Here is a 54433-nt window from a genome sequence, read left to right as displayed (position 1 = left end):
AGCCCGGGCAGCCGCGCCCCTTCCGCGTGCCGCTCTACCCCTGGCTGCCGCTGCTGTTCAGCGCCTGCAGTGCCTGGCTGCTGTGGGCCAGCCTGGCCTATGTGAAGGCCGGCGCGGTCGTGGGTGTCGGCGTGCTGGCGCTGGGTGGCCTTGTGCTGGCGTGGCTGGGCAGAAAACGCTGAGCCGTCGCTATGCTGACCGCATGCGCCCACTGCTGAAGGATTTCTCCCCCTCCACCCTCGTCGCCGGCTTCGTTGCCGTGCTGGTGGGCTACACCAGTTCGGTGGCCATCATCTTCCAGGCGACCGTTGCGCTAGGCGCCACACCGGCGCAGACGGCCTCGTGGCTGTGGGCCCTCGGCATTGGCATGGGCGTCACCAGCCTGGCCTTGAGCCTGTGGACGCGCCAGCCCGTGCTGACGGCCTGGTCCACGCCCGGTGCGGCGCTGCTCGCGTCCAGCTCCGGGCTGGACATGCCCGAGGCCATCGGCGCCTTCATCGTCTGCGGTGCGCTCATCGCCTGGGCCGGCGCCAGCGGCTGGTTCGAGAAGTTGATGGACCGCATCCCCGTGGCCATCGCCTCGGCGCTGCTGGCCGGCGTGCTGGCGCGCTTCGGGCTGGACGCCGTGGCCAGCGTGAAGACGGACCCCGGCCTCGTGCTGGCGATGGCCGTGGCCTACCTGCTCGGCCGGCGCTGGTGGACGCGCTATGCCGTGCCCGGCGTGCTGCTGGTGGGCGTCGCCTACGCGCTAGGCGAGGGTCGGCTGAGCTTTGTCGGCCTGGACACCAGCCAGATCTGGGCGCTGCCGGTCTGGACGACGCCCGTCTTCACCTGGCATGCGGCAATAGGCGTGGCCTTGCCGCTGTTCATCGTCACCATGGCCTCGCAGAACCTGCCCGGCGTGGCCGCCCAGCGCGCCAGCGGCTACCAGACGCCCGTGTCCGCCTCCATCGCCGTGACCGGCGCGGCGACGACGCTGCTGGCGCCCTTCGGCGGCTACGCCTTCAATCTTGCCGCCATCACCGCCGCCATCTGCATGGGCCGCGAGGCGCATGAGGACCCGGCGCGGCGCTACACCGCCGCCATGGCTGCGGGCCTGTTCTATGTACTCATCGGCCTGGCCGGCGGCGCGGTGGCCCTGCTGCTGACGGCCTTCCCGCCAGAGCTCGTCAAGACCATCGCCGGCCTGGCCCTGCTGGGCACCATTGCCGGTGCGCTGGCCACGGCGCTCAAGGACGAAGCCCATCGCGACGCGGCGCTGCTGACCTTCCTCGTCTGCCTGTCGGGCCTGAGCCTGTTCGGCATCGGTGCGGCGTTCTGGGGTGTTGTGGCCGGTGGTGTCGCCACGCTCGTGGCGGGCTGGCGGCGGGCTCGGCCCTAGGTGGGCAGAGCGGGCGGCGCTGTGCAACACTGGCCCGATTCATCTGCAAGACCCGACCATGAAGCTGCTTTTCGTTGCCGACCCGCTCTCCACCTTCAAGACCTACAAGGACTCGACCTTCGCCATGATGCGCGAGGCCGCCAAACGCGGCCACGGCATCCTCGTCTGCGAGCCGCAGCAGCTGGTGTGGCTGCGCGGCGGCCGGGTGACGGCACGCTCGGCGCTGGAGATCACGCTGACCGGTGATGCCGACAACTGGTACACGGTCACCTCCACCGCCGACCTGGCCCTGGCCGACGTCGACGCCGTGCTGATGCGCAAGGACCCGCCATTCGACAGCGAGTTCTTCTACACGACCCACCTGCTCAGCCAGGCCGAGCGCGAAGGCGCCAAGGTCTTCAACCGCGCCAGCGCGCTGCGCGAGCACCCCGAGAAGCTGGCCATCCTCGAGTTCCCCGAGTTCATCTCGCCGACCCTCGTCACGCGCGACCCGGCCGAGATCCGCGCCTTCCACGCGGAGCAGCGCGACATCATCCTGAAGCCGCTGGACGGCATGGGCGGCATGGGCATCTTCCGCGTCAAGGACGACGGCCTGAACCTCGGGTCAATCATCGAGACGCTGAACAAGGACGGCGCGCAGACGGTCATGGTGCAGCGCTTCATCCCGGCCATCGCCGAGGGCGACAAGCGCATCCTCATCATCGGCGGCAAGCCGGTGCCGCTCTGCCTGGCGCGCATTCCGCAGGGCGGCGAAGTGCGCGGCAACCTGGCGGCCGGGGGCAAGGGCGTGGCCCGGCCGCTGACGGCGCGTGACCGCGAGATCGCCGAATACGTCGGCCCCATCCTCGCCGCGCGCGGCCTGCTGCTGGTGGGCCTGGACGTCATCGGCGAGAACGTCACCGAGATCAACGTGACCAGCCCGACCTGCTTCCAGGAGATCACCGACCAGAGCGGCTTCGACGTGGCGAAGATGTTTGTGGATGCGCTGGAGACCGCGCTGACATGAGGCGCCGCGACCTTGCCGTGCTTGGCCTGGCCGGCCTGACGCTGCCCGCCGTTGCCGAAGTCACCGGCTTCGACCGCCAGGCCGAGGCCTTCATCGAGGCGCTGTGGCAGCTGGACCCCGATGCGGCCATCGCGGCCGGGCGATTCGAGTTCGCGCAGCGGCTCACGCTGCCCAGCGTCGAACAACGCGACAAGCGGCGCGCCTTTCTGAAGGCTTGGCAGTCGCGGCTGGCGGCAGTGGCCGACGCCGGCCTGTCGCCCGGCCAGCAGATGGACCGCGCCATGCTGCTCGCCAAGGTCCGCAGCGACCTGTGGCGCCTGGACGTGCTGCGCGAGTGGGCCTGGAACCCCGCCGAGCACAACCCGGCCGGCACCATCGACCTCATCCTGACCACCGACTGGGCGCCCGAGCAGCAGCGCGTGAAGGCCTTGCATGCGCGCATCAAGCGCGTGCCGGCCTACTACGCTGCGGCGCGCGCCAGCCTGACAGGTGTCACGCGCGAGCACACCGAGCTGGCGTTGCAGCAGGCGCCGGGTGTGCTGTCGGTGCTGGACGATGTCGAGTCCCACGCCCAGCAGCTCGGCCTGGGCGCGCTGATGCAGCCCGACCTGCGTGCCGCCCGCCAGGCCGTGGCCGGCTGGCAGGCGCACCTGAAGACGCTGCTGCCGTCGGCCAAGCGGAGCTTCCGCATCGGGGCGGCGCTGTACGAGCCCAAGTTCCAGCACGACATCCAGTCCGCGCGCAGTGCACGCGAGACCTACGAGCTGGCGCTGCAGCGCCGCGAGGAGGTGCTGGCGAGCATGCATGCGCAGGCGCAGGCGCTGTGGCCCACGGTCATCGGCACTGAGGTGGCGCCCGTCGACCGTTTCGCGCTGATCGGCCGCGTCATCGGCGAGCTCAGCAAGAAGCACGTCGCCCGCGAGCGTTTCGTCGACGAGATCCGCGCGCAGATCCCGCAGCTGGAGGACTGGATTCGCCGCCACGACCTGCTGACGCTGGACCCGAGCAAGCCGCTCGTGGTGCGCGAGACGCCGCTCTACCAGCGCGGCGTGGCCGGCGCCGGCATCGACGCGCCCGGCCCCTACCGGCCGCAGGACCGCACCTTCTACAACGTCACGCCGCTGGATGACCTCACGCCCGCCGAGGCCGAGAGCACGCTGCGCGAGTACAACCACTGGATCCTGCAGATCCTCAACATCCACGAGGCCGTGCCCGGCCATTACACCCAGCTCGTGTACGCGAACCAGGCGCCGAGCAAGGTCAAGGCGCTGTTCGGCAACGGCGCCATGATCGAAGGCTGGGCCGTCTACGGCGAGCGCGTGATGATCGAAAGCGGCTACGGCGCCTCGCCGGAGATGACGCTGATGTGGGGCAAGTGGCACCTGCGCTCGGTCACCAACACCATCCTGGACTACAGCGTGCATGTGCTGGGCATGAGCGAGAAGGACGCGCTAGACCTGCTGGTGCGCCAGGCCTTCCAGACCGAGCGTGAGGCCAAGGAGAAGTGGCGCCGCGTGCAGTTGACGTCGGTGCAGTTGACGAGCTATTTCAGCGGGTATAGCGAGATCGTGGCGCTGCGGGAGCAGTTGAAGTCAAAGCCCGGCTTCCAGCTCAAGGAGTTTCACGAGAAGTTCCTCAGCTATGGCAGTGCGCCGGTGAGGTTGATTGGGGCGGAGATACTCAAGGCCTAAAGCGTCGCAATCTCGTCCAGAGCCCGCACGCCTCACGGGTCTCTGGACGTGATGGCGATGATGACGGAGTCAATGACCGGGCCCGTCATCGGCCTTGTCATGCCAAAGACCATTGACACATCCACCTTGTCAGAGCGGTGGTAAATCGAGTCTTCGACGGGGCCATGCTCCGGCAACGCGAGGGTGCCGAGATGCCAATCTGGGAAATAGGCTTTCGTCAAAGCCTCTACAGACCTGGGCTCGGCATTAGAAAGCGTCAGGGCCGCACGCAGCAGCAGCGATCTGTCCATGCCATTCTTGAATTGCCTCTTGTCGATCAACACCTGCCATCTGCGCTTCGGTTCCACGCAGACGAAGTCGTTACCAGCTCGTGCGCTGCTGCATTGATACCGTTTTACTTTCAGCAGCGTCACTGCGGTGCGTGAGCAATTCGATGCGCAGCCGCGGATGCTCGACAGTTCGCGGAGCATCAGAAATGGATCGTCATCAAGCGCGGCGCGCTCGTCGGCGGCAATCGCCGCTGATGCCGAGGCGATGACGAGTGCGACTGCCATGGCAAGTCGCGGCAACGCCGCTGGCTGCATGGCTGAGTGCCTCGGATGCGGTTCAAAGACGGAAGTGGTCATGGATTCGAGGGCTTGTTGCTGAGCTGTCGTCCGCCACCCACACCGGCCCTGCCCCCTCATTGCGCTTCCACCGCCGCGGCACCCGGTCCAGCGCAATGAACCACGCCGTCAGCCCGCCATTCGCATCAATGCGAAAGCGCAAGAACCCCTTGTGGTCTTGCCCGTCCAGCGCCGCATAGCCGTTGTTGGTCAGGTAGCCCAGCCGCGACATCAGCGCCAGGTAGGCGCCGAAGATGAAGGCGCCCACCAGCCCGCCGATGCTGAACACCATCAGCCCCACGAGGCAGGAATGAACGATGAGGCCGGCGGGCTCGGTGCGGTCGGCGATCCAGCTCAGTTCGCCCACCAGTTGGTGGCCCCAGAACTCCAGGCTGTAGACAGCCATCACATGCACCGCAGCATGCAGCGCGCCTATGCCCCAGGTCACGACCCAGCGCCAGACCGGGTTCACGGCGGGTGACAGCTCGTTGACCGACTCCCGCCCCATGACCATGCAGCCAAAGGCCATCAGCAGGTTCATCAAAAAGCCCAGCGGGCTGAACACCATGGCCTTGAGCCAGAGCATGAAGACATGCCAGTAGTCGCCCATGCCAAACCGCCACATCGCCTTGAAGCCGTCGGGCTCGAAGGAGTCGACGAAGGGCATGGAGTTGAGATACGCGTTGAACCAGTACAGCGCGCCCAGCAGCACGGCGAACCAGGCATTGCCGCCGCCGCCGCTCGGGTCGCGTCGGAACAGCGCCCAGAGGTTGTCTTTGCAGCCGGCCTGCGAGGTCTCGATGTCCGGGTAGGCGGTGGCTTCGATGCGGTCGAACTCGCAGCCCGGGTGCTTGGCCTCGGTCAGGCCGATGGCCAGGGCCGGGCGTGACGTGAAGGGCTCGGGCGGGATGCAGTCGCTGGTGTCGAACTCCAGCAGGCGCACCGGCCGCGTCGTCGTCTTGGTGTGCGTCGGGTGGCTGAAGGCGCCGCCCGTGCCGCAGGTGACGATGCGCCCCCACGACACCGAATCCCAGCGCATGTAGTGGTGCAGGTCCCCCGCCAGGCGCAGCTTGACGCGGGCGCGCAGCAGGCCTTCCAGGCGCTGGTAACGCTTGGGGTGGCTGGGGTCGGCGCCGTCGCCGATGGGGCGGGTCCAGTAGGGCTCGGGGTAGATGAGGACGACGCGGTCCGTCGGCGCGATGCGGTGGGTCTGGCCATCGGTGGTCAGGCCCTTGTCGCCCAGCAAAGCCTCAAATTGCTCGTACTGGTCGCGGTCGATGTCGTGGTCCAGCGCGAAGTCCAGCCCCAGCGCCCACCAGCCCTGCGGGAGCTTGATGCAGAAGTAGGTCTGGCGCTGCGGGATGCGGGCGCCCAGCAGCGGCGCCGAGTCCTTGCCGCGCGTGTAGTAGCGGCTGAAGGTGGAGGCCGAGTCCATCCAGTCGTGGTTCTGCGGGATGGCCGCCAGCGTCAGCGGCCGGCCGCGCACGCTGCTGGGTTCGTGGCTGTTGCGCACGGCCTCGAACATCTCGACGAAGCGGTAGCGATAGTCCTCGGTGCTGGCGGCGGGGTAGGCCAGGTCGCCGCCGAAGAGCAGCAGCTCGCCGCGCGGCAGGGTCTGCCCGTCCAGCATCAGCTCGTCGGCCAGCGCCGTCTGCGCCACCGCATAGACGGAATTGCCGCCGTCGCCGGTGTCGGCCACGAAGTCGAACCAGAACTCGCCCTTGAACTCGCCCTCGGTCTCGGGCTGGCTGCGGTCGATGACGACCAGCGGCAGCGGCTGGCTCTCGCGGCCGTCGCGGTTGCGCAGCTGGTCCAGCGACGACAGCACCTGCTGGGCCGCCGTCCACAGCACGTCGGGCTGGTACCAGGCGACGGGGTGGCGGTCGTGGGGCGGGACGGAACGGCCGAGCTTGGGCGGTGACATGGGCCGGGATGATCCTCGGCGTTGCCCCTGCAATCAAGTGGCGCGCGTGCGGTGGCCGGCGGCGGCCTTGTAGCTGTTGATCTCGCGGGCCACCTCGGCCGGGTCTATCACGTCGGCGAGATTGGTGAAGCCCCCCGGCGCCAGCGCCTCCACACGGTCCAGGATGGCGTCCAGCCCTTCCTGGCGGTTCATCGCAACGATGCGGGCGCACAGCGGCCGGCGCTCGTCCTCGTAGGCCGCCAGCGCGGTGTCGAGGTCGTCGTGATTCGACAGCGCATCCGCCAGCGCCTTGGCATCCATGACGGCCTGCGTCGCGCCGTTGGAGCCTATGGGCACCATCGGGTGCGCCGCATCGCCCAGCAGCGTCGTCGGCCCCAGCTGCCAGCGTGGCAGCGGGTCGCGGTCCACCATGGGCCACTCCAGCATCTGCTCGGCGCCGGTGATGAGGCCGGGCACGTCCAGCCAGTCGAAGCGCCAGCTGCCGAAGGTGGGCAGCAGGTCGTCGAGCCGCCCGGCGCGGCTCCAGTCGGCGCGGTCGGGCGCGGTGAGGCCCGGCGTGGGCGGCTGCACGCGGCGGTCGGCAATCCAGTTGATGAGTTGCAGCCCGTCGCTTTCGCGCGGCGCGCCAATCGGGTAGACGACGAACTTGGCCTGGCTGTGGCCGGCCTGCACCATGGTGCGGCCGTCCAGGAAGGGCGGCGCCCAGGACGTGCCGCGCCACATCATCACGCCGCGCCAGCAGGGCGCGCCCTCGTCGGGCGCCAGGCGGCGGCGCAGCGCGGAGTGGATGCCGTCGGCGCCGATGATGAGGTCGGCCACCTGCTCGCGCGGGCCGTCCGGCGTCTCGATCAGGGCGACATTGCCGTCACGCACGCCGACGACGCGCTGGCCGCCAAGCACGGTGAGCTTGGCAGCCGCCTCGTGCCACAACATCATCTGCAGCTCGCCGCGATGGATGCTGAACTGCGGGTGGCTGTAGCCGCCCTCGGTGCCGCGCGGGTCGCGGTAGATGGCCTGGCCGTGCCTGTTGGCGAACACCAGCGCCGAGGTCTCGACGGCCATGCCGCGCAGCGCCGGCAGCAGGCCCAACTCGTCCAGCACGCCCACCGCATGCGGCAGCAGGTTGATGCCCACGCCGAGGGGTTTGGGCTCGCGCACGGCCTCCAGCACGGTCACGCGATGGCCACGCGCCTGCAGCGCCAGCGCCGCCGTCAACCCGCCAATGCCGCCGCCGGCAATCAAGATGTTCTTCATTTCAGGGTAAGCGAGATAGTTGCAGTGAGCAACAAAAACTAATCTGAGACTGTGAGCAAGTCAGATGCGACCCGCCCCAGCCTTCCCGAAGGCCCGATGTTGCCTGTTCCAGGGCTGAACTATGGCCTGCTGGACGGCTTGCTGGGCTACGCGCTGCGCCGCGCGCAGAACGCGCTCTATCTTGACTTCTACCGCGCCACCGCCGCGTGGGACGTCAGCCCGCAGCGTTTCGCCGCGCTGGTGTTGATTGCCCGCAACCCCGGCCTGCGCCAGGGGATGCTGGGCCAGGCCATGGGCCTGCACCGCAGCGGCGCACTGCGCCTGACCGACTGGCTGACGGCCCAGGGCTGGGCCGTGCGCCGCGATGCGCCTGACGACGCCCGCGCCTGGGGCCTGCATCTGACGCCGGCCGGCAAGCGCCTGCTGGCCAAGCTGGAAGCCGCTGTCGCCGAACACGACCGTGCGCTGACCGAATCGCTGGGCGACCAAGGCCCGGCGCTGAAGGCCGGCCTGGAACGCCTGGCCCGCGCCGCCGCCGCTTTGACTGACTGACAACAACAGGAGACAAACTTCATGCAACGACGCCATCTGATGCTTTCCCTCGCGGCCTTGCCCGCAGCGTTGACTTCGGCCGCCCGCGCCCAGGGCCAGCCGCCGCGCATCCTCGTCGGCTTCCCGGCCGGCGGTTCGCTGGACGCGACGGCGCGCCGCTTCGCCGAGTTCGCCCGCGGCAAGCAGGCCGAGACCGTGCTCGTCGAGCAGAAGGTGGGCGCCGGGGGGCGCATCGCCATCGCCGCGCTGAAGGACGCTGCGCCCGACGGCCAGACGATGCTGATCAGCCCGTCGTCCATGTTCACCATCTACCCGCATGCATACCGCAAGCTGGCCTACAACCCGGTGACCGACGTCATTCCCGTCGCGCCGCTGGCCCTGTCCACCTGCGGCTTCGGCGTCGGGCCCATGGTGCCGGCGACCGTCAAGACGCTGGCCCAGCTGGCCGACTGGTTCAAGGCCAACCCCGACAAGGCCGCCTACGGTTCGCCGGCTGCAGGCGCCATGCCGCATTTCCTGGGCAACCAGTTCTCGCACGCAGTCGGGCTCCAGTTGACGCATGCGCCCTACCGCGGCGCGGCGCCCGGCATGCAGGACCTGATGGGCGGCCAGATCGCGGCCGGCTGCTTCTCCATCGGCGACTTCCTGCCCCATCTCGCCTCCGGCCGCGTGCGCCTGCTCGGCGTGACCGACAAGGCCCGCTCACGCTTCGCGCCCGATGTGCCCACCTTCGAGGAGCAGGGCTTCAAGGGCATCGTCGGCGTGGAGAGCTATGGCCTCTTCGTACCGGCCAGGACGCCACAGGCTGTGGTCGACAAGCTCGCCGATCTGGCCCGCGCCGCCGTGCGCGAACCCACTGTCATCGAGGCGCTGGGCAAGCTCGGTTACGAGCCGCTGTCGCTGTCGCCGGCCGACTACGCCAGGCGCCTGGCGGCCGAACGCGACTACTGGGGGCCGGTCGTCAAGGCTTCGGGGTTCTCTTCCGACGATTAGCATGCCGGCTCCACTGACGGAGCTGCCCCAATGCCCTGGCGCCGACTGGCCATTGGCCTCGCTGTTTGCCTGACCCTGAACGCCGCGCAAGCGGCTTCTGACACCGCGCGCCTGCGTACGCTGTTGACCGAGCAGCAATACGCCGCCGCGCGCGTTGAACTTGCCGCGCTGCTGAGCGCTCCCCGGCCCAGCGCCGCCGAGCGCGAGCTCATCTACCAGTGGTTGTTTGCCCGCGACGACGGCGCCGCCATAGACCGCCGCACGCGCGATGTGCTGAAGGACGTGCAGGTGGACGCGGTCGACCTGCTGGCCGCCGGCCGCCTGGCCCTGGACCGGCGCGACTTCGAGCGCGCGAAGCAGTGCTTCGAGCGTGCGCTGCGCAAGGCCGTGCGCCCCGTCGACCAGGCGCAGGCCCTGCGCGGCCTGGGCCAGCGCCACTTCCAGCTGCGCGAGTTCGACGCGTCCCTGCAGAAGCTGGAGCAAGGCCTGGCCGCCGAGCGCACCGCCGACGGCCTCGCGGCGCTGGCCGACACGCTGATCCGCCTGGGCCGCACCGAGGACGCCATCGCCGCCGCCGAGGGCGCCGTTGCGCTGAACCGCCACCATGAGGCGGCCCACTACCTGCTCGGCAATGGCTACGCCCGCGAGAACTACACGCAGCTTGCCGCGCGCCTGGGCGCCGCCTTCGCGCCGCTGCTGGCCGACGTGCGGCGCGCGTCCGACGCCTTCGAGCAGGGCGATTTCGACACCGCGCTGCGCCTGAGCCTAGCGGTGCTGGAGCGTTGCCCGCAGTTGGGCCGGGCGCACGCTATCGCCGCCAAGGCGCTGGAGTCGCAGCGCTTCGCCGTCGACATCCACCGCACCGACTACGAGCGCCGCTTTGCCGCCACGCCCATGCCCGTCGTGCCGGGCATCGAGCGCTATGTGCTGAACTGGCAAGACCTGTCGCCCCGTCATCAGAAGCGCGTGGCCCTGTCCGTCGCGCCCTGGAAGGCCTTCATCCCCGTGCTGGTGGAGGGCGGCGCGCGGCACTTCATCAAGCCGATGTGGATGCGCCTGTCCGAGACGCCCGAGGCCCATGCGCTGAAGGACGCGCGCATCGACTACGACTCACGCCTGTGGGACGACGTGCGCGGCATGGGCGGCCACTTCACCGTGACCGGTGTTGAGGACGTCGAGCGCAGCATCTTCGACAAGTACAACACCGTGCTGCACGAGCTGACCCACCAGGTGCACGGCGTGTTGACGGCCAACCAGTCACGCGAGATCGAGGCGCTGTATCAAAAGGCCAAGGCGCGCGACGCCAAGACGCCCGACAAGGCCAATGCGGGCTTCCTGTCGCGCTACGCGGGTGGCTCGGTGTGGGAGTACTTCGCCGAGGGCGCCAACGCGGAGGCCTCGCCTAAGCGCGATGCGTTCGACGGCCGCGAGATCGTGCGCGAGCGCCTCATCGCCATGGACCCGGCGCTGCGCGCGCTGGTGAAGCGTTGCTTCGCCCAGCGCGACACGCGTGCCAGTCTGCCCATCGCACTGGTCAACGCCGGCAACCAGAAGCTCGAAGACGGCAAGCTCGCCGACGCCGTGCCGCTGCTCGACCGTGCGCTGTCGCTCGCGCCGGAAGACGAAAGTGCCCTGGCCGCGCGCCTGCGTGCGCTGGCGCTGGCAGGCAACGGCGCTGCCGCCCGCGAGCTGGCCGGCCGTGCGCTGGCCCGCCACCCGAACAGCGGCGCGCTGCGCGTGGCGGCGGCCGACGCGCTCTGGCATGGCGGCAGCCCGCTGGCGGCCGAGGTGCTGCCGGGTCTGTCACGCGGCATCGAGCAGTTGAAAGGCGAAGACCGCTTCCGCGTCGACCTCGCGCTGGCCGACCACCATCGCCGCCTGGGCGATGTGCCCCGGGCGCTGGCGGCCTACCAGGCCGTGCTGGCCTACCAGGGCGACCAGCCCGAAGCGCTGTGGGGCCGCGCGGCGACGCTGGCGCTCGATGGCCGCTGGGACGACGCCGTTGCGCAGTACGAGGCCGTGATCCGCCTGCGCACCGGCCTGCTCGCGCTGCGACGCGACTACGCGCTGGACCTGCTGCGCGCCGGCCGCCGCGAGCCGGCGCGGGCGCAGATCAAGGCCGCGCTGCTGCYGGACCCACGCGACCCCGACACGCTGGCTTTGCAGGCCTGGACGGCGCTGGCCGACGGCGATGCCGCCGCAGCGCAACGCGGCGCCACCGAGGCGCTGGCGCTGGGCCCCTGGAGTGACCTGGCCCTCATCGTGCAGGCCGGCGCGCTGCAGGCGCAAGGGAAGGGCGATGCCGCCCTGGCCGCGCTCGCGCCGTTGCAACGGCGCATCGCCGCCGCCACGCCGCCGAACTACGTCTATCGGCCCGAGAAGTCGGAGTGGCTGTCGGTGCACACGCTGCCCGCCGCCGAGCGCCGTGTCATGGAGTTGCTGGTCAAGTGAGAGCCTTTCTCCGGCGTCTGGAAGCCGCCCATCTGAACGGCCTGGCCGTCGCCCTGGGCGTGGCGGCGACGCACCTCGTCGTCGGCGCGCTGTTCGGCGAGACGGCCGGCCTCGCGGCCGTGGGCGGCGCCGTCTGCGCCAGCCTGACTGACGTGCCCAACCCGCCGCAGCGCGTGCTGCCGCGTGTGCTGCCCGCTGCCTTCGCTGCCGCCCTCGTCACGCTGCTGGTGGGCCTGGCCGACGGCTCGCTGGTGCTGACCGTGGCGCTCATCGCCGTCGTCGCCTTCCTGTCGTTGATGACGCTGGCCTGGGGCGCGCGCGCCGGGCCCATGTCCTTCTCTCCCGTGCTGGCCATGGTCTTCGCCATGGCGTGGGACCGCACGGCCGGCAGCACCTTGCCGGCCGAGCACGCGCTGTGGGTGGGCCTGGGCGGCTGCGTCTACGCCGGCTGGGCGCGCGGCGCGGCCGTGGTGCTGCGCCACCGGCTGCGCGAACTGGCGATGGTGCAGGCATTGCGTGCCACCGAGCGCCGCGTGCGCTCGCGCGCCCAGCGCATCGCCCTGGCCGTGGGCGCGGACGAAGCCCGCATCCGCGCCTCCATCGCCGACGACGTCGTGCTGGCCGACGCGTTGCAGGCCGCGCGCGACCAGGTCTTCGCCGCGCGCCGCTCGCCGCGCAGCCGCCGGCAGACCGACCTCGTGCTCGGCCTCATCGAGCTGCGCGACCTGCTGCTGGCCAGCCGGCTGGACACCGAGCTGCTGGGCCAGGACTTCCCCGGCCGCCAGTGGCGCGCCGCGCTGGCCGACACGCTGCGCCATCTGGCCGACGTGCTGGCCGCGCTGGCCGACACGCTGGCCTACGGCACACCGCTGCCCGAGGTGTCGGCCGAGGCCTGGCGCACCCAGCTCGCCAAGCGCCTGGCCGATATCCGCGCGCCGGCCGGCGACTCGCGCGGCCACCTCGTGTCGGCGCTGGAATCGCGCCTGGGCCACATGCTGGACGACGTCGGCGCCATGGTTGCCCGCCAGGCGCAGCGCGACGACGTCGACAGCCCCTGGACGCCCGAGAAGCTCGCGCCTTTCGTGTCGCCCGAGGGCTGGCCGCTGGCCGCGCTCAAGCCCCACCTGACGCTGCAGTCCAGCGTCATGCGGCACGCGCTGCGCTCGGCGCTGGCGCTGTCGTTTGCCTACTGGCTTGGCGCCTTGCTGCCGTGGGCGGCGCACCCGTTCTGGCTGATGCTCAGTGTCGCCGTCGTGCTGCGTGGCAACCTGGAGCAGACGCTGGCGCGCCGCAACGAACGGATCATCGGCACGGTGCAGGGCTGCCTGCTGGTGCTGCTGCTGGCCCATGTGGAATGGGTGCCGGCGCTCAGCGTGATCTTCATCGCAGCGGTGGGCACGGCCCATGCCTACGTGAACCGGCGCTACCGCGTCGCCGCCACGGCTGCCACGCTGATGGCGCTGCTGCAGCCGCTGATGCTGGACCCCACCAGCCACCCCTTCATCGGTGAGCGCCTGGCCGACACCTTCATCGGCGCGGGCCTGGCCTGGCTGTTCAGCTACGTGCTGCCGAGCTGGGAGCGCGCCGCCGTGCCGCGCCTTGGGTCGCAGCTGCGTGGTGCGCTGGCGCGGCATGCGGACAACATGCTGCGCTGGGCACCCAGCGCGGAGGACCAGGTCGCCCAGCGCCTGTCTCGCCAGCAGGCCTACGCCGCGCTTGCGGCCATGGCCGGGGCGGGCCAGCGCACGCGCGTGGAGCCCGAGAGCGTGCGCCTGCCCGACGCCCAGATCGAGTCCGCTTTAAGCCACGGCTACCGCCTGATGGCGCTGCTGGGCGCCGTGCAGCACCAGGTGCAGCGCCGCACCGGCCGGCTGGACGCCAGCAAGGCCGAGACCGCGCTGCCGCTGGCGCGCAAGGCCTGCGTGGACGTGCTCAAGGGCGAGCCCATGACCGGCACCGACCCGGCCGACACGCCCGATGGCGATGCCGGCGCCTGGCCCGAACATCTTGGCCAGCAAGACCTGACGCCGTGGCTGCTGAGGCGACTCAGACTGTGCCGTCACGAAGCGCGCGAATTCGTTGTTGCCCTCGACCAACTTCAACCCCTCGGAGAAAACTCATGAGCATCCAAACCCGCGCCGCCGTTGCCTGGAAGGCCGGCCAACCGCTGAGCATCGAAACGCTGGACCTGGCAGGCCCGGTCGACGGCGAAGTCCTTGTCGAGGTGAAAGCCACCGGCATCTGCCACACCGACGACTTCACGCTGTCGGGCGCCGACCCCGAAGGCCTCTTCCCCGCCGTGCTGGGCCACGAGGGCGCCGGTGTCGTGCTGGAGAGCAAGGTGCCCTGGCTGAAGGCGGGCGACCACGTCATTCCTCTGTACACGCCGGAATGCCGCGAGTGCAAGTTCTGCCTCAGCCGCAAGACCAACCTCTGCCAGTCCATCCGCGCCACGCAGGGCAAGGGCCTGATGCCCAACGGCACGTCGCGCTTCTCTCTGAACGGCGAGCCCATCTTTCACTACATGGGCACCAGCACGTTCTCCAACCACATCGTCGTGCCGGGCATCGCGCTGGCCAAGATCCGGCCCGACGCGCCCTTCGACAAGGTCTGCTACATCGGCTGCGGCGTGACGACCGGCGTGGGCGCGGTGCTCTACACGGCCAAGGTGGAGGCGGGCGCGACGGTCGTCGTCTTCGGCCTGGGCGGCATCGGCCTGAACGTCATCCAGGGCGCGAAGCTGGTGGGTGCCGGCAAGATCATTGGCGTCGACATCAACCCGGGCCGCGAGGCGATGGCGCGGCGCTTTGGCATGACCGATTTCATCAACCCCAAGGACGTGCCCAACGTCGTCGACGCCATCGTGCAGCTGACTGACGGCGGGGCGGACTACTCGTTCGAATGCGTCGGCAATGTGCAGCTGATGCGGCAGGCGCTGGAGTGCACGCACAAGGGCTGGGGTCGGAGCATCATCATCGGCGTGGCGCCTGCGGGTGCCGAGATCTCGACGCGGCCGTTCCAGCTTGTCACGGGCCGCAAGTGGGAAGGCTCGGCGTTTGGCGGTGCGCGTGGGCGGACCGATGTGCCGAAGATCGTCGACTGGTACATGGAAGGCAAGCTGCACATCGACGAGCTGATCACGCACAAGCTCAAGCTGGAGGACATCAACGAAGGGTTTGAGTTGATGCGGCGTGGGGAGTCGATTCGGTCGGTTGTGGAGTTCTGAGTTCTTGGTTGGTTGCTTTTGCGGGGAGTCGGTGTGACTCGGTGCATTGCCGGGAGTCCGTCCCGGCGGCCGGGTAACTTTCTTCTGCGGGGCCAGAAGAAAGTCACCAAAGAAGAGGCCCTTAACCGCACGCGAGCACCACGCCGCCGACAACGGCGCGCGAAAACGCTCACCTTCATTTCGGGCAGATGCGAGCCGCTGCGCTCTCGCTGCTGTCCTTGTGACGAGCGCCATAGCTCGCCCCTTCACGCCGCCTAACGTCGGCTGCACGCCGAACTCACCAGGGGATACCGCGTCGCTGGGGCGACGCCACAGGGGGTGAGCGCGCAGAGTCGCGTCGCCCGAGCGACGCTGTCTTCGGTATTTCTCGTGAGCCCGGCGTGCAGCCGCGCGTTAGGCGGCCTGCTGCGGCGATGGATGGTGCTGGTGACAAGGGCAGCAGCGAGAGCGCAGCGGCTCGCGTCGTCCCGCTCCACCACCGGCTGTTGCACGGCGCAGCTCGTGCAAGTGGTGCTGGTGTGCGGTTAAGGGCCTCTTCTTTGGTGACTTTCTTCTGGCCCCGTGTATAGACCGGAGACATGGGTAACACCCGTGCCAGGACATGGGTAACACCTTCTCAAGTGTCCAACAGCGGCTCACGCAGGTCGAACTGGGTGAAGCGCTGATGGCAGAAGTACACGTCATGCACGCCATCGCATCCACTTCTGGGACGAATGCCAATAGGCAGACCTTGCAGAGCGCTGGACACGTGCAGCTTGCGCCGCTGGAAGTGCACGAAGCCGTTCCAGCCCACGGTGACGACGCAGTCAGTGTCCGGGTACTCGATGGCGCGCAGCGTGGGTCCGTAGCGCACGTCGCTGGGTCGATAGCGCTGCACCGGCGCTTGCAAGCCCAACGCCTCGTGCGGCCGCTCGCAGTTGTAGCTCGGGCGCCAGGCGTCGAACGCGCGCTGCACGGCCTCGAAGTCCGTGAAGTGCCGCCCGGCCAGCACCTCCACGTCCAGCGTGCGATGGAAGCGCTCCAACTTGCCATTGGTCTGCGGGTGATAAGGGGCGCTGAAGCTCACCCGCACGCCTTGGCGGATCAGCCAGACCGCCAACTCGCTGAGGCTTTGGCCGCTGGCCTTGGGCGTCCCCCAGGGCGAGCCGTTGTCGGCATTGATGCGCAGCGGCAGCCCGTAGCGTTCGAAGGTCTGGACCAACTGTGCCTTCACCGAGGGCGTGTCCGTGCGCGTCAGCGCGTGCAGGCGCAGGTTGAAGCGCGAGTGGTCATCCAGCAGCGTGAGCGCTTGGCAGCGCCCGGCCAGCGTGGGGAAGTGTCCCTTGAAGTCGATTTGCCACAGGCTGTTGGGCGCGTCGTGCTCGAAGCGCTGCCAGGGCTGGGCGGCGAGGCTGGCCTCGGGCGTGATGAGCCCATGGCGATGCAGGATGTGCGTGACGGTGCTGGGGGCGACCTGCGCCTGGCCAAGGTCCGCCAGCCGTCTGGCGATCTTGCGGCCACCCCAGGCGGGGTGCGCGCGGCGCAGTGCGAGCACGGCTTGCTCGACGGCATCGCAACTGCGCGCGGGGCTGCTCAGCGGGCGGCGATGGCGGTCGTGCAAGGCCTGCACATCGCCCGCAGCGGCCTCGAAGCGGTTCAACCACTTGTAGCCCGTCTTGGGGCTGATGCCGAACTGGCGGCACAGCGCACGCACATTGGCGCCGTCCTGGCGAGCCAGGTGCACGAATTCTTGACGCAGGGACACGGTGCTCTTCTCCGTCCAGACCATGGGCTTCTTCCGGGGGCTTCAACACCCGAAAGCGTTACCCATGTCCTGGCACACCCGTTACCCATGTCCCCGGTCTATACAGCCCCGCAGAAGAAAGTTACCCCGCCGCCGGGCGGGACTCCCGGCAATGCACCGAGCAGACACGCAGCTACGAAAACGTAGTGCCCCTCCCCCCATTTTGCAATCCATGTGGGAAGCCACACTCGCCACCGCACGCCCACAGGCCTAAGCTGCCGCCCAACCCAGTTCCACTCGCAGAACTGACCGGAGCCGCGCATGCAAGCCACAGCCACAGCCACCCCAACCGGCCCACAGCCCTTCTACAAATCGCTGTACGCCCAGGTCATCACCGCCATCGTCATCGGCGTGCTGGTGGGCCACTTCTTCCCGCAGACGGGCGAGGCGCTCAAGCCGCTGGGCGACGGCTTCATCAAGCTGATCAAGATGATCATCGCGCCCATCATCTTCTGCACGGTGGTGGTGGGCATCGCCGGCATGGAGGACATGAAGCGCGTCGGCAAGACCGGTGGCTACGCGCTGCTGTACTTCGAGGTCGTGTCGACCATCGCCCTCATCGTCGGCCTCATCGTCGTCAACGTGCTGCAGCCGGGCGAGGGCATGCATGTCGACCCCAAGACGCTGGACACCAAGGGCATCGCCGCCTACACCGGGCCAGGCAAGCTGCAGGACACAGTGAGCTTCCTGCTTGCCATCATCCCGACGACGGTGGTGGACGCCTTCGCCAAGGGCGAGATGCTGCAGGTGCTGCTGATTGCGCTGCTGTTTGGCTTCGCGCTGCACCGCTTCGGCGGCCGCGGCACGCTGGTGTTCGACGGCATCGAGAAGACCTCGCACGTGCTGTTCGCCATCGTCGGCATGATCATGAAGATCGCCCCCATCGGTGCCTTCGGCGCGATGGCCTTCACCATCGGCAAGTACGGCCTGGGCTCGCTGGTGTCCCTCGCCAAGCTGATGGGCTCGTTCTATGCCACCTGCCTGATCTTCATCTTCATCGTGCTCGGCACCATCGCCAAGGCGCATGGCTTCTCGATCTGGAAGTTCATCAAGTACATCAAGGAAGAGCTGTTCATCGTGCTCGGCACCTCGTCCAGCGAGTCGGTGCTGCCGCGCATGATGGCCAAGCTGGAGAACCTGGGTGTGCGCAAGTCCACGGTCGGCCTGGTCATCCCGACCGGCTACTCCTTCAACCTCGACGGCACCTCCATCTACCTGACCATGGCCGCCGTCTTCATCGCCCAGGCCACCGACACGCCGATGACGCTGATGCAGCAGATCACGCTGCTGGGCGTGCTGCTGCTGACGAGCAAGGGCGCGGCGGGCGTGACGGGCAGCGGCTTCATCGTGCTGGCGGCCACGCTGTCGGCCGTCGGCCACGTGCCAGTCGAGGGGCTGGCGCTGATCCTGGGCATAGACCGATTCATGTCCGAAGCGCGCGCGCTGACCAACCTGATCGGCAACGGCGTGGCCACGGTCGTCGTCGGCAAGTGGACGGGCGACCTGGACACCGACCGCATGCATGCGGTGCTGAACAACGAGACCGAGGCCCAAGCCGAGGAGCCCGAGGAAGTTCTCGATAAAGTGGACCAACACATGGCGACTTGAAGGATGTAGATGGAACTGTTGTCGGAACACGGCTGCTTTGGCGGCACACAGCGCTTCCATCGCCACGAATCGGCCGAGATCGGCCTGCCCATGCGCTTTGCGCTGTTCGTGCCGCCGCAGCCGAAGGCGCTACTCGTCTTCCTCGCCGGGCTCACGTGCACCGAGGAGACCTTCACCACCAAGGCCGGTGCCCAGCGTCTCGCGGCCGAGTTGGGCCTGGCGCTGCTGATGCCCGACACCAGCCCGCGCGGCGCGAACGTGGCGGGTGAGAGCGAGGCCTGGGACTTCGGTGTCGGCGCCGGCTTCTACCTCGACGCGACGCAGGCGCCCTGGGCCAAACACTGGCGCATGGAGAGCTATCTGCTGAACGAACTGCTGCCGCTGGTGCAGCGCGAGACCGGCCTGACCAAGACCGGCCTGTTCGGCCACTCCATGGGTGGCCACGGCGCGCTGACGCTGGCGTTGCGCCACCCGGGGCGCTTCCAGTCGCTGTCCGCCTTCGCGCCCATCGCGGCACCGATGCGCTGCCCCTGGGGCCGCAAGGCCTTCAGCGGCTACCTGGGCGAGGACCGCGCTGGCTGGGCTGCTCACGACGCCAGCGAGCTGATGCAGTTGCAGCGCAGCGCGCCTTACCCCGGCGGCATCCTCATCGACCAGGGCCTGGGCGACAAGTTCCTGGCCGAGCAACTCCACCCCGAGGCCTTCGAGACCGCCTGCGCCACCGCCGGCCAGCCCTTGAACGTGCGCCGCCATGCCGGCTACGACCACGGCTACTACTTCATCGCCAGCTTCGTCGACGACCACCTGCGCCATCACGCCAGCCAGCTCGTTTGATGGTCCTTTGACTGTCGCCGCACGATCGTGCTAAATTTAGGGCATGGAAACCCGCACCGAGCGCGCCGAAGCCACGCTGGCCGCCATCGTCGACATGGCGCTGGCCATGGCCGCCGCTGAAGGCCTGGAGAGCCTGTCCATCGGCGAGGTCGCCAAGCGACTGGGGCTGTCCAAGAGCGGCGTGTTCTCGCGCGTCGGTTCGCGCGAGCAGCTGCAGGTGGCCGTGCTACTGGAGTACGACCGGCGCTTCCAGCAGTCCGTCTTCGTGCCCGCCATGAGCCAGCCGCGCGGCCTGCCGCGGCTGGACGCCATCATGCGCCGCTGGCTGGCCCGCGCCACCAACACCGATCGCACGTTGTCCTGCCTCTACACGGCGGGCGCATTCGAATACGACGACCGCGAAGGCCCCGTGCGCGATCAGCTGGAGGACGGCGTGCTGCGCCTGCGCGCCGCGCTGCGCCGCACGGTGCTGCAGGCCGTCGAGGCCGGCCACCTGAGCGCCGACCTGGACGCCGAGCAGTTCGTCTTCGAGATGGACGCGCTCTTCACCGGCCTGCTGCGCGACACACGCTTCCTGCGCGACCCGCTGGTGCACGAGCGCGGCATCAGGGCGTGGGAGCGCATGCTGGCCGCAGCGAAAGTGCCGGAATCCAGCCACTGAGTTTTTTTGCCAACATGTCGCACGGTCGTGCGAAATATGGAGCCCATGATGACCGCCCACAACCCCGCCGCCGCCTTCTTCGCCTCACCCGCCGCACGCGGCGTCGCCGCGCTGCTGCGTGGCCTGCACCATGTGTCGCCGGCCCTCGGCACGCGGCTGGCCATGGGCTTGTTCTTCACGCCCATGCCCACCAAGTGGCTGGCCCGCTCGCGCGCCGTGCCGCGGCCCTGGGTGGAGCGGCAACTGCCTTTCGAGGGCGGCCACATCAGCGTCTGGCAGCGCGGCGACCTGGAGCCCGGCCGACCCAAGGTGCTGCTGACCCACGGCTGGGCCGGTGATGCGCAGCAGATGCGCCCGCTGGCCGACACGCTGGCCGTCGCCGGCTTCGAGCCCGTGCTGCTGGACCTGCCGGCCCATGGCCGCAGCGGTGGCTGGCGCAGCAACCTGCTGCAGTGGGTGCGGGCGATGTTCGCCGTGACGGCGCGCTTCGGGCCCTGGGACGGCGTCGTGGCGCATTCCCTCGGCGCAATGGCGCTGTCGCATGCGCTGGCGCGCGGCCTGCCGGCCAGGCGCGTGGCGCTGATCGCGCTGGCGCCGCCGCCCTGGCAGTTCCTGCGCTGGTTCGCCGACGCGATGGGCACGGGCGAGAGCCTGGCGGCGCGCATGCGCGGCCGCTTCGAGCGTCGCGAGGGCGCGTCGCTGGGGCACTTCGAGCCCGCGTGGCTGGCCGAGCGCGTCGCACAGCCGACGCTGATCGTGCATGACCGCGGCGACGTGACGGCGCCTTTGATCGGTAGCGAGACGCTGCTGGCCGGCCTGCCCGCCGGCCGCCTGCACGTCACCGAGGGCCTGGGGCACCGCCGGCTGCTCAGCGATCCGGCCGTCATGCAGCAGGTGCTGGCCCACCTGTCCGCCACGTCGTCGCTGAAGGCGGTTTGAACCGCCGAGGGACAATCTGCTTTATGGCAGTCCTCTCCCTCACCAACGCCCACCTCGCTTTCGGCCACGTTGCCCTGCTCGATGGTGCCGGTTTCTCTCTCGAAGTCGGCGAGCGCGTCGGCCTCATCGGCCGCAACGGCACCGGCAAGTCCTCGCTGCTGAAGATCCTCGCCGGCCTTGAAAAGCTCGACGACGGCCTGCTGCAGCAGCAACAAGGCCTCACCAACGTCTATGTGCCGCAGGAGCCCATCCTGCGCGGCGACGCGACCATCTTCGACGTCATCAGCGAGGGCGTGGCCGAGGCCAAGGCGCTGCGTGAACGCTACGAGATCCACGACGAGAACGACGACCTGGCCTGGGTGCAGGAGCGCATCGAGCACATCGGCGCCTGGAACTGGGAGCAGCGCGTCGAAGAAACGCTGCACCGCCTGGACCTGGACGGCGAGCGCCTGGTCGGCAGCCTGTCCGGCGGCCTTAAGAAGCGCGTGGCGCTGGGCCGCGCGCTGGTCGCCCAGCCCGACGTGCTGCTGCTGGACGAGCCCACCAACCACCTGGACCTGGACGCCATCACTTGGCTGGAAGGCCTGCTGAACGACTTCAAGGGCTCGCTGCTGCTGATCACCCACGATCGCGCCTTCCTGGACAACGTCGCCAACCGCATCGTCGAGTTGGACCGCGGCCAGCTGCGCGGCTACCCCGGCAACTACGCCGCCTTCCAGGCCGCCAAGGCCTACGAGCTGGAGAACGAGGCGCTGTTCAACGCTCGCTTCGACAAGCTGCTGGCGCAGGAAGAGATCTGGATCCGCAAGGGCGTGGAAGCCCGCCGCACGCGCTCCGTCGCCCGCATCCAGCGCCTGGACGTGATGCGCCAGGCCCATGCGGCGCGGCGCGACGTGCAGGGCAAGGTCAGGCTGGACATCGACACCGGTGGCGCCAGCGGCAAGATCGTGGCCGAGCTGGAGGACGTGTGCAAGAGCTACGGCGAGCGCGCCATCGTGCGCGACTTCACCGCCACCATCCTGCGCGGCGACAAGGTCGGCCTCATCGGCCCCAACGGTGCCGGCAAGACGACGCTGCTGAAGATGATCCTCGGCGAGCTGGCGCCCGACAGCGGCGCCGTGCGCCTGGGCTCGAAGATGACGGTCGCCTATTTCGACCAGATGCGCGACACGCTCAACCTCGACGCGACGCTGGCCGACACCATCAGCCCGGGCTCGGAGTGGATCGAGATCGGCAACCAGAAGAAGCACGTCAAGAGCTACCTCGGCGACTTCCTGTTCTCGCCGGCGCGGGCCAACTCGCCGGTGCGCACGCTGTCGGGTGGCGAGCGCAACCGCCTGCTGCTGGCCCGCCTGTTCGCGCGGCCGGCCAACGTGCTGGTGCTGGACGAGCCCACCAACGACCTCGACATCGAGACGCTGGAGCTGCTGGAGGAACTGCTGGCCGAGTACGACGGCACCGTCTTCCTCGTCAGCCATGACCGGCGCTTCCTGGACAACGTCGTCACGTCCACGCTCGTGTACGAGGGTGACGCCCGCTGGCGCGAGTACGAAGGCAGCGTGCAGGACTGGCTGACGCAATCGAAGCGCGCCGCTGCACTGCAGGCGCAGGCGGCACCCAAGCCTGCGGCAGCGCCCACGCCGCCGCCCGCGCCTGAGCCCGCCCCGGTCGTCGCCAGCAAGCGCAAGCTCAGCTACAAGGAGCAGCGCGAGCTGGACGAGATCCCCAAGGCCATCGCCGCGCTGGAGGCCGAGCAGAAGCAGCTGAACGCGCTGATCGCCGGCAGCGAGCTGTACGCGCAGGGCGCTGCCCGCATCGCCGAAGTGACCGACCGCGCCGCCGCCATCGATGGCGAGCTGCTGGAGTTGATGGACCGGTGGGAAGTGTTGGAGGCGAAGTGAACGCCCTGCACCAGGAATGGCTGGCCTTGCAGAGCCAGCACGAGCGCTACGAGGCGCTGGCGCTGGGCGTGAAGCTGGCCGCCTTTGCCGCCGTGGTTCTGGTGCCTGACCCGCGCATCACGCTGCCGCTGCTGGCCCTGATGTGGCTGCAGGAGGGCGTGTTGAAGACCTTCCAGGGGCGCCTGGGTGACCGGTTGCTGGCCATCGAGCCGGCCTTGAAGTCGGGCGCAGACGCCGCAGCCATGCAGTTGCACAGCGACTGGGCCGCCCGCCGCCTGCGTGGCCTGGGGCTGGTGGCGCAATACCTGAAGAGCGCGCTGCGCCCGACGGTGGCGCTGCCCTATCCGCTGCTGATGGCGGTCTGCCTCTGGGCTTAGTTCGGTTGCAGCTGGTCCAGCGGGATCAACGCCGCCACGCCCTTGAGCTGCACCACCGTCTCGCCGGGGCGGTGCACCACGTACTGCGCCACATGGCGCTGGCCCTTGTAGCGCACGCTGTCGCCGGGCTTGATGACGGGTTGGGGCGGTGGCAGCACGATGCGCGCCGCCGCGCGGCTGCGCAGGCCGGTCGGGTCCTTGGCCATGGCGTCCAAAGAGCGCGCCAGCTCGGCCTTGAACTGCTCGGCCGTGAAGGGCTTCTTCAGCAGGAAATGCGCGCCCAGGGCCTGCGCCTCCTGCTCGCGCTCGGGCGTGATCTCGAAGCTCAGCAAGGCCAGATGCAGGCGCGGCTGCGCCGACTGCAGGCGCTGGAAGAGCTGGACGCCGTTCAGGCCTGCCTTAGCAAACCAGTCGGTGATGAGGAAGTCGGGTTTGAACTCCAGGCCCTGGGCCAGCGCGGCCTCGGGGTCGGCGCAGCAGCGGATGGCGTCGGCTGAGAAGCCCTGGCTTTGCAGCAACTGGCGGGCAAAGGACTGGACGCCGGCGAGAGGGTCAACAACAAGAAATTTCAAGGATTCGGTCATGGCCTCAAGGGGCCGCCAACTGCAGGCGGTCCGAGGGCGGATTTTGCCGGCAAGCGGCTGCCCGGCCGACGGCTAAACCCGGCCGGGCGTGACCTATTCGTCAGCCTTGCAGGCGGCAGAAATCGGCGCGCAGGCCTTGCGGTGTGCGGGCCAGATATAGCTGCACCGCGTCGGTGCCGGCACGGCTCAAGGTGTAAATGCCGTCGCTCAGACTGGGTGGTAGCACGCCGGTGAACGCGAGGCTGAACTGCTCGCCCGGCTGGCGGCTGGCCAGCGGCTGTACCGCCTGGAGCGTGACGGCGTGGCCGTCCACCTCGAAGGCCTGGCCGAGGTGGGCCTGCCAGCTGGCCTGGCCGGCGAGGGCGCCCAGGCTGGGGCGCACGGCGGCCAGCGCGGCCGTCGTGCCGGCGCCGGCCATGAACGCGGTCGCGCCGCTCTTCAGGAAATTGCGCTTGTTCAGCATGGCAGGCACTCCTCGGGGCTGCGGGCGGGGTGGGCCATGGCCTGGTAGAGGCCTTGGGGCTCACTCTCGGGAACAAAGCCCAGCCGCTCGTAGAGCCGCCGGGCGGGGTTGTGGGTCTCGACCTGGATGCTCAGGCGCCGACCGCCCTCGGCCAGCGCCTGCAAGCAGCGCGTGCCCAGGCCCCGGCCGCGCCAGGCGGGCAGCAGCGCAATGTCGAGGATGTGCAGGCGGTCGCCGCGCTCGTCGAGCCAGAGCCGGCCGGCAACTTCGCCCGCATTCACGACGATGAGCTGGCAGACCGAGCGCGGGAAATGCCGCGTGTAGTGCTGCTGCTGGGCGCCGTGCTGCTGGCGCACGAAGGCTTCGCATTGCTCGGCCGGCCAGCCGGTCAGCGCCAGCTCATCGGCCCGCGTGCTGGCGTAGATGGCGAGCTGCCAGGCCTCGTCGGCCGGTGTCGCCACGCGCAGGCAGTAGTCCATGCGCGATCTCAGCCGCGCGGAGGAAAAATGCCTTGCAGCGCGATGCAGAAGCGCAACCCGAGATAGGGCTGGCGGTTCTCATGCGGCAGGCCCCCGCCCGACACGCCCACCATGCTGGCCGCCATCTGCGCCGCGGCGCCCGGTGCGCGGTAGGCGCTGGCGCCATTGACGGGCGGCGCCATCATGGCGTCGATGGGGTTGGCGGCCAGGCCGGAGGCGCCGGCCCGCAGGTCGTGGTTGTGGGCCGGCATCTCGGCCTGGGTCAGCGTCACGCTGGCCTGGCCGGCGTCTTCGCCGAGGAAGCGGTCGCTCAGGCCCGGCCCCTGGCCTGGCGCCATCGCGAAGCGCCCGCCGAGTTGGGGCAGTGCGAAGGTGGACTTGCCGTTGCCGCCATAGTTGGTGCCGAGCAGCGAGAAGAGGGCGGTGTTCTGGGAGATCGGCAGCAACTGGCCGTCGCAACTGGCCCAGCCGCGGGGCACGAAGCCGAAGGGCAGCACGCGAACTTCGGCGACGAAGGGATCGGACATGTCGTGCTCCTCAAGCTTGCGGCGGGAAGATGCCGAACAGCGAAATGATGTAGTTCAGCGCCAGCGTCGGGCCCATGTTGACGTGGGGCTGGGAGGCGCCGCTGCTGCCGATGGCGCCGGCCGCCATGGCCGTGCTGCCGGCGCCGGTGTCGTAGCTGTTGACGGCGGTCGTGGCCAGCAGGGCGCCGCCGGGGCTGCCCATGGTGGCCGCCGCGCTGCTGGCATTCATGGCGTGGCTGTGCTGGGGCATCTGGGCCAGCGTCAGCGTGACGGCTTCGCTGCCGCCGACTTCGCCGATGACGCGGCTGCTGAGGCCCGCGCCCCGGCCCTGGTGCACCGGCACGCGGCCGCGCAGGTCGGGCAACGCAAAGGTCTGCACACCATCGCCGCCGTAGGTCGTGCCGATCAGGTTGAACAGCGCGTCGTTCTCGGCAATCGAGATCAACTGGCCCTGACACAGGGCCCAGCCGGCGGGCGCGAAGTTGCCGCCGAAGAGGCGGATTTCGCCTATGAAGGGATTGGACATGGCGGCTCCTGTGTGGCTCTAGTCGCGGCTGGGGAAGATGCCCTGCATGGCGATGACCCAGTTCAAGACGACGTAGGGCTGCATGTTCTCGTGCGGCTGGCCGCCGCCCTTCGTGGCAATGGCGGTGGCGCCCATCACGGCGCCACTGCCGGCCGGTGCGTAGCGGTTGATGCCGCCGCGTGGCTTGGCGGCCGGCACGGCGCCGCCGGGGACGCTGGCGTTGGCCAGGTCGTTGGTGGCGGTCAGCGTGTGGCTGTGGGCCGGCATCTGGGCCGGCGTCAGCGCGACGGCCTCGGCGCCGCCCCGCTCGCCCAGGCTCACGGCCGCGTCGCCGCCTACATGCATGGGTGAGCGGCCGCGCAGGTCCGGCAGGGCGAAGTTGCTCTGCCCGTTGCCGCCATAGGTCGTGCCCAGCAGCGCAAACAGCGCCTGGTTCTGGCTGATGGGCAGCAACTGGCCATCGCACAGCGCCCAGCGCCGCGGCGCGTAGCCGAAGCTCACCAACTTGAGTTCACCGAGGAAGGGATCGGCCATGGGGCGCTCCTGCTAACTGAACACGGCTTCGTAGTGCAGGCCGGTGGCGCGGCGCGCCACGGGCACGAGGAAGATCTCCATCGCGCCCTCCTGCGGGTGCTCGAGCCGGTAGATGCTTTGCGGCAACGCCGGCTCGGCCGCGGCCTCGAAGGTCAGGCTGAAGGGCTGGCGGCCGCCCGGCACCGCGCCGCCACAGGCGCGGGCCTCGATGAGCTGGGCCGGCAGGCCGGCGTCGTCGCCCAGGCGCAGCGTGAAGCGGCTGCCAACCAGCGGCTCGAAGCGCGCCAGCGTGAAGGGGTCGACGTCGATCACGAAGTGCCTCGGGCGCGCCGCAGCAAGGGCAGCAAACCAGCGGCGAGCAGCAGCCAGCTGGCGGGCTCCGGCACCGGCGTGGTCAGCAGGTCGATGCGGAACTCGGCGTAGCTGTCGGCCTCGCCGCCGGGGCGCTGCACGAACACGAGACTGTCGAGGTTGAAGCGGATCGTCTGGGCGCCCGCCAGCTGCACGAGGCTGGCCGGGTCGGCGGGGCTGAGCAGGCCGCTGAAGCCCGATGTGGCATAGCCGTCGAAGGCGTAGACCGCAAAGCCGGTGATGGCCTGGCCGGTGATGGCGAGGCCGCTGATCTCGTAGCGGGCGGCGCTGCCACCGGCGCCGAGATAACCGGTCGTCCACACGTCACCGGTCACGTCGCCGACGGCGGCGCGGATCAGGATGGAGTTGCCGGAGAAGGAGACACGCTCGTTGTCCAGCATGAAACCGCTGATGTCGCCCGTGCCGCCCAGGTTGCCGGCGAGCACGCCGCCGGCGAGGTCGGCGACCGTGACGGTCTGCGTCAACAAGATCGGGCTGGGGCCGCCTGCAGTCGTGCCGCCGGGGGCAATCAGCGTGACCGTGACGTCAGCGGCGAAATCGGCGTGGGCCGACAGCGAGGCCAGCGCCAGAAACAGTGCGCCGAGCTGGTGACCCAGGCGCAATCGGATGCTGGACATGGCCGTCTCCCCTTGTGTTGTGCAAGGGCAGTGGACGCCTGCCGGACCCGCAGCGCCATAGGGCGGTCACCGGAACGGGGGACAAGGAGTTAGGGGGGCGCTGTGGGGCCGCGGATGTCGTCCACGCAGGCGCGCAGCTGGCGCCAGAAGGCCGGGTCCTGCGACGTGGCCATGTTGACGCGCATCAGCGAGCCGGGGCAGCGCGTGGCGCTGAAGAGGGCGCCGGGCGCCGTCAGCCAGCCGGCGTCCAGCAGCGGCTGGGCCAGGCGCTCGGTGTCCACGCCCACGTCCAGCCAGCCGAACAGGCCGTCGGGCGGCGCGGCCCATTTGAAGCCCTGCCGGGTGGCCAACGTCGCCACGCGCTGGCGTGCCTGGTCCAGGCGTTCGCGCAGGCGCTGCGCGTGGCGGCGCAGGCGGCCCTGCTCCAGGCACAGCGCCACGGCGCGCTCCAGCACGGGCGAGCTGGTCAGGCCGTCCAGCAGCTTGGTGTCGGTCAGCGCGGCCAGCCGCTCGGGCGCGGCGGCCAGGTAGCCCACGCGCCAGGCCGGCGTCAGCACCTTGGAGAAGCCGCCCACGTAGACGACGCGGCGCAGGCCGTCCAGCGCCGCCAGGCGCGGCAGGTGCTCGGGCGCGAGGAAGCCGTAGCTGTCGTCCTCGACGATGGAGAAGTCATGCTCGTCGGCCAGGCGCAGCAGCCGGTGGGCGGTGGCCAGGTCGATGCTGTGGCCGGTCGGGTTGTGCAGCACCGACACGGTCAGGTAGGCGCGCGGCGCGTGTTCCCTGGCCAGCGCGGCCAGCACTTCGAGATTCGGCCCCTGGGCGCTGCGCGGCACGGGCAGCAGCCGGATGCCGGCCTGCGTCAGGCGCGCAAAGATGATGGCCCAGCCCGGGTCGTCGACGAGCACCGCGTCGCCTGGCTGCAGCTGGGTGCGGATGAGCAGGTCCAGCGCATGCGTGGCGCCGTTGGTGGTCAGGATCTGCGCCGGGCTGGCGTGGATGCCGAGGTCGGCCAGCCGCTGCGACAAGGCCAGGCGCAGGCGCTCGTCGCCGCTGGGGTCGCCGTAGCTCGTCTGCAGGGACTGCTCCTGGCCGCCGTGCAGCCGCCGCAGCGCGGACTGCAGCAGCGTCGGGTCCAGCCAGTCGGCCGGCAGCGTGCCCAGGCCGGGCGAGCGCGCCGCGTCGGCCTCGAACATGCCGCGGATCAGGGCCGTCGCGTCCATGGGCGCCTGGCGCGGCAGCGCCGTGGCAGGGCGCGCGCTGCGGGCGGCCGTTGCCACGGGCCGGTGCTCGCGCACGAAGAAGCCGCGCTGGCGCCGCGCCTCCAGCAGGCCGGCGGCCTGCAGCTGGTCATAGGCGGCAACGACGGTGTGCGGGCTGACGCCGTGCTGGCGCGCGCAGTCGCGCACCGAGGGCAGGCGGGCGCCGGGCAGCAGCAGTCGTTCGCGGATGCGCTGGGCGTAGCGCTCGGCCAGCTGGCCGGCCAGCGGCTGGCTGGCGTCGCGCTGCAGCGGCGGGTGTGTACCGGTGGGCATGGCAGTACAGATTCAAAGTGTGGCTGGGTCAACTGTACTGGGTCTGTATCGCTGTCTGTCCCTAGACTGAGCCCATGCAAGGGTTATCCATCTCAACCACCACGGCGTCCGACGCCACACGCGGCCTGCTGCTGGGTCTCGCCGGCGTCGTCATGTTCGCGCTCAGCCTGCCGATGACGCGGCTGGCCGGCGGCAGCGCCGAGGCGCCCCAACTGGACCCGGCCTTCGTCGCCTTCGGCCGCGCCGCGGTCGCGGGGCTGCTGTCGCTGGCCTATCTGGCCGTCACCGGTGCGCGCCGGCCGCGCGGTGGCGAGTGGCGGTTGCTGGCCTTCACGGCGGGCGGCGTCGTCTTCGGCTGGCCGCTGCTGTCGGGCCTGGCCGTGCGGCAGGTGGACGCGGTGCATGCCGCCGTCATCTCCGGCGTGCTGCCGCTGGCCACGGCCGTCATCGCCGCGCTGGTGCTGCGCCAGCGACCGAGCCTGGCTTTCTGGGGCTGTGCTGTTGCCGGGCTGGGCCTGGTGGTCGGCTTTGCCGCCTGGCGCGGTGCGGGTGGGCTGGAGATGGCGGACGTGCTGCTGCTGGGCGCGGTGGTCTGCGCGTCGGCGGGTTATGTCAGCGGCGCGCGGCTGACTGCTGGCATGACAGCCGAGCAGGTCATCTGCTGGGTGTTGGTGCTGAGCCTGCCCATCACCGTGCCGCTGGCCGTCATGACGCGACCGACCGCGCCGGTCGCGCCCTCGGCATGGGCGGGCTTTGCCTATGTGTCGCTGTTCTCGATGTGGATAGGTTTTTTCGCCTGGTATCGCGGCCTGGCGCTGGGCGGCACGCTGCGCGTCAGCCAGGTGCAGGTGCTGCAGCCGTTTCTTTCCATGCTGCTCGCGGTGCCGTTGCTCGGCGAGACGCTGGACGCGATGACGCTGGTCTTTGCTGCCGCGGTGCTGGCGGTGGTCTGGCTGGGCAAGCGGCAACCGGTTCACTCGCAGGAGGCGACATGAACGATCGATTCACCACCCAACTCATGCCGGGCCAGGCGCTGACTTTGGCCGCCGCGCGCGGGCCGCGCCGGCTCGTCGTGACGAGTGGCCGGCTGTGGCTGACGGTGTCCTGCAGCACCGACGACCACTGGTTGCGCGCCGGCGAGGGCTTGACGCTGGCGGCCGGCCAGGAGGCCGTTGTCGAGGCCTGGCCCGAGGCAGCCTTCCAGCTGTTGCAGCCGGTGCCGCAACGTCGACGTGCGGCCCGGGCCACCGCCGGCTGGCGCCTGGCATTGGTGGGCGCATGAGAACGCTGGGCATCCTCGGCGGCATGAGCTGGGAGTCGACCCAGTATCTGTATGCGCTGATCAACCGCGGTGTCGCCGCGCGCCTGGGCGGCCTGCACAGCGCTCAGCTGCTGCTGCACAGCGTCGACTTTGCGCAGATCGCCGCCCTGCAGACGGCGGGTGACTGGGCCGGCGCGGCGCGCGTGCTGGGCGACGCCGGTGCGGGGCTGAGGCGTGCGGGTGCCGAGGCGCTGTTGATTGCGACGAACACCATGCACCTTGTCGCCACCGAGATCGAGCAGGCGGCCGGCCTGCCGGTGCTGCACATCGTCGACGTGACGGCCGAGGCCTTGCGCGCCGCCGGCGTGCGGCGCGCCGGCCTGCTGGGCACGCGCTTCACGATGGAGCACGGCTTCTACCGCGACCGCATGCGTGAGCGCTTCGGCATCGACGTCATCACGCCCGACGAGGCCGGCCGCACCGATGTGCATCGCCTGATCTTTGAGGACCTGTGCCGTGGCCGCTTCGAGCCCGCCTCGCGCGAGCTGCTGCGCAGCCAGGTCGCGCAGTTCGCCGACCGCGGCGCACAGGCCGCCATCCTCGGCTGCACCGAGCTTGGCTTGTCGCTGCCGGCCGGCTCGCCTGCCTCATTGCCACTGTTCGACTCCACCGAGCTGCAGGCCCGCGCTGCGGTCGACTGGATGCTAGGCTGACTCTTTTGAAATTCACCGTCACCCCATCATGAGCACGATCTGGACCCAGGCGCGCCGCGCCGCGCGAATGAATCCGTCCATCATTCGCGAGATCCTCAAGGTCACCGAAAAGCCGGGCGTGCTGTCCATGGCCGGCGGCCTGCCGAGCGCGGACACCTTTCCCGTAGCCGCCATCAAGGCCGCCTGCGACCGTGTGCTGACCGACACGCCACGTGAGGCGCTGCAATACGCCTCTAGCGAGGGCTACGCGCCGCTGCGCGAGTGGGTGGCGGCGCGCGTCGCGTCGCTGGGCATGAAGGTCTCGCCTGACCAGGTCTTGATCACCAGCGGCTCGCAGCAGGGGCTGGACCTGGTCGGCAAGATCCTCTGCGATGCCGGTGCGCCGGTGGCCGTCGAGACGCCGACCTACCTCGGCGCGCTGCAGGCCTTCACGCCCTTCGAGCCGCTGTTCGCCAGCCTCGCCAGCGACCTGGAGGGCCCGCGCCCCGAGGCCATTGCCGCGCTGCCGCACGACGCGCCCGGCACGCGCTTCAGCTACCTGCTGCCCAACTACCAGAACCCCACCGGCCGCGTCATGGGTGCGCAGCGCCGCATCGACGTCGTCGAGGCCTCGCGCCGCGCCGGCGTGCCCATCGTCGAGGACAACCCCTACGGCGACCTCTGGTTCGACGAGCCGCCGCCTCCTTCGCTATCCAGCCTATGGCCCGAGGGCTCGCTGTATCTAGGCTCCTTCTCCAAGGTGCTGACGCCGGGCTTCCGCCTGGGTTATCTCATCGCACCGCCCGAGCTCTACCCCAAGCTGTTGCAGGCCAAGCAGGCCGCCGACCTGCACACGCCGGGCTTCAACCAGCGTGTCGTGCACGAGGTGGTTCGCAACGGCTTCCTGGACGGCCATGTGCCCACCATCCGCGCCCTCTACAAGGCCAACCGCGACGCCATGGCCGTGGCGCTGCGCGAGCACATGCCGCCGGGCTGCGAATGGCAGAACCCGCAAGGCGGCATGTTCTTCTGGATCCGCCTGCCCGAGGGCCTGGACGCGATGGCCCTGCTGCCCCGCGCGGTGGACGCCGGCATCGCCTTCGTGCCCGGCGCCGCCTTCTACGCCCACCAGCCCGATCCGCGCACGCTGCGCCTGTCCTTCGTCACGCTGACGCCCGACCTCATCGGCGAGGGCGTCGAGAAGCTGGGCCGCCTGCTGCACGAGGCGATGGAGCCGGCCATGGAGCACGCGCCCTGATGACGCAGCGGGAGGGCTACCGGCTGAGCTTCGCGCCCGAGGACGTGGATGCCCGCGCGGCGCATGCCTTCCTGCGTGGCGCCTACTGGTGCGAAGGCATCCCGCTGGCGACCGTCGAACGCTCGATCGAGAACTCGCTGTGCATCGCCCTGCATGCCGAGGGCGTGGGCCAGGTTGGCTTCGCCCGCGTCGTCACCGACCGCACCACCTTCGCCTACCTCTGCGACGTCTACGTGCTGGACGCCCACCGCAGTCGCGGCCTGGCGACCTGGATGATCGAGACCTTGCTCGCCCACCCCGACCTGCAAGGCCTGCGCCGCTTCATGCTCTTCACGCGCGACGCCCACGCCCTCTACACCGGCCACGGCTTCACGCCGCTGGCCGCGCCGCAGCGGGGCATGGAAATCGTCAAACCCGGCCTCTACCTCCAACCTTCCGTTTCGCCATGACTGAATTGCGCCGCTTCGTCCAAGTCGACGTCTTCACCGCCACGCCGCTCAAGGGCAATCCGCTGGCCGTCGTCATCGATGCTGGCGGCCTGTCCGACGACGAGATGGCGGCGTTTGCGCGCTGGACCAATCTGTCCGAGACGACCTTCCTGCTGCCGCCCACCGAGCCCGGCGCCGACTACCGCGTGCGCATCTTCACGCCCGGCGGCGAGCTGCCCTTTGCCGGCCACCCGACGCTGGGTAGCGCCCACGCCTTCCTGGCCAGCGGCGGCGACGCGAAGAAGCCCGGCGAGGTCGTGCAGCAATGCGCCATCGGCCTGGTGCGCGTGAAGCGCGACGGCGCCCGCCTGGCCTTTGCCGCGCCGCCGCTCAAGCGCAGCGGGCCGGTCGATGCCGCTACGCGCGCGCAAGCCATTGCGTCGCTGCGCATCGCGCCTGAGGCGGTGCTCGACCTCGTCTGGTGTGACAACGGTCCCGGCTGGCTAGCCGCCCGCCTGCCCGATGCAGCCAGCGTGCTCGCGTTGCAACCCGACTTCGCGGTGATGGACAAGCTCAAGGTTGGCGTCGTCGGTGTCTACCCCGCCGGCAGCGAATGCCAGTTCGAAGTGCGCGCCTTCGTGCCCGACCTCGGCGTGCCGGAAGACCCGGTCACCGGCAGCCTCAACGCCGGCCTGGCGCTGTGGTTGCAGGAGTCGGGCCTGGCTGGCGACAGCTACGTTGCCGCCCAGGGTGCGGCCCTCGGCCGCGCCGGCCGCGTGCATGTGAAGCGCGACGCCGAGGCGACGTGGATAGGTGGCGACGTGACGCCGCTGATCCATGGCCAGGTGAGGTTGTGATGACTGAAGAGCTGTTCCGCGACGACGCGACGCTGCTGGCCTGCGCGGCCACCGTGCTGGCGCAAGGCGAGGGCGGCGTCATCCTCGACCGCACCGTCTGCTACCCGCTCGGCGGCGGCCAGGCCGGCGACACCGGCTGGCTGACGGTGGGCGAGCAGCGTTGGCGCATCAGCGACACGCGCAAGAGCAAGGAGCAGCCCGGCGCCATCGTGCACCTGGTCGACGGCGAACCGCCTGCGGTGGGAACAGTCGTGCAGATCGACGTCGATGCCGGCCGCCGCAATGCCCACCGCCGCTTTCACACCGCCACGCATCTGCTGTGCGCGCTGCTGCCCTACCCGGTCGATGGCTGCTCCATCACCGAGACCTATGCGCGGCTGGACTTCCACACCGACGAGCCCTTCGACAAAGAGGCCATCCAGGCGGGCCTGACGCGCTTGGTGGCCGAAGCGCACCCGGTGGGTCACCGCTGGATCAGCGAAGACGAACTGGATGCCAACCCCGGCCTGGTCCGCTCCATGAGCGTGCAACCGCCGCGCGGGCTGGGGCGGGTGAGGGTGCTGGAGGTTGAAGGAGTGGACTTGCAACCCTGCGGTGGAACGCATGTCAGCAACACCGCCGAGATCGGAGCGGTCGTTGTCACGAAGATCGAGAAGAAGAGCGCGAAGACCCGCAGGGTCGTGCTGGGCTTCGCTGGCTAAACTGCGCCGCCTATGGTCGGCCCTGACATCCAGCTCATCACCCCCGAGTCCGCAGAGGACTGGCAGGAAACCCGCCTCATCCTGCGCGACTACGCCAACAGCCTCGACTTCGATCTCGACTTCCAGGGTTTCGAAGAGGAACTGGCCGCGCTGCCCGGCGCCTACGCGCAGCCAAGTGGCCTGATGCTGCTGGCCCTCGTCGACGGCGCCGTCGCCGGCTGCGGCGCCTTCCGCCCGCTGCCCGACGCCGACTACGCCAACGCCTGCGAGATGAAGCGCCTGTTCGTGCGCCCGGCCTTCCGCCGCTTCGGCCTGGGCCGCATCCTGGCCCAGCAGTTGATGGACCGCGCCACCGAGGCCGGCTACTCGTCCATGCTGCTCGACACGCTGGACGACATGGAAGCCGCCCGCGGCCTCTACGAAAGCCTGGGCTTCGTCGATGTGCCGCCGTTCTACTTCAACCCCATCCCCGGCGCCCACTACCTGAAGGCCGAACTCGGCGCCTTCCGGCCGAGTTACTTCGGATAACCGCCTAGAGTGGCGGGATGGCCCTCGAAGACATCCAGCCCCTCGGCTCCCACCGCTGCCTGCTCGGCGAATCGCCGCTCTGGCATCCCGCCGAACAAGTCCTTTACGCGGTCGACATTCCCGGCCGCCAGGTGCTGCGCTGGCGCGAAGGCGCAGACGCACCAGACGTCTGGCCGCAGGATGCGGAGCCAGGTTGCATCGCGGCACGCGCCAGCGGTGGCCTGCTCGTTGCGCGGCGTGACGGGCTTTGGACCCTCGACACGACGACCGGCGCCCAGACGCTGCTGGCGCCGCCGCCCTATGACCCCGCGCGACTGCGCTTCAACGACGGCAAGGTCGGCCCGGACGGCGCGCTGTGGGTGGGCAGCATCTCGGATGCGCGCGAGCCCGAGGCGGCGCTCTACCGCTTCGATGGCAGCTACTTCGCGGCGCAGGTGACGGGCCTGACAACGGCCAACGGCCTGGCCTGGAGCCCCGATGGCCGGCGCATGCACTGGTCCGACACCAAGGCACATCGCATCTACGTGGCGGACGACAAGGCCTTGTCGGCACGCGTGTTTGCCGAGTTCAAGCCCCGCACGCCCGGCGAGGCCTACGGTGGCCGCCCCGATGGCGCCGCCATGGACGCCGAAGGTCACTACTGGGCCGCGATGTTCGAGGGCAGGAGCCTCGTGCGCATCGCGCCCACCGGCGAGGTCGTGCAGCGCCTCGAACTGCCCGTGACCTGCCCGACCATGCCGACCTTCGGCGGCGCCGACCTGCGTACCCTCTTCATCACGACGGCGCGCGAGAAGCGCCCCGCCGATGAATTGGAACGCGAGCCGCTGGCCGGCGCGGTGTTGCAGTTGCGCGTCGCTGTGCCTGGCTTGCCCGCGACGCTGACAAGCGCCTGAATGGCGTTTGATCTAGGGGACAGGTTTACCCAGGTGTGACTCGTCACATATAATGGCTGGCTTTGTTGATGGCGCTTATGCGTCATCTTGGTGCAACTAGCGTCTGTCAGTCTGAAGGCGTTGAGCCGCCCACCCCAGGATCTGGCGCCATGACCGAGAACGGCCCCCGAAAGACCTGGCCCCCCGCGCTTGTCGCCGGCGGCTGGGACGACAACAACGAGGAGCCGCCCGTCAAGGCGCTGACCCCGGAGCAGGCGGCGGCGGTCAAGTCGGCGTTGCCGATGCTGTCGCCCTGGCGTGTGCTGGGGATGCAGCTGGTGGCGGGTTTGCTGTGCGTGGCCGTGATCTGGCTGTGGACGGCATCTGGCGTGGCCATGGCCTCGGCGCTTTACGGCGCTGCGGCGGTGGTGCTGCCAAACATGCTGCTGGCGCGGGGCATGACAAAGCGAGTGAATTCAGCGGCCGGTGCGGCTGCGAGATTCATGGGTTGGGAATTTTTGAAAATCGGTGCATCGATCGCGATGCTGGTACTGGCGCCAAAGGTGGTGCCGGGCCTGAGTTGGCCAGCCCTGCTGGTCACCCTCGCGGTCTGCATCAAAGTGAACTGGCTTGCGCTCGCGTGGCGTGGCCGTAAACGGAACTGACGAGGCAGAACGAAACATGGCAGCAGAAGGCCACGAAACAGCAGCCCCGACCGCTGGTGAATACATCATTCACCACTTGAACCACGCGCAGAGTGGCAAGCAGCAGGGCATCGTCGACTTCTCCGTCGTCAACCTCGACTCCATCTTCTTCAGCGTGCTGCTGGGTCTGGTGGGCAGCTTCTTCCTGTGGCGCGCCGCGAAGGCAGCTACATCGGGCGTCCCGGGTCGTTTTCAAGCGGCCGTCGAGATCCTCGTCGAGATCGTCGCTGACCAGGCCAAGGGCATCGTCCACAGTGCCAACAGCCGCAAGCTGGTCGCGCCGCTGGCCCTGACCGTGTTCGTCTGGATCTTCCTGATGAATGCGATGGACTTGTTCCCCGTGGACCTGTTCCCCTGGATCTGGCAGAACATCACCGGCGACCACCACGCCTATCTGCGTGTCGTGCCGACTGCCGACTTGTCCATGACCATGGGCCTGTCGCTTGGCGTGCTCGTGACTTGCCTCATCTACAACGTCAAGATGAAGGGCGCTGGCGGCTGGGCTCATGAGCTGATCTCGGCGCCGTTCGGCGACAAGGTCGCGCTGTACCCGATCAACCTCGCCATGCAGCTCATCGAGTTCGTTGCCAAGACCGTGTCCCACGGCATGCGGCTGTTCGGCAACATGTATGCCGGCGAACTGATCTTCATGCTGATCGCCCTGATGGGTGGCGCCTGGAGCCTGTCGGCCACCGGCGTCGGCCTGGCCATCGGCCACATCATTGCGGGCTCGGTGTGGGCGATCTTCCACATCCTGATCATCACGTTGCAGGCCTTCGTGTTCATGATGCTGACGCTGGTCTACATCGGCCAGGCCCACGACGCGCACTGAGCGTCGCCCAGTTTCCCCAAGCAGTTTTCCTCAACCGTTTCTCTCTCTAAATCTCTCAAGGAGTCATCGTGGAAGTTATTAGCTTTGTTGCTCTCGCCGCTGGTCTGATCATTGGTCTGGGCGCCTTCGGTGCTTGTATCGGTATCGGCATCATGGGCAGCAAGTACCTTGAGTCCGCCGCTCGTCAGCCCGAGCTGATGAACGAACTGCAAACCAAGATGTTCCTGCTGGCCGGCCTGATCGACGCGGCCTTCATCATTGGCACGGGTATCGCCCTGTGGTTCGCGACTGCCAACCCCTTCCTGGGTCAGATCGCCACCGCCCTGGCTGCTGGCGCCAAGTAATTCGAAGCTGTCGACCCGCCGTGGCCATGGTTGCCCCGGCGGTTTCCGCACTCGAAACTTTGTGAGGCACCAAGGTGTTTATTAACGCATCGCTCATCGTTCAGATGATCGTGTTCCTGATCCTGGTCGGGTTCACGATGAAGTATGTGTGGCCGCCGATCATCAAGGCGCTCGATGAGCGCGCCGCGAAGATCGCCGCAGGCCTGTCCGCCGCCGACAAGGCCAAGGCCGAGCTGGCTGGTGCCGAGGCGCAGATCGCCAAGGAACTGGCTCAGACCAAGGCCGAGTCCGGCAAGCTGATCTCGGACGCCGAGAAGCGTGCCGCGGCCATCGTCGACGCCGCCAAGGGCCGCGCCGAAGAAGAAGGCGCCAAGATCCTGGCCGCCGCCAAGGCCGATGCCGAGCAGCAGGTTTCCCGCGCTCGCGAAGTCCTGCGCGAGCAGGTCGCCGCGCTGGCCGTCAAGGGCGCCGAGCAGATCCTGCACAAGGAAGTCAACGCCGGCGTTCACGCCGAGCTGCTGGCTCGCCTGAAGACGGAGCTGTAAATGGCCGAGATCGCCACCATCGCCCGCCCCTACGCGGAAGCGCTGTTCCAGGTTGCCAAGTCGCAGGACCTGGCTGCCTGGGGCCGTCAGCTCGACGCGCTGGCCCAGGTGGCGCAGGACGCCGATCTGCGCCAGTTCGCCGATCACCCCAAGGCTCAGTCCGAGCAGGTGCTCGCGGTCATCGCCGCTGCCGCCAAGCAGGACCTGACCCCGGGCGTGCAGAACTTCCTGCGCGCCGTGATCGAGAACGGCCGCCTCGCCGCGCTGCCCGAAGTCGTTGCCCAGTACCACGTGCTGGCCAATGCCGCTTCCGGCGTGTCCGACGCGCACATCTACAGCGCCTACGAAATCAGCGACGCCCAACTGGCCGAGCTGAAGACGACGCTGGAACAGCGCTTCGGCCGCAAACTCGACGCGCATGTGCAGATCGAGCCGGCGCTGATTGGCGGCGTGCGCGTGGTGGTCGGCGACGAGGTGCTGGACACCTCCGTCAAGGCCCGCCTTGAGCGCATGAAGGTCGCCCTGACTGCCTGACGGCTGCCCGAGCCACCCAAGACATCCCATCGATTCACCCTGCGACTGACCCGCCTCATGGCAACGGTCTGGCCGCTCCGGGTACTGGAGACCCAGCATGCAACTCAATCCCGCTGAAATTTCCGAACTGATCAAGAGCCGCATCGAGGGTCTTGGTGTTGGCTCGGACATTCGCAACCAGGGCACCGTCGTGTCCGTTTCCGACGGCATCGTCCGCGTCCACGGCCTGTCCGATGTGATGCAGGGCGAAATGCTCGAATTCCCGGTCGCCAAGGACGGCAGCCAGACCTTCGGCCTAGCCCTGAACCTCGAGCGCGACTCCGTCGGCGCCGTGATTCTGGGTGCCTACGAGCACATCTCGGAAGGCGACACCGTCAAGTGCACGGGCCGCATCCTGGAAGTGCCGGTCGGCCCCGAGCTGATTGGCCGCGTCGTCAATGCGCTGGGCGAGCCAATCGACGGCAAGGGCCCGATCAACGCCAAGATGACCGACGTCATCGAGAAGGTCGCCCCGGGCGTGATCGCCCGCAAGTCGGTCGACCAACCCGTGCAGACCGGCCTGAAGTCGATTGACTCCATGGTTCCCGTCGGCCGCGGCCAGCGCGAACTGATCATTGGTGACCGTCAGACGGGCAAGACCGCCGTCGCCATCGACGCGATCATCAACCAGAAGGGTCAGAACATGACCTGCGTCTACGTCGCCATCGGCCAGAAGGCKTCGTCGATCAAGAACGTSGTGCGCKCGCTGGARCAGSCCGGCGCGATGGARTACACCATCGTTGTGGCTGCCTCGGCCTCCGAGTCCGCCGCGATGCAGTATGTGTCGGCCTATTCGGGCTGCACGATGGGCGAGTACTTCCGCGACCGCGGCCAGGACGCGCTGATCATTTACGACGACCTGTCCAAGCAGGCCGTGGCCTACCGCCAGGTCTCGCTGCTGCTGCGCCGCCCGCCGGGCCGCGAAGCCTACCCTGGCGACGTGTTCTATCTCCACAGCCGCCTGCTGGAGCGCGCCGCCCGCGTGAACGCCGACTACGTCGAAGCCTTCACCAAGGGTGAAGTCAAAGGCAAGACCGGTTCGCTGACGGCCCTGCCGATCATCGAGACGCAAGCCGGCGACGTGTCCGCCTTCGTGCCGACCAACGTGATCTCGATCACCGACGGCCAGATCTTCCTGGAAACCAGCCTGTTCAACGCCGGTATCCGCCCCGCCATCAACGCCGGTATCTCGGTGTCGCGCGTCGGTGGTGCTGCCCAGACCAAGCTGATCAAGTCGCTGTCCGGCGGTATCCGTACCGACTTGGCGCAGTACCGTGAGCTGGCCGCGTTCGCGCAGTTCGCTTCCGACCTGGACGAAGCCACCCGCAAGCAGCTGGACCGCGGTGCCCGCGTGACGGAACTGCTGAAGCAGGCCCAGTACTCGCCGCTGTCCATCTCGTTGATGGCAGCAAGCCTGTACGCCGCCAACAAGGGCTTCATGGACAGCATCGAAGTGAAGAAGGTCCTGGCCTTCGAACACGGCCTGCACCAGTTCCTGAAGACCAGCCACGCCGCGCTGCTTGCCAAGCTGGAAGCCGACAAGGCGATGGACAAGGACGCTGAAGCCGAGCTGAACGCCGCGATCACTTCTTTCAAGAAGTCCTTCGCTTAAGCCACGGAACACGTGGGGCTGAGCCTTAACTTAGCCCTGCACTGACTAGGAGTTCGAATGGCTTCAAGCAAAGAAATCCGCGGCAAGATCAAGTCGGTCGAGAACACCAAGAAGATCACCAAGGCGATGGAAATGGTCGCCGCCTCCAAGATGCGCAAGGCGCAGGAACGGATGCGGTCGGCTCGCCCCTACGCCGAGAAGATCGGCAACATCGCGGCCAGCCTTGCCAAGGCCAACCCCGAGTACCGCCATCCCTTCCTCGTGAAGAACGAGGGCGTGAAGACGGTCGGCATGGTCGTCGTCACGACGGACAAGGGCCTCTGCGGTGGTCTCAACACCAACCTGCTGCGCGCGGCCACGGCCAAGCTCAAGGAAGTCGAAGCGGCGGGTCACAAGGCCGAAGTCGTCGCCATCGGCGGCAAGGGCCTGGGCTTCATGAACCGCATCGGCGCCCGCGTCGTCGCTCACGCGACGCAGCTCGGCGACCAGCCGCACATCGAGGCCCTGATCGGCCCCGTCAAGGTGCTGCTCGACCAGTACGCCGAAGGCAAGCTGTCCGCCGTCTACCTCTGCTACACGCAATTCATCAACACGATGAAGCAAGAGGTGAAGGTGCACCAGCTGCTGCCGCTCAAGGCCAGCGACATGGAGACGGACAAGGCCGGCCACTCGTGGGACTACATCTACGAGCCGGACGCGCCCACGGTCATCAACGAACTGTTGATGCGCTACACGGAAGCGCTGGTCTTCCAGGCCGTCGCCGAGAACATGGCCAGCGAGCAGTCCGCCCGCATGGTGGCCATGAAGGCCGCGACCGACAACGCCGGCACGCTGATCGGTGAGCTGAAGCTGGTCTACAACAAGACCCGCCAGGCCGCGATCACCAAAGAGTTGTCCGAGATCGTCAGCGGCGCAGCCGCGGTCGGTTGAGTCGCTTCGGCACGCAAAGAATTGAATTGAAGGAACGCAAAAATGGCTAACACGCAAGCAGCAGTCGGCAAGATCGTTCAGTGCATTGGCGCCGTCGTCGACGTGGAATTTCCGCGCGACCGCATGCCCAAGGTGTATGACGCGCTCAAGATGGAAGGCTCGGCCCTGACGCTGGAAGTCCAGCARCAGCTGGGCGACGGCRTCGTCCGCACCATCGCGCTGGGCTCGTCCGACGGCCTGCGCCGCGGCACCGAAGTCTTCAACACCGGCGACACCATCAAGGTGCCGGTCGGCAAGGCGACCCTCGGCCGCATCATGGATGTGCTGGGCAACCCCATCGACGAGCGCGGCCCGGTCTCGGCCGAGCTGACCGCCTCCATCCACCGCGCCGCCCCGGCCTATGACGAGCTGAGCCCGTCGCAGGACCTGCTGGAAACCGGCATCAAGGTGATCGACCTGATCTGCCCGTTCGCCAAGGGCGGCAAGGTGGGTCTGTTCGGTGGCGCCGGCGTCGGCAAGACCGTCAACATGATGGAGCTCATCAACAACATCGCCAAGGCGCACAGCGGCTTGTCCGTGTTCGCCGGCGTGGGTGAGCGCACTCGCGAGGGCAACGACTTCTATCACGAGATGTCGGACTCGGGCGTCGTGGTCCAGGACAAGCTGGAAGACTCCAAGGTCGCCATGGTCTACGGCCAGATGAACGAGCCCCCGGGCAACCGTCTGCGCGTGGCGCTGACCGGCCTGACCATCGCCGAGTCCTTCCGCGACGAAGGCAAGGACGTGCTGTTCTTCGTGGACAACATCTACCGCTACACGCTGGCCGGTACCGAAGTGTCTGCACTGCTGGGCCGCATGCCTTCCGCCGTGGGCTACCAGCCGACGCTGGCCGAGGAAATGGGCCGCCTGCAAGAGCGCATCACGTCGACCAAGGTCGGCTCGATCACCTCCATCCAGGCCGTCTACGTCCCTGCGGATGACTTGACCGACCCGTCGCCTGCCACGACCTTCGCCCACTTGGACGCCACCGTCGTGCTGTCGCGTGACATCGCCTCGCTGGGCATCTACCCCGCCGTGGATCCGCTGGACTCGACCAGCCGCCAGATCGACCCCAATGTCGTCGGCGAAGAGCACTACTCGACGACCCGTGCCGTGCAGCAGGTGCTGCAGCGCTACAAGGAACTGCGCGACATCATCGCCATCCTGGGCATGGACGAACTGTCGCCGGAAGACAAGCTGTCGGTCGCTCGCGCCCGCAAGATCCAGCGCTTCCTGTCGCAGCCCTTCCACGTCGCCGAAGTCTTCACCGGCTCGCCCGGCAAGTACGTGCCGCTGAAGGAAACCATCCGCGGCTTCAAGATGATCGTGGCTGGCGAGTGTGACCACCTGCCGGAGCAAGCGTTCTACATGGTTGGCACCATCGACGAAGCCTTCGAAAAGGCCAAGAAGATCCAGTGAGGTTGACCGGGACGTTTCGGCGTCCCGTCTCTCTCTCAGGACTTCTTCAATGGTTAGCTAAGGAAGATTGAACATGGCAACCCTCCACGTCGACGTGGTCTCCGCCGAAGAGCTGATCTTCTCGGGCGAGGCCAAGTTCGTCGCCCTGCCGGGCGAGAGCGGCGAGCTCGGCATCCTGCCGAAGCACACGCCGCTGATCACCCGCATCAAGCCGGGCGCCGTGCGCATCGAGCGTCCTGACGGCAGCGAAGAATTTGTCTTCGTCGCCGGCGGCATCCTCGAAGTGCAGCCCAACCGCGTGACCGTGCTGGCCGACACCGCCATCCGCGGCAAGGACCTCGACGAAGCCAAGGCTGTCGAGGCCAGGAAGCAGGCCGAGGAAGCGCTCAAGAACGCCAAGAGCGAACTCGACCAGGCGGCGATCCAGAACGAGCTGCTCACGCTGGCGGCTCAGGTCGCGGCGCTGCGCAAGTTCCGCAAGAAGTAATCGCGGCTTTCCGCGATCCGAAGGGCGATGGGAGTGATCCCATCGCCCTTTGTCATTGCGCCTTTCCTCTGGCCGTCGATGGGAATTTGAACCGCCGAGCGCCACATTTGCATCGATAAACTGGCGCCGCTTCAATCTAGGGAGGAAACCTCATGAAGAGTCTAAGAATCACGAACTGCGGCTTGGCCATTGCTGCGCTTGCCGCCACGCTCGGCGGTTGCGCCACCACTGAGACATCGCGTTCTGTCGAAGTGCCCAAGGTCGCCGCTGCCACCGCACCGGCCTACCAGGGCGTTCGCGCACCCATCGCCGTCGGCAAGTTCGACAACCGCAGCAGCTACCAGCGCGGCATCTTCTCGGACGGCATTGACCGTCTGGGCACGCAGAGCCGCACCATCCTGGTCTCGCACCTGCAACAGACCAACCGCTTCAGCGTGCTGGACCGCGACAACCTCGAAGAGTCCAAGCAGGAAGCCCAGTTCAAGGGCAGCGCGCAGACCATCAAGGGCGCCGACTACCTGGTCACCGGCGCGGTCAGCGAGTTCGGCCGCAAGGACGTCGGCGACAAGCAGTTGTTTGGCGTGTTGGGCCGCGGCAAGACCCAGGTGGCCTATGCCAAGGTGACGCTGAACATCGTCAATTCGGCAACCTCCGAAGTCGTCTATTCAGTTCAAGGTGCGGGCGAGTACAGCCTGTCCGAGCGGGAAGTGCTGGGCTTCGGCAGCACCGCCAGCTATGACGCCACGTTGAACGGCAAAGTGCTGGATCTCGCCATCCGCGAGGCCGTCAATGCGCTGACCACCGGCGTCGACAGCGGCGCCTGGAAGCCGGTGCGCTGATGAGGGCCGCCATGATGATGAAGCCTCTCGCACTCGCCGCCGCCCTGGTCCTCGTCGGCTGCGCCCAGCCTGGCCCCAAGCCGCTGTATCAGTGGGCGGGCTACCAGAACTCTGTCTACCAGTACATGAAGTCCAACGGCAGCGAGCCCGGCGCGCAGATCGCCGCGCTGGAGGCCCAGATCGAGAAGAACAAGGTCGCCAACGAGGCCAACCCGCCCGGCATGCGCGCCCACCTGGCGCTGCTCTATGGCAAGACCGGTGACGACGTCGCCGCGCAGCGCCACCTTGAGGCCGAGCGCGTCCAGTTCCCGGAATCGGCCGCCTACGTCGACTTCCTGCTGAAGAACACCAAGAAGGACGCCGGCAAGAGTGCGACCGGCGCCACCAACGCCGCCGCAGCACCCATCGCGCCTGCGCAAGCCGCCAGCCAGTCCAAGACCTGAGGGAGACAAAACCAATGAAAGCCATGTTCCAGCGCGCACTGCGCTGTACTTCGTTGCTTGCTGGCGCCGTTGCGCTGCTCGTGCTGCAAGGCTGCGCCACGCCGCCGGCCCCGTATGACTACACGGCCTACAAGGAGGCCAAGCCCACGTCCATCCTCGTGCTGCCGCCGATCAATGCCACGCCCGAGGTGCAGGCCACGCCCAGCGTGATGGTGCAGATGACGCAGCCGCTGGCCGAGTCCGGCTACTACGTGCTGCCGGTGTCCTTGGTGGACGAGACGCTGAAGAGCAACGGCATGCACACGCCGGACGACGCCCAGCAGATCCCCGCAGCCAAGCTGCGCGAGATCTTCGGGGCTGATGCGGGGCTGTACGTGAAGGTGACGCGTTATGGCTCGGTCTACAAGGTCATCAACAGCGAGACGGCCGTGACGCTGGAGGCCAAGCTGGTGGATCTGCGCAACGGCAAGCTGTTGTGGGAAGGCAGTGCCACCGCATCGAGCGCCGAGCAGGCCAACAACAGCCAGGGCGGCCTCATCGGCCTCCTGGTGAAGGCCGTTGTCGACCAGATCATCTCGGCCTCCACCGACCGCAGCCACCCGATGGCAGGCCTTGCCAGCCAGCGCCTGCTCGCCGCCGGTCGTCCGAATGGGCTACTGTTCGGTCCTCGCTCCCCCAGCTACAACAAACCCTGACGATGGACCGCATCGAACTCACGGCGCCGGACGGCGCGCTCGCGACCTTGAGTCTCGATGGCGGCCACCTGCTGTCCTGGAAGCCCGCCGGCGCCCCCGAGCAGCTCTATCTGTCCGCGCGCAGCGAGTTCGCGCCCGGCAAGGCCATCCGTGGCGGCGTGCCGGTGTGCTTCCCGCAGTTTGCCGAGCGCGGGCCGCTGCCCAAGCATGGCTTTGCGCGCACGCTGCCGTGGGAACTGGTGCAGCAGGAGGTGGGCAAGGACGACGTACTCGCCGTCTTGCGTCTGCGCGACAGCGACGCCACGCGCGCACTCTGGCCGCATGCCTTCGAGCTGGAACTGAGCGTGCGGGTGGGCGGGCGCAGCCTGGACGTGGAACTGGCCTGCGAGAACCTTGGCGACGCGCCGCTGCAGTTCACTGCTGCCCTGCACACCTATCTGCGCGTGGCGGACCTGGACGCGGTCAGCGTCGAGGGCCTGGCCGGGCTGCGCTACTTCGACAGCATCAAGAAGGCCGAGGCCTTGCAGCGCATGGACCTGCTGCTGACCGGCGAGAACGGCGTGCTGGACCTGGACCGCATCTACTTCGGCGTGAAGGAGCGGCCGCTGCTGGTGACTGAGGGCCGCCGGCAAGTGGTCATCCGCCAGCAGGGCTTCGAGGATGCGGTCATCTGGAACCCCGGCCCCGAGCGCTGCGCCAAGCTGGCCGACATGCCGCCCGAGGGCTGGTCGGAGATGCTGTGCGTGGAGGCGGCCTGCGTCGGCCGCCCGGTCGAGCTGCCGGCCGGTGAGAGCTGGGTGGGGCGGCAGAGCCTGCGGTTGGAGTAACCCTAGATTCGGCAGTTGACCGCTCGCTACTCATCGAGTCTCGGCCCATCAACACCTTGCCCACGTTGCGCGCTTCACCACGTCGGTGAACAGCGCTGCACGCCCGCTGGTCTGGCGCTTCGTGCCGCTCGCTGCGTTGCTTCTCCTTGTGGGCACAGGCCCACTGCGTCGTCGCGCCTTGCCAGCGACCCGCCTCGCCCGCCCATCGGGCGCGCCCAACTGCCGCAATTAGGGTAACGCGCCTCAGCCCAGCAGCGGCGCGTCGGGTAGCTCGTTCAGGCGCGGCGCGGTGTTGGTCACGTCGCGCGGGAAGTGCGCCACCAGCAGTGCGTCCACTGCGGTGATGGCCTCGCCCAAGCCCTGCTCGAAGTGGCCGGCGCGGAACGCCGCGCCCATCGCATCAACCAGCGCCTGCCACCGCTCAGCGTCAACGCGCCGTGCCACTGCCCGGTCGGCAACGATCTCGATGCGGTGCTCGGCCAGCAACAGGTAGATCAGCACGCCGTTGTTGAGCTCGGTGTCCCAGACGCGCAGCTTGGCGAACATGGTGACCGCCCGCTCGCGTGCCGGCGCGTCGCGCCACAGATAGCTCAGCGGCAGGCTGGCCTCCACGCAGACGCGGATCTCGCCGCTGTGGTGGGCCTCGCTGTCGGCCACGCGCTGCTGCAGCCGCGCCAGCGCCTCGGCGGGCAGYACGCGGCGCGCGTCGTCCTCGTCCCACAGGCGATGACGGATGAAGCGCTTGAGTGACGGGCCTGCCATCACCAGTTTCCCGAGGCGCCGCCGCCGCCGAAGTTGCCGCCACCGCCGGAGGAGAAGCCGCCGCCTCCCCCGCCGCCAAAACCACCACCTCCGCCGCCACCGCCCCAGATGATGGGCGGCACCATCATGCCGCCACGCCGCGTGCCTCCCAATGAGCGTCTGGCCGAGCCGATGCCGAACAGGCCCACCAGCACCAGCGCCGCGACCGCGGCGACGCCCGCCATGACGAGGCCGCCGCCAAACGCCCAGCCGGCCGCACCGGCGGCGCCGGCCGTCGCCACGCTGCCCAGCTTGCGGCCGAGCATGCCGGTCAGCAGCATGCCGACGACCGGCACGCCGATGAAGAACAGCAGGCCGAGGTCCTGGAAGCCAAAGCCTTCGTCCGCGGCATGCCGCGAAGGGCCTGATGCAGGCACCGGCAAGCCTTCACCCGCAATGCGCGCCTGCAGCTTCTCGATGGCGGCCTGCAGGCCGCCGGCGTAGTCCCCGGCCTGGAAGGCGGGCTTCATGGCCGTGTCGATGATCTGCCGCGCGGCGAGGTCGGGCACCGCCCCTTCCAGCGCCTTGGCCACCTCGATGCGCATCTTGCGGTCGCTCTTGGCGACGACGATCAGCAACCCGTCGCCCACGGCGCGGCGGCCGATCTTCCACTGGTCGGCCACGCGCTGCGCGTACGCGGCGATGTCCTCCGGCGCGGTCGTGGCGATCATCAACACGGCGATCTGCGGGCCGGACGCCTGCTCGTAGGCGGCCAACCGGTCCTCCAGCGCCTGGCGCTGCGCGGCGTCGAGCGTGCTGGTCTGGTCGATCACGCGGGCGCTCAAGGCCGGCACCGGCTGCACGTCCTGGGCCTGGACGCACGCCGCTGCCATCAGCAGCAGCAAGGCGGTGAGCCAACGCATGGCGCGCTTACTTCGACGCGGCGGGCGTAGCGGGGACTGGGGGCTTGGCCGTGCCGAAGTCCACCGTCGGCGCCGTCGTGATGGTCGCCTCGTTCTGCACCGTGAAGTTGGGCTTGGCCTTGTAGCCGAACACCATGCCGGTGAGGTTGTTCGGGAAGCTGCGCGCATGCACGTTGTACGAAGCCACCGACTGGATGTAGCGGTTGCGCGCCACGGTGATGCGGTTCTCGGTGCCTTCGAGCTGCACGCGCAGATCCTGGAAGCCCTGGTTGGCCTTCAGGTTCGGGTAGTTCTCGGTGACCACCAGCAGGCGCGACAGCGCGCTGCTCAGTTCGCCCTGCGCCGCCTGGAATTTTTTCAGGGCTTCGGCATCGTTGACGAGTTCCGGCGTGACCTGCACGGCGGTGGCACGGGCGCGCGCCTCGACGACGCGGGTCAGCGTCTCCTGCTCGAAGTTGGCCTCGCCCTTGACGGTGTTGACGATGTTGGGAATCAGGTCAGCGCGGCGCTGGTACTGGCTCAGCACCTCGGCCCAACTGGCGTTGACCTGCTCGTCCAGCGTCTGGAACTGGTTGTAGCCGCAGCCCGACAGGCTGGCGGCGACGACCAAGGCGGCAAGGATTCGGATCATGGGCGCATTCATCGTGCATCTCGCTGCGAAGAAGGTGAACCAGCTATCGGCAAACAGCGTTCCCGGCGGCAACAACGGGGCCATGCATGTCAGCGGGGATAATTTCAACCATGTTCGCCCCCCTCCAAAACGACAGCTTCCTGCGCGCCTGCCTGCGCCAACCCACCGAGCACACGCCCGTCTGGCTGATGCGCCAGGCCGGCCGCTACCTGCCCGAGTACCGCGCCTCGCGCGAAAAGGCCGGCAGCTTCATGGGCCTGGCCACCAACCGCGACTACGCGACCGAGGTGACGCTGCAGCCGCTGGCGCGCTACCCGCTGGACGCCGCCATCTTGTTCAGCGACATCCTGACCGTGCCCGATGCGATGGGCCTGGGCCTGAGCTTCCAGCAGGGCGAGGGCCCGAAGTTCGCCAAGGTCGTGCGGGATGAAGCCGCCGTCGAGGCGCTGGCCGTGCCCGACATGGACAAGCTGCGCTACGTCTTCGACGCGGTCACGTCGATTCGCAAGGCGCTCAATGGCCGCGTGCCGCTGATCGGCTTCTCGGGCAGCCCCTGGACGCTGGCCTGCTACATGGTGGAGGGCGGCGGCTCGGATGACTACCGGCTCGTCAAGAGCCTGATGTACTCGCGCCCGGACCTGATGCACCGCATCCTGGACGTGAACGCCCGCGCCGTGGCGGCCTACCTGAACGCGCAGATCGAGGCCGGCGCCCAGGCCGTCATGCTGTTCGACTCCTGGGGCGGCGTGCTTGCAGACGGCGCCTTCCAGCAGTTCAGCCTGGCCTATTCGCGCCAGGTGCTTGCGGCGGTGAAGACCGAGCATGAGGGGCAGCGCATCCCGCGCCTGCTGTTCACCAAGGGCGGCGGCCTGTGGCTGGACGAGATCGCCGATTCCGGCGCCGATGTCGTCGGCCTGGACTGGACGATGAACCTGGGCGCCGCCCGCGCCCGAGTTGGCGACCGCGTGGCCTTGCAAGGCAACCTCGACCCCAATGTGCTGTTCGCGCCGCCCGAGGCCGTGCGCGCCCAGGTGCGCGCCGTGCTGGACAGCTTCGGCAAGCCGGCGGCGGGCAGCGGCCACATCTTCAACCTGGGCCACGGCATCAGCCAGTTCACGCCGCCGGAGAGCGTCACGGCACTGGTGGACGAAGTGCACAGCCACTCGCGCAAGCTGCGCGCCGCAGGCTGATAAAGCGAGAAATTTGCACTTGCCCGGTGACTTATCCCCAAAAATTGGGATACGAGCCGGCGCGTTGAAGATTGGTGCGACGCAAATTGGCGTTTTCCCGGATCGCCCCTAAGTGATTGATTTTCAAGGGAAGCCCCAAAACCATGCGGCGAGCCAGTTCGGGGCAGCCCGCCCGGCAGCCGGGCACCATCACCCGCCTCATGGGATTTGCTCACAAACTTATCCACAGAAATTGTGGGCAACCCAAGAAGTCTTACTAATCATGGACTTGGCCCCGCTTCTTGAGCCGGCGCTTCATAAAACGCACGGAGCTGTGCTTGCCTGAGACGACGCAGGCGGCGGTGGTGCGCGTCGCTGTTGACGCGCCCCAGCACAGCGGACTGAACGGCCCGCTTGACTATGCGAGTGAGCAGGCGCTCGCCTCGGGCACGCTGGTGCGCGTGCCGCTGGGCAAGCGCGAGCTGTTGGGTGTCGTCTGGCCGGGTGAGGCCATGGGCGAGCCCGAGATGGCGCTGCGGCCGGTGGCGGCCGTGTTCAGCGCGCTGCCGCCGCTGGGCGCGGACTGGTGCCGGCTGCTGGACTTTGCCGCCGGCTACTACCAGCGCAGCGTGGGCGAGCTGGCCAGCGCCGTGCTGCCGCCGCAGTTGCGCGAGCTGTCACCCGAGCAGCTCGCCGCCCGCCTGCGCAAGCTGGACAAGAAGCCGGCCAAGGCCGCCGCCGCAGAGCCGGTGAAGCCGCCGCTGGCGCCGGAACAAGCCGAGGCTGTCGCCCGCATCGAGGCGCAGCTGGCCAGCGCCGCGCCCAAGCCCGCGCTGCTGTTCGGCGTGACGGGCAGCGGCAAGACCGAGGTTTACCTGCGCGCCGCCGAGGCCGCGCTGGCCGCCGGCCGCCAGGTGCTGGTGCTGGTGCCCGAGATCAACCTGACGCCCCAGCTCGAAGCCCGCTTCACCGAACGCTTTGCGGCGCTGCTGCCCGAGCCCATGGCCATCGTCTCGCTGCACAGCGCGCTGACGCCGGCCCAGCGCCTGCAGAACTGGCTGGCCGCCCATCTCGGCCGCGCGCGCCTCGTGCTGGGCACGCGGCTGGCCGTGTTCGCGTCAATGCCCGAGCTGGGGCTGATCGTCGTGGACGAGGAGCACGACCCCTCCTACAAGCAGCAGGACGGCGCCCGCTACTCGGCCCGCGACCTGGCCGTCTGGCGCGCGTACGACCTCAAGGTGCCGGTGGTGCTCGGTTCGGCCACGCCGTCGCTGGAGAGCTGGCAGCACGCGGAAAGTGGCCGCTACGAGCGCCTGACACTGGCCGCCCGCATCGGCGGCGGCGCACTGCCCCGGGTCAGGCTGTTCGACATGAAAGCCCTGCCGCCCACGGCCGGCGTGACGACCGCGCTGACCGCGCCCTTGCTGGCTGCGCTGAAAGAACGCCTGGACCGCGGCGAGCAGAGCCTGGTCTTCCTGAACCGCCGCGGCTACGCGCCGGTGCTGCATTGCGGCGAATGCCAGTGGAAGAGCGACTGCCCACATTGCAGCGCCTGGCGCGTCTTCCACAAGCGCGACCGCACGCTGCGTTGCCACCACTGCGGCTTCACCGAGCGCGTGCCCAGCGCCTGCCCCAACTGCGGCAACCATGACATCGCGCCCCTGGGCCGCGGCACCGAGCGGCTGGAGGAGCAACTGGCCGAGGCCCTGCCCGGTGCCCGCGTGCTGCGCATCGACGCCGACTCCACGCGCCGCAAGGGCGAGTTGGAGGCGCAGTTGAAGGCCGTGCACGACGGCGACGTGGACATCCTCGTCGGCACGCAGATGATCACCAAGGGCCACGACTTCCGCCGCATCCGCTTCGTCGCGGCGGTGAATCCGGATGGTGCCCTGTTCAGCAGCGACTTCCGCGCGCCCGAGCGCCTGTTTGCGCTGCTGATGCAGGCGGGCGGCCGGGCGGGGCGTGACGCTTCCAGCGAAACACCGGCCGAGATGTGGGTGCAGACCTGGCATCGCGACCACGCCCTCTACCAGGCGCTGGCGCGGCACGACTATGTGCGCTTCGCCAAGACCCAGCTCGACGAGCGCCGCTCGGCCAGCCTGCCGCCGTTCTCCCGCTTGGCCTTGCTGCGGGCTGAGGCTCGCACGGTGGACGCCGCCAAGGCCTTTCTCGCGGCGGCCGCCGAGCTGATTCAGGACGAGGGCGTGCTCGTCTACCCGCCGGTGCCGCACGCGGTGGCGCGCGTGGCCGACGTGGAGCGCATGCAGATGCTGGTGGAGGCCGGCCAGCGCGCGCGCCTGCAGGCCGCCTTGCGTGCCTGGGTGCCGGCGCTGATCGCGCTGAAGCGGGAGCACAAGGCCGTGTTGCGCTGGGCGGTGGACGTGGACCCGCTGGCGATCTGAGCCCAGAAACGCCGAACGGCCCGCGAAGGGCCGTTCAGAGGCAGGAAAGAGGTGGGGTTCAGGCGCGCGGTGCGTGGTCCAGCGTGCTGGCGAGCGCGGTGGCGCGGCGCTGCTGTTCCTGGCGGCGCAGCGCACGGCCCAGCGGGCGGTACAGCGCAATGCCCAGCCCGACCAGCGCGCCGAGCAGCATGCCGATGTCGACCTGGGGCGCTGCGGCGCCGAATTCGCTGTCGGCCTGCACTTGTGCCGGTTCCCAGTGGCTGCCGCCGTTCAGCGCCGTGAGGCTGGCCGAGCCGATGCGGCCGGCGTCGGCGATGACGGTGGTCGCGGCCTGGTTGGATGCGCTGTGCAGGCGTGGGTCTTGCGGAGCGCCGGCCGGGGAGGCGGAGCTCAGGGCAACGAGGACAGCAGCAATGATCAGGACTTTCATGATGCGGGGCTCACCGTGAGAAGAAGTGCTGGAGCGCATTGTTCGCAGCCTAGCGTGGCGAGGGTGTGAACACTTCACGAGCTTGAGGGGACCCCCCGCGAATGGGCGACTCAATCTGTTGCGGTGTCTTGACGCGCCGCCGCCTTGGCGGCCAATTCGGCGCGCATCCGTTTTAGTTTCTCGCGCGGGTCCTCCCGCGTGCTGCCTTCGTGCAGCTTCATCTCGGCCAGGAATCGGCTGGGAATGCCCACAACGGTGTCGCGGCCTTTCTTGCGCCGGCGCAGCGTGGAGACGGCCAGAGTCGTGCGCGCGCGGGTGATGCCGACGTACATCAGCCGCCTTTCCTCCTGCAGCGCCTCCACCGTCAGCTCGGCTTCCTCGCGCTTGAAGGGCAGCAGGCCCTCGTTGACGCCGGCCAGCACGACATGCGGCCACTCCAGGCCCTTGGAGGCGTGCAGCGTCGTCAGCGTGACCTGGTCCTGCTCGTCGCCGCGCTCGGCCAGCGACAGGATGACGGAAATGGTCTGGGCCACGTCCAGCACGCTCTGCTTGGGCTCGGTGAAGCTGACGCCGCCTTCTTCGCTCTGCTGGCCGCCGCAGCGTTTGGCGACCCAGTCGACGAAGTCCAGCACATTGCCCCAGCGCGCCTGGGCAACCTTCTCGTTCTCCTCGTTGTCGAGCAGGTGGGCTTCGTAGGCGATGTCCTTGAGCCATTCCGTCAGCATCGCGTGGGCGGCGGTGTGGCCCTCGGTGTGCTTGGCCTTGTATTGCAGCTCGTTCACGGCGCGGCCGAACTCGTGCAGGCCGTCTAGCGCGCGCTTGGTCAGCGCGGTGGCCAGGCTCTCGGAGAAGAGGGCCTCGAACATGCTGCACTTCCACTGTGCCGAGAAGGTGCCCAGGGCGCCCAGCGTCTGGTGGCCGATGCCGCGCTTGGGCGTCGTCACCGCGCGCAGGAAGGCGGGGTCGTCGTCCTGGTTCACCAGCAGGCGCAGCCAGGCGCACAAGTCCTTGATCTCGGCCTTGTCGAAGAAGCTCTGGCCGCCCGACACCTTGTAGGGGATCTGCGCGCGGCGCAGCGCCTGCTCGAAGATGCGCGCCTGGTGATTGGCGCGGTAAAGGATGGCGAAGTCGCGGAACTGCGGCCCCATGCCGTCGCCACGCAGCTGCTGGATGCGCGCGACGGCCCGTTCGGCTTCGTGCTCCTCGCCGTCGGCCTCCAGCAGCACCACCGGCTCGCCGTCGCCGAACTCGCTCCACAGCTTCTTCTCGAAGATCTTGGGGTTGCCGGCGATGACGTTGTTGGCCGCGCGCAGGATGGAACCCGTCGACCGGTAGTTCTGCTCCAGCGGGATGACCTTGAGGTTGGGGTAGTCGACCGGCAGGCGCTTCAGGTTCTCGATGGTGGCGCCGCGCCAGCCGTAGATGGACTGGTCGTCGTCGCCCACGGCCGTGAACATGCCGCGCTCGCCCACCAGCGCCTTCAGCAGTTCGTACTGCACGGCGTTGGTGTCCTGGTACTCGTCCACCAGCACGTAGCGCAGCTTGTCCTGCCACTTTGCGCGCGCCTCGGCGTGGGTCGTCAGCAGCTTCAAGGGCAGGGTGATGAGGTCGTCGAAGTCCACGGCCTGATAGGCGGCCAGGCGCTCCTGGTAGCGCACCATGACGGCGGCGGTCGCGCGCTCGTCATCGTCCTTGGCCACCTGGGCGGCCTGGGCGGCGTCCAGCCCCTGGTTCTTCCAGAGGGAAATTGTCCACTGCCAGCGCCGCGCCTGGTTCATGTCGGTCGTGCCGCCGGCATCCTTCAGCACGTTGAGCACGTCGTCGCTGTCGAGGATGGAGAACTGCTCCTTCAGGCCGACGCGCGTGCCTTCCTCGCGCAGCAGGCGCACGCCCAGGGAGTGGAAAGTCGAGATCGCCAGGTCCTTGGCCGCCTTGTTGCCCACCAGCGCCTTGGCGCGCTCGCGCATTTCCTGCGCGGCCTTGTTGGTGAACGTGATGGCGGCGATCTGGCTGGCCCGGTAGCCCGACACCAGCAACTGCGCGATTTTGGTCGTGATGACCCGCGTCTTGCCCGAGCCCGCGCCGGCAATGACGAGGCAGGGCCCGCTCAGGTGATAGACGGCTTCGAGCTGGGCCGGGTTGAGTCCAGCAGATGGTTGGGCGGACGACATGGGGGGCGGATCATGCCACCCGGGCCACGCCCTCTCCAGGCAAAGCCCTCAGCCCCAGCCCCAGCAACAGCAGCGTGAAGAAGATGAAGCCGATGCGCGGCGCGTCCAGCAGGCTGTCGAAGGCGCCGACGGCGCCGAAGCCGATCAGCGCGGCGACGATGGCCGGCGCCAGCGGGTGGTCGCGGCCGCGGCCAAAGCTCAGGCGCACCAGCGCCAGCACATAGGCCGAGCCCGCGAGCACCAGGCCCAGCAGGCCTTGC

58 protein-coding genes (2 of these 58 cut by a window edge) are annotated in these 54433 nt (G+C 68.7%); 39 read left to right on the top strand and 19 right to left on the bottom strand.

Translation table 11 applies throughout. From position 1 onward, the window contains the following. The 4 genes in view from ACXRVZ_RS01825 to ACXRVZ_RS01810 are tightly spaced (at most 58 nt apart) and all read left to right on the top strand, a layout consistent with a single transcriptional unit that may run on beyond the window. Positions 1-182, top strand: the end of a protein-coding gene (locus tag ACXRVZ_RS01825; RefSeq protein WP_457418981.1) for an APC family permease. It extends 1147 nt beyond the left edge of the window; only the last 182 of its 1329 coding nucleotides appear in the window; its start codon lies beyond the left edge, outside the window; the stop codon is at positions 180-182. Positions 183-202: 20 nt separating this feature from the next. After that, positions 203-1381: a benzoate/H(+) symporter BenE family transporter gene (locus ACXRVZ_RS01820; protein ID WP_457418979.1), complete on the top strand. Its 1179-nt coding sequence runs from the start codon at positions 203-205 to the stop codon at positions 1379-1381. Between the two features lie 58 nt (positions 1382-1439). After that, positions 1440-2387 (top strand): glutathione synthase, encoded by a 948-nt coding sequence (gene gshB / locus ACXRVZ_RS01815; RefSeq protein WP_457418977.1) that lies wholly within the window; start codon positions 1440-1442, stop codon positions 2385-2387. Further along, entirely contained in the window at positions 2384-4078 is a 1695-nt protein-coding gene (locus tag ACXRVZ_RS01810; RefSeq protein ID WP_457418975.1) for a DUF885 domain-containing protein, read from the top strand. The genes gshB and ACXRVZ_RS01810 overlap by 4 nt, the downstream gene beginning before the upstream one ends. 32 nt (positions 4079-4110) lie before the next feature. Here the strand turns inward: ACXRVZ_RS01810 and ACXRVZ_RS01805 are convergent, their stop codons facing one another. Genes ACXRVZ_RS01805 through ACXRVZ_RS01795 form a run of 3 tightly spaced genes read right to left on the bottom strand, consistent with a single transcriptional unit; the run spans position 4111 to position 7861 of the window. Further along, complete coding sequence (locus ACXRVZ_RS01805) at positions 4111-4704, bottom strand: hypothetical protein (protein ID WP_457418973.1); 594 nt, start codon at positions 4702-4704, stop codon at positions 4111-4113. Next, a complete protein-coding gene (locus tag ACXRVZ_RS01800; protein WP_458232158.1) occupies positions 4685-6607 on the bottom strand; it encodes a hypothetical protein in 1923 nt (640 codons plus the stop codon). The genes ACXRVZ_RS01805 and ACXRVZ_RS01800 overlap by 20 nt, the downstream gene beginning before the upstream one ends. 33 nt (positions 6608-6640) lie before the next feature. Continuing rightward, positions 6641-7861 (bottom strand): flavin-dependent oxidoreductase, encoded by a 1221-nt coding sequence (locus tag ACXRVZ_RS01795; RefSeq protein WP_457418969.1) that lies wholly within the window; start codon positions 7859-7861, stop codon positions 6641-6643. 96 nt (positions 7862-7957) lie between these two features. Between ACXRVZ_RS01795 and ACXRVZ_RS01790 the strand changes: the two genes are divergently transcribed. From ACXRVZ_RS01790 to ACXRVZ_RS01770, 5 genes are read left to right on the top strand one after another with little or no spacing between them, the layout of a single operon-like run. Further along, entirely contained in the window at positions 7958-8413 is a 456-nt protein-coding gene (locus ACXRVZ_RS01790; RefSeq protein ID WP_457418967.1) for a MarR family winged helix-turn-helix transcriptional regulator, read from the top strand. A gap of 21 nt (positions 8414-8434) precedes the next feature. Continuing rightward, a complete protein-coding gene (locus ACXRVZ_RS01785) occupies positions 8435-9406 on the top strand; it encodes a Bug family tripartite tricarboxylate transporter substrate binding protein (protein WP_457418965.1) in 972 nt (323 codons plus the stop codon). Positions 9407-9436: 30 nt separating this feature from the next. After that, complete coding sequence (locus tag ACXRVZ_RS01780; protein ID WP_458232157.1) at positions 9437-11857, top strand: tetratricopeptide repeat protein; 2421 nt, start codon at positions 9437-9439, stop codon at positions 11855-11857. After that, a complete protein-coding gene (locus ACXRVZ_RS01775; protein WP_457418961.1) occupies positions 11854-13980 on the top strand; it encodes an FUSC family protein in 2127 nt (708 codons plus the stop codon). Before ACXRVZ_RS01780 ends, ACXRVZ_RS01775 begins: the two co-directional genes overlap by 4 nt. A 2-nt stretch (positions 13981-13982) precedes the next feature. Further along, positions 13983-15083 carry an S-(hydroxymethyl)glutathione dehydrogenase/class III alcohol dehydrogenase gene (locus ACXRVZ_RS01770; RefSeq protein WP_457419225.1) on the top strand — a complete coding sequence of 367 codons (1101 nt, stop codon included), beginning with the start codon at positions 13983-13985 and terminating at the stop codon, positions 15081-15083. 616 nt (positions 15084-15699) lie between these two features. On the opposite strand, the gene ACXRVZ_RS01765 is transcribed toward ACXRVZ_RS01770, so the two are convergent. Next, on the bottom strand, positions 15700-16851 hold the full coding sequence (locus ACXRVZ_RS01765) for an IS481 family transposase (protein WP_457418959.1): 1152 nt from the start codon (positions 16849-16851) through the stop codon (positions 15700-15702). A gap of 276 nt (positions 16852-17127) precedes the next feature. Between ACXRVZ_RS01765 and ACXRVZ_RS01760 the strand changes: the two genes are divergently transcribed. The 6 genes from ACXRVZ_RS01760 to ACXRVZ_RS01735 are packed head-to-tail and all read left to right on the top strand — an operon-like array spanning position 17128 to position 23186. Continuing rightward, on the top strand, positions 17128-18474 hold the full coding sequence (locus ACXRVZ_RS01760) for a dicarboxylate/amino acid:cation symporter (RefSeq protein WP_457418957.1): 1347 nt from the start codon (positions 17128-17130) through the stop codon (positions 18472-18474). Between the two features lie 9 nt (positions 18475-18483). Continuing rightward, positions 18484-19308 (top strand): S-formylglutathione hydrolase, encoded by an 825-nt coding sequence (gene fghA / locus ACXRVZ_RS01755; RefSeq protein WP_457418955.1) that lies wholly within the window; start codon positions 18484-18486, stop codon positions 19306-19308. A 43-nt stretch (positions 19309-19351) separates the two neighbouring features. Beyond that, positions 19352-19969: a TetR/AcrR family transcriptional regulator gene (locus ACXRVZ_RS01750; protein ID WP_457418953.1), complete on the top strand. Its 618-nt coding sequence runs from the start codon at positions 19352-19354 to the stop codon at positions 19967-19969. Between the two features lie 48 nt (positions 19970-20017). Continuing rightward, positions 20018-20908 (top strand): alpha/beta fold hydrolase, encoded by an 891-nt coding sequence (locus tag ACXRVZ_RS01745; RefSeq protein WP_457418951.1) that lies wholly within the window; start codon positions 20018-20020, stop codon positions 20906-20908. Positions 20909-20931: 23 nt separating this feature from the next. Continuing rightward, on the top strand, positions 20932-22809 hold the full coding sequence (locus ACXRVZ_RS01740; protein WP_457418949.1) for an ATP-binding cassette domain-containing protein: 1878 nt from the start codon (positions 20932-20934) through the stop codon (positions 22807-22809). After that, complete coding sequence (locus ACXRVZ_RS01735; RefSeq protein ID WP_457418947.1) at positions 22806-23186, top strand: hypothetical protein; 381 nt, start codon at positions 22806-22808, stop codon at positions 23184-23186. The genes ACXRVZ_RS01740 and ACXRVZ_RS01735 overlap by 4 nt, the downstream gene beginning before the upstream one ends. Here the strand turns inward: ACXRVZ_RS01735 and ACXRVZ_RS01730 are convergent. The 9 genes from ACXRVZ_RS01730 to ACXRVZ_RS01690 form a co-directional block, all read right to left on the bottom strand. Further along, on the bottom strand, positions 23183-23758 hold the full coding sequence (locus ACXRVZ_RS01730; protein ID WP_457418945.1) for a response regulator: 576 nt from the start codon (positions 23756-23758) through the stop codon (positions 23183-23185). The genes ACXRVZ_RS01735 and ACXRVZ_RS01730 overlap by 4 nt on opposite strands. Before the next feature lie 112 nt (positions 23759-23870). Further along, positions 23871-24233, bottom strand: a complete 363-nt coding sequence (locus ACXRVZ_RS01725) for a DUF6916 family protein (RefSeq protein ID WP_457418943.1) — start codon at positions 24231-24233, stop codon at positions 23871-23873. Beyond that, a complete protein-coding gene (locus tag ACXRVZ_RS01720; protein WP_457418941.1) occupies positions 24227-24712 on the bottom strand; it encodes a GNAT family N-acetyltransferase in 486 nt (161 codons plus the stop codon). Before ACXRVZ_RS01720 ends, ACXRVZ_RS01725 begins: the two co-directional genes overlap by 7 nt. Before the next feature lie 8 nt (positions 24713-24720). Continuing rightward, on the bottom strand, positions 24721-25239 hold the full coding sequence (locus tag ACXRVZ_RS01715; RefSeq protein ID WP_457418939.1) for a phage tail protein: 519 nt from the start codon (positions 25237-25239) through the stop codon (positions 24721-24723). A 10-nt stretch (positions 25240-25249) separates the two neighbouring features. After that, positions 25250-25765: a phage tail protein gene (locus tag ACXRVZ_RS01710; RefSeq protein ID WP_457418937.1), complete on the bottom strand. Its 516-nt coding sequence runs from the start codon at positions 25763-25765 to the stop codon at positions 25250-25252. Positions 25766-25783: 18 nt separating this feature from the next. Continuing rightward, entirely contained in the window at positions 25784-26299 is a 516-nt protein-coding gene (locus tag ACXRVZ_RS01705) for a phage tail protein (RefSeq protein ID WP_457418935.1), read from the bottom strand. 12 nt (positions 26300-26311) lie between these two features. After that, positions 26312-26611: a DUF6916 family protein gene (locus tag ACXRVZ_RS01700; RefSeq protein WP_457418934.1), complete on the bottom strand. Its 300-nt coding sequence runs from the start codon at positions 26609-26611 to the stop codon at positions 26312-26314. Next, on the bottom strand, positions 26608-27288 hold the full coding sequence (locus ACXRVZ_RS01695; protein ID WP_457418932.1) for a hypothetical protein: 681 nt from the start codon (positions 27286-27288) through the stop codon (positions 26608-26610). The genes ACXRVZ_RS01700 and ACXRVZ_RS01695 overlap by 4 nt, the downstream gene beginning before the upstream one ends. Positions 27289-27377: 89 nt before the next feature. Next, positions 27378-28820: an aminotransferase-like domain-containing protein gene (locus tag ACXRVZ_RS01690; protein ID WP_457418930.1), complete on the bottom strand. Its 1443-nt coding sequence runs from the start codon at positions 28818-28820 to the stop codon at positions 27378-27380. 74 nt (positions 28821-28894) lie between these two features. On the opposite strand from ACXRVZ_RS01690, the gene ACXRVZ_RS01685 reads away from it, so the two are divergent. The 22 genes from ACXRVZ_RS01685 to ACXRVZ_RS01580 all read left to right on the top strand — a co-directional run bounded on the left by ACXRVZ_RS01685 (position 28895) and on the right by ACXRVZ_RS01580 (position 45706). After that, on the top strand, positions 28895-29815 hold the full coding sequence (locus ACXRVZ_RS01685; protein WP_457418928.1) for a DMT family transporter: 921 nt from the start codon (positions 28895-28897) through the stop codon (positions 29813-29815). After that, a complete protein-coding gene (locus ACXRVZ_RS01680) occupies positions 29812-30102 on the top strand; it encodes a DUF2917 domain-containing protein (RefSeq protein WP_457418926.1) in 291 nt (96 codons plus the stop codon). Before ACXRVZ_RS01685 ends, ACXRVZ_RS01680 begins: the two co-directional genes overlap by 4 nt. After that, positions 30099-30794 (top strand): aspartate/glutamate racemase family protein, encoded by a 696-nt coding sequence (locus ACXRVZ_RS01675; RefSeq protein WP_457418924.1) that lies wholly within the window; start codon positions 30099-30101, stop codon positions 30792-30794. The genes ACXRVZ_RS01680 and ACXRVZ_RS01675 overlap by 4 nt, the downstream gene beginning before the upstream one ends. 28 nt (positions 30795-30822) lie before the next feature. Continuing rightward, entirely contained in the window at positions 30823-32031 is a 1209-nt protein-coding gene (locus tag ACXRVZ_RS01670) for an aminotransferase-like domain-containing protein (protein WP_457418922.1), read from the top strand. Continuing rightward, positions 32031-32480, top strand: a complete 450-nt coding sequence (locus ACXRVZ_RS01665; protein WP_457418920.1) for a GNAT family N-acetyltransferase — start codon at positions 32031-32033, stop codon at positions 32478-32480. Before ACXRVZ_RS01670 ends, ACXRVZ_RS01665 begins: the two co-directional genes overlap by 1 nt. Beyond that, entirely contained in the window at positions 32477-33316 is an 840-nt protein-coding gene (locus tag ACXRVZ_RS01660; RefSeq protein WP_457418918.1) for a PhzF family phenazine biosynthesis protein, read from the top strand. The genes ACXRVZ_RS01665 and ACXRVZ_RS01660 overlap by 4 nt, the downstream gene beginning before the upstream one ends. After that, positions 33316-34017, top strand: coding sequence for an alanyl-tRNA editing protein (locus ACXRVZ_RS01655; RefSeq protein WP_457418916.1), 702 nt, complete (start codon positions 33316-33318; stop codon positions 34015-34017). The genes ACXRVZ_RS01660 and ACXRVZ_RS01655 overlap by 1 nt, the downstream gene beginning before the upstream one ends. Positions 34018-34029: 12 nt before the next feature. Beyond that, positions 34030-34545, top strand: coding sequence for a GNAT family N-acetyltransferase (locus ACXRVZ_RS01650; protein ID WP_457418914.1), 516 nt, complete (start codon positions 34030-34032; stop codon positions 34543-34545). 17 nt (positions 34546-34562) lie between these two features. Next, complete coding sequence (locus ACXRVZ_RS01645) at positions 34563-35438, top strand: SMP-30/gluconolactonase/LRE family protein (protein WP_457418912.1); 876 nt, start codon at positions 34563-34565, stop codon at positions 35436-35438. A 149-nt stretch (positions 35439-35587) separates the two neighbouring features. Then, positions 35588-36082 carry an ATP synthase subunit I gene (locus ACXRVZ_RS01640; RefSeq protein WP_457418911.1) on the top strand — a complete coding sequence of 165 codons (495 nt, stop codon included), beginning with the start codon at positions 35588-35590 and terminating at the stop codon, positions 36080-36082. Positions 36083-36098: 16 nt separating this feature from the next. Continuing rightward, positions 36099-36953, top strand: a complete 855-nt coding sequence (gene atpB, locus ACXRVZ_RS01635; protein WP_457418909.1) for a F0F1 ATP synthase subunit A — start codon at positions 36099-36101, stop codon at positions 36951-36953. A 68-nt stretch (positions 36954-37021) separates the two neighbouring features. Then, positions 37022-37297: a F0F1 ATP synthase subunit C gene (gene atpE, locus ACXRVZ_RS01630; protein WP_056205553.1), complete on the top strand. Its 276-nt coding sequence runs from the start codon at positions 37022-37024 to the stop codon at positions 37295-37297. Between the two features lie 74 nt (positions 37298-37371). Further along, positions 37372-37842 (top strand): F0F1 ATP synthase subunit B, encoded by a 471-nt coding sequence (locus ACXRVZ_RS01625; RefSeq protein ID WP_457418907.1) that lies wholly within the window; start codon positions 37372-37374, stop codon positions 37840-37842. Continuing rightward, positions 37843-38376, top strand: a complete 534-nt coding sequence (locus tag ACXRVZ_RS01620) for a F0F1 ATP synthase subunit delta (RefSeq protein WP_457418905.1) — start codon at positions 37843-37845, stop codon at positions 38374-38376. It begins immediately after the preceding gene. Positions 38377-38473: 97 nt separating this feature from the next. Continuing rightward, positions 38474-40027 (top strand): F0F1 ATP synthase subunit alpha, encoded by a 1554-nt coding sequence (atpA, locus tag ACXRVZ_RS01615; protein WP_458232156.1) that lies wholly within the window; start codon positions 38474-38476, stop codon positions 40025-40027. Positions 40028-40084: 57 nt separating this feature from the next. Then, positions 40085-40957: a F0F1 ATP synthase subunit gamma gene (gene atpG, locus ACXRVZ_RS01610; protein ID WP_457418901.1), complete on the top strand. Its 873-nt coding sequence runs from the start codon at positions 40085-40087 to the stop codon at positions 40955-40957. 42 nt (positions 40958-40999) lie between these two features. After that, positions 41000-42415, top strand: coding sequence for a F0F1 ATP synthase subunit beta (gene atpD, locus ACXRVZ_RS01605; protein WP_458232155.1), 1416 nt, complete (start codon positions 41000-41002; stop codon positions 42413-42415). 73 nt (positions 42416-42488) lie between these two features. Further along, the gene (locus tag ACXRVZ_RS01600) at positions 42489-42902 is read left to right on the top strand and encodes a F0F1 ATP synthase subunit epsilon (RefSeq protein WP_457418897.1); all 414 of its coding nucleotides are present in this window, start codon (positions 42489-42491) and stop codon (positions 42900-42902) included. A gap of 152 nt (positions 42903-43054) precedes the next feature. Beyond that, positions 43055-43741 (top strand): CsgG/HfaB family protein, encoded by a 687-nt coding sequence (locus ACXRVZ_RS01595; protein ID WP_457418895.1) that lies wholly within the window; start codon positions 43055-43057, stop codon positions 43739-43741. A gap of 11 nt (positions 43742-43752) precedes the next feature. Further along, positions 43753-44184: a DUF4810 domain-containing protein gene (locus ACXRVZ_RS01590; protein ID WP_457418893.1), complete on the top strand. Its 432-nt coding sequence runs from the start codon at positions 43753-43755 to the stop codon at positions 44182-44184. A 23-nt stretch (positions 44185-44207) separates the two neighbouring features. After that, positions 44208-44879, top strand: a complete 672-nt coding sequence (locus ACXRVZ_RS01585) for a DUF799 domain-containing protein (protein ID WP_457419224.1) — start codon at positions 44208-44210, stop codon at positions 44877-44879. 2 nt (positions 44880-44881) lie between these two features. Next, positions 44882-45706: a D-hexose-6-phosphate mutarotase gene (locus tag ACXRVZ_RS01580; RefSeq protein ID WP_457418891.1), complete on the top strand. Its 825-nt coding sequence runs from the start codon at positions 44882-44884 to the stop codon at positions 45704-45706. A gap of 243 nt (positions 45707-45949) precedes the next feature. Here the strand turns inward: ACXRVZ_RS01580 and ACXRVZ_RS01575 are convergent, their stop codons facing one another. From ACXRVZ_RS01575 to ACXRVZ_RS01565, 3 genes are read right to left on the bottom strand one after another with little or no spacing between them, the layout of a single operon-like run. After that, on the bottom strand, positions 45950-46468 hold the full coding sequence (locus ACXRVZ_RS01575; protein WP_457418889.1) for a TPM domain-containing protein: 519 nt from the start codon (positions 46466-46468) through the stop codon (positions 45950-45952). Beyond that, positions 46468-47370 carry a TPM domain-containing protein gene (locus ACXRVZ_RS01570; protein ID WP_457418887.1) on the bottom strand — a complete coding sequence of 301 codons (903 nt, stop codon included), beginning with the start codon at positions 47368-47370 and terminating at the stop codon, positions 46468-46470. Before ACXRVZ_RS01570 ends, ACXRVZ_RS01575 begins: the two co-directional genes overlap by 1 nt. 7 nt (positions 47371-47377) lie before the next feature. Beyond that, positions 47378-48001 carry a LemA family protein gene (locus ACXRVZ_RS01565; protein WP_457418885.1) on the bottom strand — a complete coding sequence of 208 codons (624 nt, stop codon included), beginning with the start codon at positions 47999-48001 and terminating at the stop codon, positions 47378-47380. Between the two features lie 110 nt (positions 48002-48111). Here ACXRVZ_RS01565 and hemE point away from each other — a divergent pair, with 110 nt between their 5' ends. Together hemE and ACXRVZ_RS01555 are read left to right on the top strand one after the other, a co-directional pair. Continuing rightward, entirely contained in the window at positions 48112-49191 is a 1080-nt protein-coding gene (gene hemE / locus ACXRVZ_RS01560) for a uroporphyrinogen decarboxylase (RefSeq protein ID WP_457418883.1), read from the top strand. A 317-nt stretch (positions 49192-49508) separates the two neighbouring features. Then, entirely contained in the window at positions 49509-51572 is a 2064-nt protein-coding gene (locus tag ACXRVZ_RS01555; protein WP_457418881.1) for a primosomal protein N', read from the top strand. 58 nt (positions 51573-51630) lie between these two features. Here the strand turns inward: ACXRVZ_RS01555 and ACXRVZ_RS01550 are convergent, their stop codons facing one another. The 3 genes from ACXRVZ_RS01550 to ACXRVZ_RS01540 all read right to left on the bottom strand — a co-directional run. Beyond that, on the bottom strand, positions 51631-52002 hold the full coding sequence (locus ACXRVZ_RS01550) for a hypothetical protein (RefSeq protein ID WP_457418879.1): 372 nt from the start codon (positions 52000-52002) through the stop codon (positions 51631-51633). 110 nt (positions 52003-52112) lie between these two features. Continuing rightward, a complete protein-coding gene (locus tag ACXRVZ_RS01545; protein ID WP_457418877.1) occupies positions 52113-54173 on the bottom strand; it encodes an ATP-dependent helicase in 2061 nt (686 codons plus the stop codon). Between the two features lie 10 nt (positions 54174-54183). Then, positions 54184-54433: the 3' end of a hypothetical protein gene (locus ACXRVZ_RS01540; RefSeq protein WP_458232154.1), read on the bottom strand. The gene runs 2348 nt beyond the window's last position; only the last 250 of its 2598 coding nucleotides appear in the window; its start codon lies beyond the right edge, outside the window — the gene reads right to left on this strand; its stop codon occupies positions 54184-54186.

It is taken from the genome of Roseateles sp. P5_E8, from assembly GCF_054177665.1.
The sequence above is the reverse complement of the archived record's forward strand: the minus strand, read 5'-3'. Positions and strand labels throughout refer to the sequence as shown.

What these genes read in the sequence shown, in the direction of transcription:
- ACXRVZ_RS01820 (WP_457418979.1), top strand. Translation starts at nt 203, where the DNA reads ATGCGCCCACTGCTGAAGGATTTCTCCCCCTCCACCCTCGTCGCCGGC.
- gshB (WP_457418977.1), top strand. Translation starts at nt 1,440, where the DNA reads ATGAAGCTGCTTTTCGTTGCCGACCCGCTCTCCACCTTCAAGACCTAC.
- ACXRVZ_RS01810 (WP_457418975.1), top strand. Translation starts at nt 2,384, where the DNA reads ATGAGGCGCCGCGACCTTGCCGTGCTTGGCCTGGCCGGCCTGACGCTG.
- ACXRVZ_RS01805 (WP_457418973.1), bottom strand. Translation starts at nt 4,704, where the DNA reads ATGACCACTTCCGTCTTTGAACCGCATCCGAGGCACTCAGCCATGCAG.
- ACXRVZ_RS01800 (WP_458232158.1), bottom strand. Translation starts at nt 6,607, where the DNA reads ATGTCACCGCCCAAGCTCGGCCGTTCCGTCCCGCCCCACGACCGCCAC.
- ACXRVZ_RS01795 (WP_457418969.1), bottom strand. Translation starts at nt 7,861, where the DNA reads ATGAAGAACATCTTGATTGCCGGCGGCGGCATTGGCGGGTTGACGGCG.
- ACXRVZ_RS01790 (WP_457418967.1), top strand. Translation starts at nt 7,958, where the DNA reads ATGTTGCCTGTTCCAGGGCTGAACTATGGCCTGCTGGACGGCTTGCTG.
- ACXRVZ_RS01785 (WP_457418965.1), top strand. Translation starts at nt 8,435, where the DNA reads ATGCAACGACGCCATCTGATGCTTTCCCTCGCGGCCTTGCCCGCAGCG.
- ACXRVZ_RS01765 (WP_457418959.1), bottom strand. Translation starts at nt 16,851, where the DNA reads ATGGTCTGGACGGAGAAGAGCACCGTGTCCCTGCGTCAAGAATTCGTG.
- ACXRVZ_RS01760 (WP_457418957.1), top strand. Translation starts at nt 17,128, where the DNA reads ATGCAAGCCACAGCCACAGCCACCCCAACCGGCCCACAGCCCTTCTAC.
- fghA (WP_457418955.1), top strand. Translation starts at nt 18,484, where the DNA reads ATGGAACTGTTGTCGGAACACGGCTGCTTTGGCGGCACACAGCGCTTC.
- ACXRVZ_RS01750 (WP_457418953.1), top strand. Translation starts at nt 19,352, where the DNA reads ATGGAAACCCGCACCGAGCGCGCCGAAGCCACGCTGGCCGCCATCGTC.
- ACXRVZ_RS01745 (WP_457418951.1), top strand. Translation starts at nt 20,018, where the DNA reads ATGACCGCCCACAACCCCGCCGCCGCCTTCTTCGCCTCACCCGCCGCA.
- ACXRVZ_RS01740 (WP_457418949.1), top strand. Translation starts at nt 20,932, where the DNA reads ATGGCAGTCCTCTCCCTCACCAACGCCCACCTCGCTTTCGGCCACGTT.
- ACXRVZ_RS01725 (WP_457418943.1), bottom strand. Translation starts at nt 24,233, where the DNA reads ATGCTGAACAAGCGCAATTTCCTGAAGAGCGGCGCGACCGCGTTCATG.
- ACXRVZ_RS01720 (WP_457418941.1), bottom strand. Translation starts at nt 24,712, where the DNA reads ATGGACTACTGCCTGCGCGTGGCGACACCGGCCGACGAGGCCTGGCAG.
- ACXRVZ_RS01715 (WP_457418939.1), bottom strand. Translation starts at nt 25,239, where the DNA reads ATGTCCGATCCCTTCGTCGCCGAAGTTCGCGTGCTGCCCTTCGGCTTC.
- ACXRVZ_RS01710 (WP_457418937.1), bottom strand. Translation starts at nt 25,765, where the DNA reads ATGTCCAATCCCTTCATAGGCGAAATCCGCCTCTTCGGCGGCAACTTC.
- ACXRVZ_RS01705 (WP_457418935.1), bottom strand. Translation starts at nt 26,299, where the DNA reads ATGGCCGATCCCTTCCTCGGTGAACTCAAGTTGGTGAGCTTCGGCTAC.
- ACXRVZ_RS01695 (WP_457418932.1), bottom strand. Translation starts at nt 27,288, where the DNA reads ATGTCCAGCATCCGATTGCGCCTGGGTCACCAGCTCGGCGCACTGTTT.
- ACXRVZ_RS01690 (WP_457418930.1), bottom strand. Translation starts at nt 28,820, where the DNA reads ATGCCCACCGGTACACACCCGCCGCTGCAGCGCGACGCCAGCCAGCCG.
- ACXRVZ_RS01685 (WP_457418928.1), top strand. Translation starts at nt 28,895, where the DNA reads ATGCAAGGGTTATCCATCTCAACCACCACGGCGTCCGACGCCACACGC.
- ACXRVZ_RS01680 (WP_457418926.1), top strand. Translation starts at nt 29,812, where the DNA reads ATGAACGATCGATTCACCACCCAACTCATGCCGGGCCAGGCGCTGACT.
- ACXRVZ_RS01675 (WP_457418924.1), top strand. Translation starts at nt 30,099, where the DNA reads ATGAGAACGCTGGGCATCCTCGGCGGCATGAGCTGGGAGTCGACCCAG.
- ACXRVZ_RS01670 (WP_457418922.1), top strand. Translation starts at nt 30,823, where the DNA reads ATGAGCACGATCTGGACCCAGGCGCGCCGCGCCGCGCGAATGAATCCG.
- ACXRVZ_RS01665 (WP_457418920.1), top strand. Translation starts at nt 32,031, where the DNA reads ATGACGCAGCGGGAGGGCTACCGGCTGAGCTTCGCGCCCGAGGACGTG.
- ACXRVZ_RS01660 (WP_457418918.1), top strand. Translation starts at nt 32,477, where the DNA reads ATGACTGAATTGCGCCGCTTCGTCCAAGTCGACGTCTTCACCGCCACG.
- ACXRVZ_RS01655 (WP_457418916.1), top strand. Translation starts at nt 33,316, where the DNA reads ATGACTGAAGAGCTGTTCCGCGACGACGCGACGCTGCTGGCCTGCGCG.
- ACXRVZ_RS01650 (WP_457418914.1), top strand. Translation starts at nt 34,030, where the DNA reads ATGGTCGGCCCTGACATCCAGCTCATCACCCCCGAGTCCGCAGAGGAC.
- ACXRVZ_RS01645 (WP_457418912.1), top strand. Translation starts at nt 34,563, where the DNA reads ATGGCCCTCGAAGACATCCAGCCCCTCGGCTCCCACCGCTGCCTGCTC.
- ACXRVZ_RS01640 (WP_457418911.1), top strand. Translation starts at nt 35,588, where the DNA reads ATGACCGAGAACGGCCCCCGAAAGACCTGGCCCCCCGCGCTTGTCGCC.
- atpB (WP_457418909.1), top strand. Translation starts at nt 36,099, where the DNA reads ATGGCAGCAGAAGGCCACGAAACAGCAGCCCCGACCGCTGGTGAATAC.
- ACXRVZ_RS01620 (WP_457418905.1), top strand. Translation starts at nt 37,843, where the DNA reads ATGGCCGAGATCGCCACCATCGCCCGCCCCTACGCGGAAGCGCTGTTC.
- atpG (WP_457418901.1), top strand. Translation starts at nt 40,085, where the DNA reads ATGGCTTCAAGCAAAGAAATCCGCGGCAAGATCAAGTCGGTCGAGAAC.
- ACXRVZ_RS01600 (WP_457418897.1), top strand. Translation starts at nt 42,489, where the DNA reads ATGGCAACCCTCCACGTCGACGTGGTCTCCGCCGAAGAGCTGATCTTC.
- ACXRVZ_RS01595 (WP_457418895.1), top strand. Translation starts at nt 43,055, where the DNA reads ATGAAGAGTCTAAGAATCACGAACTGCGGCTTGGCCATTGCTGCGCTT.
- ACXRVZ_RS01590 (WP_457418893.1), top strand. Translation starts at nt 43,753, where the DNA reads ATGATGATGAAGCCTCTCGCACTCGCCGCCGCCCTGGTCCTCGTCGGC.
- ACXRVZ_RS01585 (WP_457419224.1), top strand. Translation starts at nt 44,208, where the DNA reads ATGTTCCAGCGCGCACTGCGCTGTACTTCGTTGCTTGCTGGCGCCGTT.
- ACXRVZ_RS01580 (WP_457418891.1), top strand. Translation starts at nt 44,882, where the DNA reads ATGGACCGCATCGAACTCACGGCGCCGGACGGCGCGCTCGCGACCTTG.
- ACXRVZ_RS01570 (WP_457418887.1), bottom strand. Translation starts at nt 47,370, where the DNA reads ATGCGTTGGCTCACCGCCTTGCTGCTGCTGATGGCAGCGGCGTGCGTC.
- ACXRVZ_RS01565 (WP_457418885.1), bottom strand. Translation starts at nt 48,001, where the DNA reads ATGATCCGAATCCTTGCCGCCTTGGTCGTCGCCGCCAGCCTGTCGGGC.
- hemE (WP_457418883.1), top strand. Translation starts at nt 48,112, where the DNA reads ATGTTCGCCCCCCTCCAAAACGACAGCTTCCTGCGCGCCTGCCTGCGC.
- ACXRVZ_RS01550 (WP_457418879.1), bottom strand. Translation starts at nt 52,002, where the DNA reads ATGAAAGTCCTGATCATTGCTGCTGTCCTCGTTGCCCTGAGCTCCGCC.
- ACXRVZ_RS01545 (WP_457418877.1), bottom strand. Translation starts at nt 54,173, where the DNA reads ATGTCGTCCGCCCAACCATCTGCTGGACTCAACCCGGCCCAGCTCGAA.